The 56,227-nt window shown below is 69.5% G+C and carries 54 protein-coding genes and 5 pseudogenes (2 of these 59 only partly in view); 31 read left to right on the plus strand and 28 right to left on the minus strand.

The features are described from left to right. Together QMK24_RS04315 and QMK24_RS04320 are read left to right on the plus strand one after the other, a co-directional pair. On the plus strand, positions 1-334 hold the end of the coding sequence (locus tag QMK24_RS04315; RefSeq protein ID WP_283463871.1) for a serine/threonine-protein kinase. It extends 1,451 nt beyond the left edge of the window; 334 of the gene's 1,785 nt are visible here — the last part of the coding sequence; its start codon lies off the left edge, out of view; it ends in the stop codon at positions 332-334. Between the two features lie 241 nt (positions 335-575). Next, positions 576-902 carry a DUF5955 family protein gene (locus QMK24_RS04320; protein WP_502989140.1) on the plus strand — a complete coding sequence of 109 codons (327 nt, stop codon included), beginning with the start codon at positions 576-578 and terminating at the stop codon, positions 900-902. Here QMK24_RS04320 and QMK24_RS04325 read toward each other — a convergent pair. Beyond that, on the minus strand, positions 861-1,634 hold the full coding sequence (locus tag QMK24_RS04325; protein ID WP_283463742.1) for an IclR family transcriptional regulator: 774 nt from the start codon (positions 1,632-1,634) through the stop codon (positions 861-863). The two genes, QMK24_RS04320 and QMK24_RS04325, sit on opposite strands and share 42 nt — an antisense overlap. Before the next feature lie 217 nt (positions 1,635-1,851). Between QMK24_RS04325 and allB the strand changes: the two genes are divergently transcribed. After that, positions 1,852-3,231 (plus strand): allantoinase AllB, encoded by a 1,380-nt coding sequence (gene allB / locus QMK24_RS04330; protein ID WP_283463743.1) that lies wholly within the window; start codon positions 1,852-1,854, stop codon positions 3,229-3,231. Then, positions 3,228-4,343, plus strand: a complete 1,116-nt coding sequence (alc, locus tag QMK24_RS04335) for an allantoicase (RefSeq protein ID WP_283463744.1) — start codon at positions 3,228-3,230, stop codon at positions 4,341-4,343. Before allB ends, alc begins: the two co-directional genes overlap by 4 nt. Positions 4,344-4,481: 138 nt before the next feature. Here the strand turns inward: alc and QMK24_RS04340 are convergent, their stop codons facing one another. Then, positions 4,482-4,706, minus strand: a complete 225-nt coding sequence (locus QMK24_RS04340; protein WP_283463745.1) for a DUF397 domain-containing protein — start codon at positions 4,704-4,706, stop codon at positions 4,482-4,484. Continuing rightward, the gene (locus QMK24_RS04345) at positions 4,703-5,572 is read right to left on the minus strand and encodes a helix-turn-helix domain-containing protein (protein WP_283463747.1); all 870 of its coding nucleotides are present in this window, start codon (positions 5,570-5,572) and stop codon (positions 4,703-4,705) included. The genes QMK24_RS04340 and QMK24_RS04345 overlap by 4 nt, the downstream gene beginning before the upstream one ends. Before the next feature lie 401 nt (positions 5,573-5,973). On the opposite strand from QMK24_RS04345, the gene QMK24_RS04350 reads away from it, so the two are divergent. Further along, the gene (locus tag QMK24_RS04350; protein ID WP_283463749.1) at positions 5,974-7,581 is read left to right on the plus strand and encodes a recombinase family protein; all 1,608 of its coding nucleotides are present in this window, start codon (positions 5,974-5,976) and stop codon (positions 7,579-7,581) included. A gap of 1,033 nt (positions 7,582-8,614) precedes the next feature. On the opposite strand, the gene QMK24_RS04355 is transcribed toward QMK24_RS04350, so the two are convergent. The 4 genes from QMK24_RS04355 to QMK24_RS04365 form a co-directional block, all read right to left on the minus strand. Continuing rightward, positions 8,615-8,902 carry a hypothetical protein gene (locus QMK24_RS04355; protein WP_283463751.1) on the minus strand — a complete coding sequence of 96 codons (288 nt, stop codon included), beginning with the start codon at positions 8,900-8,902 and terminating at the stop codon, positions 8,615-8,617. A gap of 596 nt (positions 8,903-9,498) precedes the next feature. Continuing rightward, a complete protein-coding gene (locus tag QMK24_RS41665) occupies positions 9,499-9,735 on the minus strand; it encodes a DUF7848 domain-containing protein (protein WP_502962552.1) in 237 nt (78 codons plus the stop codon). Next, positions 9,735-9,947 (minus strand): hypothetical protein, encoded by a 213-nt coding sequence (locus QMK24_RS04360; RefSeq protein WP_283463752.1) that lies wholly within the window; start codon positions 9,945-9,947, stop codon positions 9,735-9,737. Before QMK24_RS04360 ends, QMK24_RS41665 begins: the two co-directional genes overlap by 1 nt. Beyond that, positions 9,938-10,162, minus strand: a complete 225-nt coding sequence (locus QMK24_RS04365; protein ID WP_283463753.1) for a hypothetical protein — start codon at positions 10,160-10,162, stop codon at positions 9,938-9,940. The genes QMK24_RS04360 and QMK24_RS04365 overlap by 10 nt, the downstream gene beginning before the upstream one ends. A 118-nt stretch (positions 10,163-10,280) precedes the next feature. On the opposite strand from QMK24_RS04365, the gene QMK24_RS04370 reads away from it, so the two are divergent. From QMK24_RS04370 to QMK24_RS04380, 3 genes are all read left to right on the plus strand, one after another. After that, positions 10,281-11,024 (plus strand): helix-turn-helix domain-containing protein, encoded by a 744-nt coding sequence (locus QMK24_RS04370; protein WP_283463754.1) that lies wholly within the window; start codon positions 10,281-10,283, stop codon positions 11,022-11,024. Between the two features lie 2 nt (positions 11,025-11,026). After that, complete coding sequence (locus QMK24_RS04375; protein ID WP_283463755.1) at positions 11,027-11,497, plus strand: NUDIX domain-containing protein; 471 nt, start codon at positions 11,027-11,029, stop codon at positions 11,495-11,497. A gap of 152 nt (positions 11,498-11,649) precedes the next feature. Continuing rightward, positions 11,650-11,877 carry an ATP-binding protein gene (locus QMK24_RS04380; RefSeq protein ID WP_283463756.1) on the plus strand — a complete coding sequence of 76 codons (228 nt, stop codon included), beginning with the start codon at positions 11,650-11,652 and terminating at the stop codon, positions 11,875-11,877. Between the two features lie 49 nt (positions 11,878-11,926). Here QMK24_RS04380 and QMK24_RS04385 read toward each other — a convergent pair whose 3' ends face one another. The 4 genes and pseudogenes from QMK24_RS04385 to QMK24_RS04400 all read right to left on the minus strand — a co-directional run bounded on the left by QMK24_RS04385 (position 11,927) and on the right by QMK24_RS04400 (position 16,401). Then, a complete protein-coding gene (locus QMK24_RS04385; RefSeq protein ID WP_283463873.1) occupies positions 11,927-13,282 on the minus strand; it encodes a GH1 family beta-glucosidase in 1,356 nt (451 codons plus the stop codon). A 20-nt stretch (positions 13,283-13,302) separates the two neighbouring features. Continuing rightward, positions 13,303-14,172 (minus strand): carbohydrate ABC transporter permease, encoded by an 870-nt coding sequence (locus QMK24_RS04390; RefSeq protein WP_283463757.1) that lies wholly within the window; start codon positions 14,170-14,172, stop codon positions 13,303-13,305. Then, a pseudogene (locus tag QMK24_RS04395) lies at positions 14,165-15,073 on the minus strand (carbohydrate ABC transporter permease); the annotation flags it as partial. The pseudogene QMK24_RS04395 and the gene QMK24_RS04390, both read right to left, overlap by 8 nt. 5 nt (positions 15,074-15,078) lie before the next feature. After that, positions 15,079-16,401, minus strand: a complete 1,323-nt coding sequence (locus tag QMK24_RS04400) for an ABC transporter substrate-binding protein (RefSeq protein ID WP_283463760.1) — start codon at positions 16,399-16,401, stop codon at positions 15,079-15,081. Positions 16,402-16,649: 248 nt separating this feature from the next. Here QMK24_RS04400 and QMK24_RS04405 point away from each other — a divergent pair, with 248 nt between their 5' ends. The 5 genes from QMK24_RS04405 to aroA all read left to right on the plus strand — a co-directional run bounded on the left by QMK24_RS04405 (position 16,650) and on the right by aroA (position 22,265). Continuing rightward, positions 16,650-17,936: an ROK family transcriptional regulator gene (locus tag QMK24_RS04405; RefSeq protein WP_283463762.1), complete on the plus strand. Its 1,287-nt coding sequence runs from the start codon at positions 16,650-16,652 to the stop codon at positions 17,934-17,936. Positions 17,937-17,999: 63 nt separating this feature from the next. After that, on the plus strand, positions 18,000-18,809 hold the full coding sequence (locus QMK24_RS04410; protein ID WP_283463764.1) for an AIM24 family protein: 810 nt from the start codon (positions 18,000-18,002) through the stop codon (positions 18,807-18,809). Positions 18,810-19,029: 220 nt separating this feature from the next. Beyond that, entirely contained in the window at positions 19,030-19,653 is a 624-nt protein-coding gene (locus tag QMK24_RS04415; RefSeq protein WP_283463765.1) for a bifunctional 4-hydroxy-2-oxoglutarate aldolase/2-dehydro-3-deoxy-phosphogluconate aldolase, read from the plus strand. 101 nt (positions 19,654-19,754) lie between these two features. Further along, positions 19,755-20,939: a cytochrome P450 family protein gene (locus tag QMK24_RS04420; protein WP_283463766.1), complete on the plus strand. Its 1,185-nt coding sequence runs from the start codon at positions 19,755-19,757 to the stop codon at positions 20,937-20,939. A 90-nt stretch (positions 20,940-21,029) separates the two neighbouring features. Beyond that, complete coding sequence (aroA, locus tag QMK24_RS04425) at positions 21,030-22,265, plus strand: 3-phosphoshikimate 1-carboxyvinyltransferase (protein WP_283463767.1); 1,236 nt, start codon at positions 21,030-21,032, stop codon at positions 22,263-22,265. A gap of 21 nt (positions 22,266-22,286) precedes the next feature. On the opposite strand, the gene QMK24_RS04430 is transcribed toward aroA, so the two are convergent. The 8 genes from QMK24_RS04430 to QMK24_RS04465 form a co-directional block, all read right to left on the minus strand. Next, positions 22,287-23,456 carry an amidohydrolase gene (locus QMK24_RS04430; RefSeq protein ID WP_283463769.1) on the minus strand — a complete coding sequence of 390 codons (1,170 nt, stop codon included), beginning with the start codon at positions 23,454-23,456 and terminating at the stop codon, positions 22,287-22,289. Positions 23,457-23,550: 94 nt separating this feature from the next. Further along, complete coding sequence (locus QMK24_RS04435) at positions 23,551-24,354, minus strand: arylamine N-acetyltransferase family protein (protein WP_283463770.1); 804 nt, start codon at positions 24,352-24,354, stop codon at positions 23,551-23,553. Positions 24,355-24,409: 55 nt separating this feature from the next. Continuing rightward, a complete protein-coding gene (iolD, locus tag QMK24_RS04440) occupies positions 24,410-26,299 on the minus strand; it encodes a 3D-(3,5/4)-trihydroxycyclohexane-1,2-dione acylhydrolase (decyclizing) (RefSeq protein ID WP_283463772.1) in 1,890 nt (629 codons plus the stop codon). Continuing rightward, positions 26,296-27,201: a 5-deoxy-glucuronate isomerase gene (gene iolB, locus QMK24_RS04445; RefSeq protein WP_283463874.1), complete on the minus strand. Its 906-nt coding sequence runs from the start codon at positions 27,199-27,201 to the stop codon at positions 26,296-26,298. Before iolB ends, iolD begins: the two co-directional genes overlap by 4 nt. Positions 27,202-27,284: 83 nt before the next feature. Then, on the minus strand, positions 27,285-28,316 hold the full coding sequence (locus QMK24_RS04450) for a Cgl0159 family (beta/alpha)8-fold protein (protein ID WP_283463773.1): 1,032 nt from the start codon (positions 28,314-28,316) through the stop codon (positions 27,285-27,287). After that, entirely contained in the window at positions 28,313-29,353 is a 1,041-nt protein-coding gene (gene iolC / locus QMK24_RS04455; protein WP_283463774.1) for a 5-dehydro-2-deoxygluconokinase, read from the minus strand. The genes QMK24_RS04450 and iolC overlap by 4 nt, the downstream gene beginning before the upstream one ends. Further along, on the minus strand, positions 29,350-30,198 hold the full coding sequence (locus tag QMK24_RS04460) for a TIM barrel protein (protein ID WP_283463775.1): 849 nt from the start codon (positions 30,196-30,198) through the stop codon (positions 29,350-29,352). The genes iolC and QMK24_RS04460 overlap by 4 nt, the downstream gene beginning before the upstream one ends. Next, complete coding sequence (locus QMK24_RS04465) at positions 30,195-31,247, minus strand: Gfo/Idh/MocA family protein (RefSeq protein ID WP_283463777.1); 1,053 nt, start codon at positions 31,245-31,247, stop codon at positions 30,195-30,197. The genes QMK24_RS04460 and QMK24_RS04465 overlap by 4 nt, the downstream gene beginning before the upstream one ends. Before the next feature lie 149 nt (positions 31,248-31,396). Between QMK24_RS04465 and QMK24_RS04470 the strand changes: the two genes are divergently transcribed. The 7 genes from QMK24_RS04470 to QMK24_RS04500 all read left to right on the plus strand — a co-directional run bounded on the left by QMK24_RS04470 (position 31,397) and on the right by QMK24_RS04500 (position 38,035). Further along, positions 31,397-32,179: a GntR family transcriptional regulator gene (locus QMK24_RS04470; protein ID WP_502962553.1), complete on the plus strand. Its 783-nt coding sequence runs from the start codon at positions 31,397-31,399 to the stop codon at positions 32,177-32,179. A 130-nt stretch (positions 32,180-32,309) separates the two neighbouring features. Beyond that, positions 32,310-33,308 carry a sugar ABC transporter substrate-binding protein gene (locus QMK24_RS04475; RefSeq protein ID WP_283463781.1) on the plus strand — a complete coding sequence of 333 codons (999 nt, stop codon included), beginning with the start codon at positions 32,310-32,312 and terminating at the stop codon, positions 33,306-33,308. 95 nt (positions 33,309-33,403) lie between these two features. Beyond that, positions 33,404-34,414 carry a sugar ABC transporter substrate-binding protein gene (locus QMK24_RS04480; RefSeq protein WP_502962554.1) on the plus strand — a complete coding sequence of 337 codons (1,011 nt, stop codon included), beginning with the start codon at positions 33,404-33,406 and terminating at the stop codon, positions 34,412-34,414. A 119-nt stretch (positions 34,415-34,533) separates the two neighbouring features. Next, on the plus strand, positions 34,534-35,508 hold the full coding sequence (locus QMK24_RS04485) for an ABC transporter permease (protein WP_283463876.1): 975 nt from the start codon (positions 34,534-34,536) through the stop codon (positions 35,506-35,508). Next, positions 35,505-36,281, plus strand: a complete 777-nt coding sequence (locus QMK24_RS04490) for an ATP-binding cassette domain-containing protein (RefSeq protein WP_283463782.1) — start codon at positions 35,505-35,507, stop codon at positions 36,279-36,281. Before QMK24_RS04485 ends, QMK24_RS04490 begins: the two co-directional genes overlap by 4 nt. 75 nt (positions 36,282-36,356) lie before the next feature. Beyond that, positions 36,357-37,493: an ROK family glucokinase gene (locus QMK24_RS04495; RefSeq protein ID WP_283463783.1), complete on the plus strand. Its 1,137-nt coding sequence runs from the start codon at positions 36,357-36,359 to the stop codon at positions 37,491-37,493. Continuing rightward, positions 37,490-38,035, plus strand: coding sequence for a hypothetical protein (locus QMK24_RS04500; protein ID WP_283463784.1), 546 nt, complete (start codon positions 37,490-37,492; stop codon positions 38,033-38,035). The genes QMK24_RS04495 and QMK24_RS04500 overlap by 4 nt, the downstream gene beginning before the upstream one ends. 93 nt (positions 38,036-38,128) lie before the next feature. Here the strand turns inward: QMK24_RS04500 and QMK24_RS04505 are convergent. Together QMK24_RS04505 and QMK24_RS04510 are read right to left on the minus strand one after the other, a co-directional pair. Then, positions 38,129-38,389 (minus strand): annotated as a pseudogene (locus tag QMK24_RS04505) (carbamoyltransferase N-terminal domain-containing protein); the annotation flags it as partial. Then, positions 38,350-39,825, minus strand: a complete 1,476-nt coding sequence (locus QMK24_RS04510) for an NAD(P)/FAD-dependent oxidoreductase (protein ID WP_502962555.1) — start codon at positions 39,823-39,825, stop codon at positions 38,350-38,352. The pseudogene QMK24_RS04505 and the gene QMK24_RS04510, both read right to left, overlap by 40 nt. 524 nt (positions 39,826-40,349) lie before the next feature. Between QMK24_RS04510 and QMK24_RS04525 the strand changes: the two genes are divergently transcribed. Further along, the gene (locus tag QMK24_RS04525) at positions 40,350-40,853 is read left to right on the plus strand and encodes a nucleoside deaminase (protein WP_283463785.1); all 504 of its coding nucleotides are present in this window, start codon (positions 40,350-40,352) and stop codon (positions 40,851-40,853) included. A gap of 148 nt (positions 40,854-41,001) precedes the next feature. Here QMK24_RS04525 and QMK24_RS41670 read toward each other — a convergent pair. The 4 genes and pseudogenes from QMK24_RS41670 to QMK24_RS04540 form a co-directional block, all read right to left on the minus strand. Continuing rightward, positions 41,002-41,166: pseudogene (locus QMK24_RS41670) on the minus strand (IS30 family transposase); the annotation flags it as partial. Between the two features lie 172 nt (positions 41,167-41,338). Further along, on the minus strand, positions 41,339-42,148 hold the full coding sequence (xdhC, locus tag QMK24_RS04530; protein WP_283463878.1) for a xanthine dehydrogenase accessory protein XdhC: 810 nt from the start codon (positions 42,146-42,148) through the stop codon (positions 41,339-41,341). Between the two features lies 1 nt (position 42,149). Next, entirely contained in the window at positions 42,150-44,594 is a 2,445-nt protein-coding gene (gene xdhB, locus QMK24_RS04535) for a xanthine dehydrogenase molybdopterin binding subunit (RefSeq protein WP_283463786.1), read from the minus strand. Further along, the gene (locus QMK24_RS04540; RefSeq protein ID WP_283463787.1) at positions 44,591-46,072 is read right to left on the minus strand and encodes a xanthine dehydrogenase small subunit; all 1,482 of its coding nucleotides are present in this window, start codon (positions 46,070-46,072) and stop codon (positions 44,591-44,593) included. Before QMK24_RS04540 ends, xdhB begins: the two co-directional genes overlap by 4 nt. A gap of 763 nt (positions 46,073-46,835) precedes the next feature. Between QMK24_RS04540 and QMK24_RS41675 the strand changes: the two are divergent. Then, positions 46,836-47,030, plus strand: a pseudogene (locus QMK24_RS41675) (IS701 family transposase); the annotation flags it as partial. A gap of 41 nt (positions 47,031-47,071) precedes the next feature. Next, a pseudogene (locus QMK24_RS04555) lies at positions 47,072-47,263 on the plus strand (alkaline phosphatase PhoX); the annotation flags it as partial. Between the two features lie 47 nt (positions 47,264-47,310). On the opposite strand, the gene QMK24_RS04560 reads toward QMK24_RS04555, so the two are convergent. Beyond that, positions 47,311-47,823, minus strand: a complete 513-nt coding sequence (locus QMK24_RS04560) for a hypothetical protein (protein WP_283463788.1) — start codon at positions 47,821-47,823, stop codon at positions 47,311-47,313. Between the two features lie 15 nt (positions 47,824-47,838). Next, entirely contained in the window at positions 47,839-48,114 is a 276-nt protein-coding gene (locus QMK24_RS04565) for a polymorphic toxin type 24 domain-containing protein (protein WP_283463789.1), read from the minus strand. 215 nt (positions 48,115-48,329) lie between these two features. Between QMK24_RS04565 and QMK24_RS04570 the strand changes: the two genes are divergently transcribed. From QMK24_RS04570 to QMK24_RS04600, 7 genes are all read left to right on the plus strand, one after another. Beyond that, positions 48,330-49,541, plus strand: a complete 1,212-nt coding sequence (locus QMK24_RS04570; protein WP_283463790.1) for a site-specific integrase — start codon at positions 48,330-48,332, stop codon at positions 49,539-49,541. 28 nt (positions 49,542-49,569) lie between these two features. Next, complete coding sequence (gene pcaDC, locus QMK24_RS04575; RefSeq protein ID WP_283463791.1) at positions 49,570-50,832, plus strand: bifunctional 3-oxoadipate enol-lactonase/4-carboxymuconolactone decarboxylase PcaDC; 1,263 nt, start codon at positions 49,570-49,572, stop codon at positions 50,830-50,832. A gap of 37 nt (positions 50,833-50,869) precedes the next feature. Beyond that, positions 50,870-51,517, plus strand: a complete 648-nt coding sequence (locus QMK24_RS04580; RefSeq protein ID WP_283463792.1) for an MBL fold metallo-hydrolase — start codon at positions 50,870-50,872, stop codon at positions 51,515-51,517. Positions 51,518-51,586: 69 nt separating this feature from the next. Then, on the plus strand, positions 51,587-52,366 hold the full coding sequence (locus QMK24_RS04585) for an exodeoxyribonuclease III (protein ID WP_283463793.1): 780 nt from the start codon (positions 51,587-51,589) through the stop codon (positions 52,364-52,366). 160 nt (positions 52,367-52,526) lie between these two features. After that, positions 52,527-52,889 (plus strand): cupin domain-containing protein, encoded by a 363-nt coding sequence (locus QMK24_RS04590; protein ID WP_283463794.1) that lies wholly within the window; start codon positions 52,527-52,529, stop codon positions 52,887-52,889. Positions 52,890-52,964: 75 nt separating this feature from the next. Beyond that, positions 52,965-53,402: a DUF6278 family protein gene (locus QMK24_RS04595; protein ID WP_283463795.1), complete on the plus strand. Its 438-nt coding sequence runs from the start codon at positions 52,965-52,967 to the stop codon at positions 53,400-53,402. Positions 53,403-53,553: 151 nt separating this feature from the next. Next, entirely contained in the window at positions 53,554-53,805 is a 252-nt protein-coding gene (locus QMK24_RS04600) for a TfoX/Sxy family DNA transformation protein (protein WP_283463796.1), read from the plus strand. Positions 53,806-53,994: 189 nt separating this feature from the next. Here QMK24_RS04600 and QMK24_RS04605 read toward each other — a convergent pair whose 3' ends face one another. After that, positions 53,995-55,626, minus strand: a complete 1,632-nt coding sequence (locus QMK24_RS04605) for a CocE/NonD family hydrolase (protein WP_283463797.1) — start codon at positions 55,624-55,626, stop codon at positions 53,995-53,997. A gap of 242 nt (positions 55,627-55,868) precedes the next feature. Here QMK24_RS04605 and QMK24_RS04610 point away from each other — a divergent pair, with 242 nt between their 5' ends. Then, a protein-coding gene (locus QMK24_RS04610; protein ID WP_283463799.1) for an SGNH/GDSL hydrolase family protein crosses the window boundary here: on the plus strand, positions 55,869-56,227 show its 5' portion. 538 nt of this gene lie beyond the right edge of the window; only the first 359 of its 897 coding nucleotides appear in the window; its start codon is at positions 55,869-55,871; the stop codon falls past the right edge of the window.

Raw genomic sequence — 56,227 nt, forward strand, 5'->3', positions numbered from 1 at the left:
GGAGCCGCTGCGCCCGGAGAAGCGGGATGTGTACTACGAAGGGGACTTCGGTTTCTCGGCCGAACTCGCCATCGTCGCCACCGACCAGACCAGGAACACCCTGGCGCTGCTGGAGCCCGGCGAATCCGGTTCGCTGGCAGGGTGCCGCGACAACACGCGCTACGCCACGTCCATCGACACGGGGAAACTCGTCAAGGGCTCGCAGATCTGTGTGAAGACCGGGGCGGGCCATATCGGGCTCGTCACCGTACACGGCTCTTCGCCGCAGGGGTCGCCGAGCCGTTACCTCAGCGTGGATTTCACGGTGTGGCGCAACGCCGTTGCCACAGGTTGATCGTCCGCCTTCGCAATTGTCGCCAAGCCGCTTGCTACAAGGAAGTTGGCGCAGATTTCGTCGTCTGTGTGGCGGGAAGCGCAGCACTGCGCGTTTACTGATCGCGCCCCAGAAGTCGTACCGGGGCGCGCGCGGGGGCGCTGGGGGGCGCATTCGCCGAGGTGTGGAGGTGGGGGTGAGGTCTGTGGACGATGAGAGCTGTGCCGGGGCCGCGCGGACGGCGGCGAACATCCGGGCGGAGGTGCCGCCCGGTGCGGACGATCCACGGGTGACGGCATTGCGTCTGTCGGTCGCCCGGGTACGAAGGGAGCTGGCCGCTCTCCGCTCGGAGTTACCGGACCGAGCGATCGCCGAGGACGAACTGGACTCGCTGGCGGCCGCCACGGACGCAGGGCTCCTGGAGACGGAGCGGCTGCGGCACTCCCTGCTGCTGATCGCCGCCGCGCTGGGCTCGGTGAGCGCGCTGGCGTCGGCCCTGGCCGAGTTGCGCAGGGCCGTCGACCTCTTCGGATCAGGCGGCTTCGGATCAGGCGGTGGTACCGGCCCCGGCGCTCGCGAGGGCCTGTGACAGCTGCCGGGCGATCTCCTGCAGGATCGGGATGATCTTGTCCGTGGCCGCCTCGGTCACCCGGCCCGCGGGCCCGGAGATCGAGATGGCCGCGGCGGTGGGGGAGTCGGGGACGGTGACCGCCAGGCAGCGGACCCCGATCTCCTGCTCGTTGTCGTCCACCGCGTAGCCGGCCTCGCGGATCTTCTCCAGCTCGCTTATGAAATCGTCCGCGTTGGTGATCGTCTTCTCGGTCGCGGCGGGCATCCCGGTCCTGGCGAGCAGCGCCCGCACCTCGTCCGGCGGAACGTGTGCCAGCAGTGCCTTGCCGACACCGGTGGAGTGCGGCAGCACCCGCCGTCCGACCTCGGTGAACATCCGCATGGAGTGGCGGGAGGGCACTTGCGCGACATAGACGATCTCGTCCCCGTCGAGCAGGGCCATGTTCGCCGTCTCGCCGGTCGTCTCGACCAGCTCGGCGAGGAAGGGGCGGGCCCAGGTGCCGAGCAGCTTGGCGGAGCTCTCGCCGAGCCGGATCAGCCGCGGGCCGAGCGCGTAGCGGCGGTTCGGCTGCTGCCGTACGTAGCCGCAGTCGACCAGGGTGCGCATCAGCCGGTGGATGGTGGGCAGCGGAAGCCCGCTGCTGGCGGAGAGCTCGCTCAGGCCGACCTCGCCGCCCGCGTCGGCCATCCGCTCAAGCAGGTCGAAGGCGCGTTCGAGCGACTGAACGCCTCCTGCGCGGTCTGACGACACGTGCGATCTCCTCTGAGCGGTAGATGATTGAGGGGAAGCCTACCGGCCGACCCTCGCTAATTGATCTACTGCGGTGCCGCTCCTGTAGTTAGCTACGGAGGCTGTGGCGAAATGTGAATTCCGCTTTGTGGAATCTTACATGCCCTTGACGGTTCACCGCCCTGTCCTGCACATTCGTTCAACAGAACGTTGAAAATTCGCTTCCTCGAAGCACTCGATGGAAGCAGTGGAAGCAGTGGAAAGGGGTGGGCACGTGGTGGAACTGGTCCTGCGCTCGACTCGGGTCGTCACGCCCGAGGGGGAGCGCCCGGCCGCGGTCGCGGTCAGCGGCGGAACGATCGCCGCCGTCTGGGCGTACGACGCCGACATCCCGGCGGGGACCCGGCTCGTCGACCTCGGCGACGACGCGCTGCTCCCGGGCCTGGTCGACACCCATGTGCATATCAACGACCCCGGTCGCACCGAGTGGGAGGGCTTCGCCTCCGCCACCCGCGCCGCGGCCGCCGGCGGCATCACGACGCTGGTCGACATGCCGCTCAACAGCATCCCGCCGACCACCACCGTCGAGAACCTCGACGTGAAGCGGGACACCGCGCGCGGCAAGGTGCACACCGACGTCGGCTTCTGGGGCGGCGCCGTCCCCGGAAACGTCAAGGACCTCCAGCCGCTGCACGACGCCGGCGTCTTCGGGTTCAAGTGCTTCCTGCTGCACTCCGGTGTCGACGAGTTCCCGCAGCTCTCCCCTGAGGAGCTGGAGGACGCCCTCACCGAGATCTCCCGCTTCGACGGGCTGCTCATCGTCCATGCCGAGGACCCGCAGCTGATCGACGGCGCCCCGCAGCGCAGCGGCCCGCACTACGCCGACTTCCTCGCCTCCCGGCCGCGTGCCGCCGAGGACGCCGCCATCGAGGGGCTCATCACCCTCGCCAAGCGGCTGAACGCGCGGGTGCACGTCCTGCATCTCTCGTCGAGTGACGCACTGCCGCTCATCGCCGCCGCCAAGCGCGAGGGCGTCAAGCTCACCGTCGAGACCTGCCCGCACTTCCTCACCCTCACCGCCGAGGAAGTCCCCGACGGTGCCACCGAGTTCAAGTGCTGCCCGCCGATCCGCGAGGCCGCCAACCAGGACGCCCTCTGGGAGGGCCTGGCCGACGGCACGATCGACTGCATCGTCTCCGACCACTCGCCGTCCACGATCGAGCTCAAGGTCAAGGACACCGGCGACTTCGCCGCCGCCTGGGGCGGCATCTCCTCCCTCCAGCTCGGCCTCCCCGCCATCTGGACCGAGGCCCGCCGCCGCGGCCACAGCGTGGCCGACGTCGCCCGCTGGATGTCCCAGGCCCCGGCGGCCCTCGTCGGACTGTCCGCCAAGGGCGCCATCGCCGTCGGCTACGACGCCGACTTCGCGGTGCTCGCCCCCGACGAGACCTTCATCGTCGACCCGGCCGAACTCCATCACCGCAACCGCATCACCGCCTACGCGGGCAAGACCCTGCACGGCGTCGTACGCAGCACCTGGCTGCGCGGCGAACTCATCGCCGAGAACGGCGCCACCACCGAGCCCTCCGGCCGCCTCATCACCCGGGAGAACGCGTGACCTCCTCTACTTCCTTCGCTTTCACTGGTGATGCGCGGCCGTTCGGTGGGGGTGATCCGTATGCGGATTACCGGTGTGGGGTGTTGCCGTTCGTGGGTCTGGTGGATCTGGCGGATCGTCGGTTGGGTGCGGGGGTGATCGCGGCGAATGATGAGTTCTTCGCGGAGCGGGAGAATCTGCTGATCCCGGAGCCGGCGCATTTCGATCCGGAGCATTTCGGGCACAAGGGCAAGATCATGGACGGGTGGGAGACCCGTCGTCGTCGGGGTGCGGGGACCGATACCCCGCACCCGGTCGACGCGGATCATGACTGGGCGTTGATCCGGTTGGGGGCGCCGGGGGTGATCCGGGGGATCGTGGTGGATACCGCGCATTTCCGTGGCAACTACCCGCAGTCGGTGTCGGTTGAGGCTACGTCGCATGCGTTGTCGGCGTCGCCGGAGGATCTGCTGGCCGAGGGTGTGGAGTGGACGACGCTCGTGCCGCGCACCCCGGTGGGTGGTCATGCGGCGAATGGGTTTGTGGTCGAGGTGGACCGGCGGTTCACGCATCTGCGGCTGAATCAGCATCCGGACGGCGGGGTGGCCCGGTTGCGGGTCTATGGCGAGGTGGCGCCGGATCCGGGGTGGCTGGCGGAGCTGGGGACCTTCGACCTGGTGGCGTTGGAGAACGGCGGGAGGGTGGAGGATGCTTCGGACCGGTTCTACTCCTCGCCGGTCAATACGATTTTGCCGGGGCGGTCGCGGAAGATGGATGATGGCTGGGAGACCCGCCGGCGCCGGGACAAGGGCAATGACTGGGTGCGTTACCGGCTGGTGGCGCAGGGTGTGATCCGTGCGGTGGAGATCGACACCGGGTATTTGAAGGGCAACTCGGCGGGTTGGGCGGCGTTGTTCGTGCAGAACGAGGGATCCGAGGAGTGGACGCAGCTTCTGCCGCGGACCAGGTTGCAGCCCGATACGGTGCATCGTTTCCTGGTCAATCCGGTCCCGGCCACGCAGGTGCGGATCGACATCTTCCCCGATGGCGGTATCTCCCGCCTGCGCCTGCACGGCTCCCTGACCGCTGCCGGTGCCCAGCACCTCACCGAACGCACCGAAGAAATCAGCTGAGCCAACCGCCAGGGGGCGGTGGGGCTCAGAAAAACACTCCGCATCTGTTCTGACCTCAGCCGGATGCACCGGGCCGGATGCGGACCGGGGTGGGTGGTCGTACCTCCGCTCAGCGGAGGTACGACCAGCCCGGACGGATCAGAGTTCCCCGGTGATGATGCCTTCCCGGAACGCCGCCCACTCCAAGGCGTCGAACCGCAGGGGCTCCCGGCCGGGGTTCTTCGAGTCGCGCACGGCGACAGCGCCGTTGGGGAGATCCGCGATCTCCACGCAGTTGTTCTCGCCTGCGCTGGCGGACGCCTTGCGCCAGGCAGCTGCGGAGAGGTCGAAGGCGTACAACTCCGCTTTGCGTACGTCGTTCACTTACGGCTTCTCTCTTCCATGCGGGCGATCAGGGCCAACGAGTCGTCCGTCGGCAGAGCAGCAGCGACGATACGTTCGAAGGCGTCGGCGAAGGTCTGCACTTCGTCGATGCCCTCAACGTAGGACGCTCCGATCAGATTCTCCAACAGGACTACGTCGGGCATTGGCCCGGGGAAGCCGACAAGGCTGAACCCGCCTGCCCCGCCGGGATGCGGTGTGGCATCCAGCGGCATGATCTGAAGCGTGACGTTCGGCATCTCCGAAACGTCGAGCAGCCGACGCAACTGCTCCCGCATCGTGTTCGGGCGTACCGCGAACCCCTGGTGCAGAACTGCCTCGTGGATGACCGCCCAGATTTTGAGCGGGCCTGCCGGGCGAGTGAGGACAGCTTGTCGCGCTTGCCTCACCTCGGCGAGAGCCGCAACCTCCTCCGGGGCTCGGGTAGTGGCGTTCGCCGCGATGATCTCGCGAGCGTAGGCCGCCGTCTGCAGCAACCCGGGGATCACCAGCGGAGCGAATTCGCGAACGCTGCCGGCGTCGGACTCCAGCGAGATGTAGTCCGCGTAGGCGGGAGCGACTACGCCGCTGTAGGTCTGCCACCAACCCTGTTTGCGGGCGTCCTTCGCCAGTCCCTCCAGCGCTGTTGCCACCTCGGGGTCCTTGACGCCGTAGACCTTGAGGAGGTTCACGACCTCGCCGGGCCGGATGTGGCCGTTGGCGGTCTCGATGCGCGAGAGCTTCGGACCGATCCATCCCACGGCCTCGGCTGCGGAGTCGAGGGTGAGGCCAGCGGCGTTGCGGTACCGACGCAGGGCTTCACCGAGCCGTCGACGGCGAACGGTAGGTACGGGGCGCACGTTTGGCATGCACGAAGTCTTCCATCGACACATCGTGCAAGTCGATGGGAATAGAAATTCTAATTCGTTGATTACGGTGACAAACTTGCAGACGTGATGCGCGAGCCGTCATGCTTGACATCAAGAAAACGTAGTCCGACGCGAGTTGGCGACTGGATGCGCCCCGCTCCGCTTGCTGGAGGTGTCATGCGGAACATGGCTGACGTGTGTGAATCACCCACCCCCGGGTTCTACCTGCGCAGCAGACCCCACGGGTTCGTCGCCCACATCACCGCCTCCGGCGACAACCTGCACGCGCTGCGGGAGTTGACCGGCAAGACGCTCGCGTCGGCGGGCGTGGACGCCGGGACTGCCCAGAGCGCGCAGCTCGTTGTGTCCGATCTGACTACTACTCAAAGTATGTTCTTCTCATGGCGATTGAGGAGAGCCGGAAGCCCCGGCAGGCTGGCGCGTTGGTGCGGATATCTGACGACCCGTTCGAGACGGAGCGGGGTGTCACTCGACAGAAGGAGGACATAGCGGAGCTTGCGGCCCGGGCGGGATGGCAGGTCTCCAAGATCTACGAGGAGAACGACACCAGTGCCTACAAGCGCCGTCGGATCACGCTGCCGGACGGCCGCAGCGTGTGGCGGGTGATCCGGCCGGAGTTCCGGCAGATGCTCAAGGACTATGAGGACGGGGTGATCGACGGGCTGATCGTTTATGACCTGGACCGGCTCGCCCGGCAGCCGCGTGACCTGGAAGACCTGATCGATCTGGTGGACCACTGCAAGCGGCCGGTCATCGGAGTGACAGGATCGCTCGACCTGATGACCGAGAACGGCAAGGCCATGGCCCGGGTACTGATGGCGATGGCGAACAAGTCCAGCGCCGATACCGCGCGCCGGGTGGCTCGGGAGCGGCTGCAACGGGCACAGGACGGGCGGTCCAAGGCCAGCAGGCGGGCATTTGGGTGGAAGGAGGACCGGGTCACGGTCGAACCGGCGGAAGCAGCGGCGTTGAAGTGGGCGATCCTGCGGTTCACGGCCGGGGATTCGTGGTCGGGGATCGTCAAGAAGCTCCAGGACGGCGATGTGCTCCCACCCGGGGGAACGAAGTGGTACCTCGGCTCGCTGAAGAACATGATGCTCTCACCCAAAGTCGCGGGTATCGCCACCTACAACGGCGTACTACGCCAACTTGCGGCGCCCGCCCAGGCCGACCAGGAGGGCGGGGAGGAGGGCCGGACGGCGGCCCCGTCACCGAAGGACCGTGCGGTGCGTGACGCGCGGGGACAGTACGTGAAGGGGCCCGCACAGCCGGTCGTCACGGTCGAGCAGTGGGAGGCGCTGATCGATGAGTACGAGCGCCGCCGGGAGGGACGGGACTTCACCGCGCACAACACGCGCCGGTATCTGCTCTCGGGGCTGCTGCGGTGCGGCAGGCCGCGCGAAGACGGCACGCTGTGCAACAAAACCTTGGTCGGCATCACCACGCACCGGGACGGCCGGGAGATGGTCGTCTACAAGTGTCCCGGACGGGTGAACGGCGGGTGCGGCGGAACCCAGCGGCTCATGGCCAAGGTGGACGAGCTCATCGAAGACCTGTTGTTCCTGCACCTTCAGACCAACCGCCCGGACGACGATGCCGACCAAGCCCCGGAGCCCGAGAGCAACGATCCCGCCGCCGCCGAGCTGGAGGACGTCCGCAACCGGCTGGATCTCATGCGCACCGGCATGCGGGACGGCACCGTCACCACCGAAACGTTCTTCGCCGTCGTCCCCGGCCTGGAGACGCGGGAGAAGAAGCTCACCGCCGACCTCGCCAGGAGCCGCCGCAGCCAGGCCGCCCGCAGTCGGCAGCTGCGCACCGTGGAGGAGGTGCGCGCCGAGTGGGACGCGCCGACCACCACGACAGCGGGCCACCGGGCGTTGCTGGGCCAGTACCTGTCCGCAGTCATCGTGCATCCCGCCCGGCATATGGGACGCGGGGGGTTCGACCACGCCAGTATCGAGCCCGTGTGGAAGCCGACGCCGTAACCCGGCCCGTTACGATCCCGGGCAGCGTAGAGCCCCGATGGCCAGCTTCATGGTCATCGGGGCTCTACCATTGCGGTGTTACTGCCCGGGTGCTTCGGGCGCGCGCAGGATGGCGCGGGTACGGCGCCACTGCTCCCGGGTGATCTTCGGGGCTCGCGCCACGTGCAGGGCGAGCCACTGTTCCCGGGTCATCGGCGAGGCGGACCGGCACCGGCGGTTATCTGCGGTCGCCAGGAGCCCACCTCCCCGGTACACGGGCCAACAGGGCGCGACGTGCAACCGGGGCGGGGAAGAAGGTGTTCATAGCGGGTGCCTCCACATCAGGATCAGGGGAATCTCGGGCGTTCACGCGCTGTTCCTCGAAGTGGATGTGACGCAGCCTCAGATGTTGGGGACTACCCGGGCCGAGATGCTGCCCGTACTAGCATTTTCCCAGGTCAGGCCCTGTATTGCCACTGACTTACGCCATGTTTGACCCCGCCCGCACCCATCGATCAGCGCCCCCGTGGAGCATCCCGGCAAGCCCCCGCAGAGCCACGAGCCGCCGTCAGGCCGACCCGCTCCCGGGACCACTCACCGGGACGCCTCCGGACCCGACGCGACAGCCGAGGCCGGGCCCGAAGCCGGATCGGTCCAAAGCTTCTTTACTTACTCAAGGGCGCGCCTGCGGCGCGCCGGGCGGCCCTGCCGCCTCTCCGGGCTGCGGCCTGGCGGCCGGTCCCGTCGGGCGCCAGCCGCCCGCTTCCGCGCGGCCTACAGCAGTCATCGGCGGCCAACCCGCCGTCATGGCTGGGGTGTTGTGGCTGGGGGTCGACGGCCTCCGAGGCTTTAGGCAGCCACCATGGGGCGAGCCTCTAAGAGCAGGGGGCCACTCGGTCACATTGCGGGCAGGGGTGAAGCCTGCCCGAGTCGCGGGTCAGCGTACGGCCCCCTGCTCTCTCCCCCCATGGCAGCTCCCGCCCAAAGCCTCTCCGGCCGGCGACGTGCCCACGCACCGCACCCGGGCACCGCGGGCCGAACGCTGCGCGGCCCATCAACTCGCCTGCCCCCACCGGTCCGCCGCCGAGCGCACCAGCGCCGCCATCTGGTGTGCCGCACCCGCCGACAGCACCACCCGCACCCGCCCCGCCCCGTCCGGCCCCGTCTCCGCGCGCAGCATCAGGCCGGAGACATCCACCCCGGCCGCCGCCAGCGCTTCCGCCAACGCCTCACCGGCGTTCACCGCCTCCCGCCAGCCCGCGACGTAGTCCACCCCGCGCACCCACGCCATCGCGTCAGCGTCGAACTCCTCCTCGTATCCCGCGTCCCCAGGGTCATACATCGATTTTCAGTCCCTTCCCCGCACACTGGCTCAACTCTGACCTTGCCGGAGCGCATCGAAAGAGAACACGACGACGACCCCGGTACCATCGGCACCAGGGTCCTGATCATCGGATTCCTAGCCGGACCACCCCAGTTGCTTCGAGGCGCGGGGGTGGTCCGGTCTTGCATCGGCAGTTGTTGAGCACACGGCCCAGCCCTGGACGCAACAGGGGGTAGTCCAGGAGCCGGACCGTTCTCCTCCCCGGCACGGTCGACGCACTCACGCGGCAGCGGATCAAGGGGAAGCCGCCACGTGTCATTCGCGCCAGGGAGCTCAAGAGCGGAAGCCGCCGGACCCTTCCCGGAACGACGGCCCCCGCCCGACCTATGGGGGCGGTGAGCGCCCCTCCCGCTCTTCAGTCGCTACACGCTCAGCGAACTCGTGCAGCAACCTGCTCAGGCGCTCCTGAGTGAGGGCATCGGACTTCCCGGCCGAGATCCGGTTCCGCTCCCCATCCAGCAAGCGGAACAACCGGCGATCCGTCACATGACGCCACCACCACTCCTCCACCCCGAAGGCGGCCGACGCCACCCACTCGCGCACGCCCCCGCCCCTCACCGGGGCCCCTCCACCAGCGAGGCCCGGAAGAAGCTCGTGATCACGCCACGGAATCCCGTGTGCCCAGTCAGCCCGGCATGCCGCAGACACCACACCTCCGGACCCTCCTGCTCATCCGCCGCCGCCGACGCCTCACCGCACGAAGTGCACTCCGCCGCATAGATCGGCCCGCTACCCGTCGTATCCGTGGCCAGCGACCAATCCGCATACCGAAACACCGTCCGATTCGCCATCACCGCAACCCGCGCCCGCCACGTTCGACCGCGAGCCCATCCGCCGCATTGATCCGCAGCGACGGACCAGCCTTGAAGACCAGCACCACGACCAGCCCACCCGAGGCAAACCGGTCGGAACGAACCGCCTTCACCTCTCGCCATTGGCCGCGCACGCTGACCAGATCCCCGCTCCGTACCCGCAGCGCCGCAACCCGGGCCATCACGACCACCGTTCCTCAACGCTGTTCGCGTCATCGACCCGTGTATGCATCTGGCCGTCTGCCTCGACAGGCTTGACGTTCTCCGGACAGGCATCCCATTCGGTTCCGCCGCCGACTGGCCGCAGTTGGATGTATGGGCCCACGCGGCCCATGACGTGCCCCGTGCGCCGCTTGGCCGTATCCACCGCCAGCGCGCCGACTTCAGGAATCCCGTCATCGCTCATGCCGGGATCATCACCCTGGTCATCAGGACGTTGGAACCTCGCCCAAAACCCACTTCGGGACGTCCCACCCGGGGTAGAACGTCCCTAGTGCCGTCCCAGCAGGTGGGGAGAGACTCAGATGCCGAACGAGAGACTACGTGCCGTCATGGCGGCCGGAGGCTGGACATACGCCGCCCTTGCGGCGAAGGCCGAAGTGGACCCCAAGTCCGTTGAACGATGGGTCAATCTCGGCCGAACGCCCCGCCGCGTCACGGCCATGCTGGCAGCGGAAACACTGGGAGAAGACGTGCACGCTCTGTGGCCAGCGCTCAGGCAGGCTCGCGCCGCCCGTGCGGTCAGTCCCGAACTGGTGGCACTTTATGATCAGCGCGCGGACATTCCCGCGTCCACTTTCGTCGACATGCTGTTGCAAGCGCACGAGCAGATCGATGTGTTGGTGTATGCCGCTATCTTTCTGCACGAGGCGTATCCCCGCCTCAATGATCTATTGCGGGAGCGCGCCGCCGAAGGTTGCGCGGTCCGCATCGCCATTGGTGACCCAGACGATCCCAACGTCCGGCAACGCGGTCAGGAAGAGCGGTTCGGCCACGGCATCGAATCGCGCTGCCGACTCGCCCTCATGCACTACATGCCGCTTGTCGGCGTGCCCGGCATCGAGGTTCGGACGCATGGAACCACGCTCTACAACTCCCTGTACCGCGCCGATGACCAGGTGTTGGTCAATGCGCACGTCTGGGGGGTGAACGCGTACGGCGCACCTGTCTGGCATCTCCGCCGGAACGGCGATGGTGGAATGTTCGATACCTACGCTGAGAGCTTCGATGCGGTGTGGGCGACCGCGACGCAGGTACAGGAGGCGTGACCGTGACCCGGACCGAATACTACGACGATCCGAATGCGCCCAAGCCAAACAGCTTGGTCGTTGCAGCATCCGCCGTCGTCACCGACGAGGAGGGGCGCATCCTGCTCCAGCATCGGACAGACAACGATCTCTGGGCATTGCCGGGCGGCGGTATGGATATGACGGACTCGCTTCCAGGCACTGCCATTCGCGAGGTCAAGGAAGAGACCGGCCTGGACGTAGAGATCACGGGCCTTGTCGGCACATACACCGATCCGCGACACGTCATCGCCTACTCGGATGGCGAGGTGCGACGGCAGTTCAACGTCTGCTTTACCGCCCGCGTCGTCGGTGGTCGACTCGCGATCTCCGACGAGTCGACGGAGCTCCGATTCGTCGCACCGGCTGAGATTGCCGAGCTTCCCATGCACCACACTCAGCAGCTCCGAATCCGCCACTTCATGGAGCATCGCGCACAGCCGTACCTCGGCTGACGGGCCCAGCCAACACGGAGAGGCCCCGCACGCTGACCGGCCCGCATTTTCGATCACTGCTCTGACCAGGCATCCCCGCGTCGCGCCAGGACGTACTTTCGCAAGTAGCTTGCGAGCTGGTCGGGAACTCGGTGCGGGCGTGTGGGGAGTCTGTGCCGCTCGTGGTGGAGGTGTCCGTCGGGCCGACGGTTGTGGTGGTGGGGGTGCATGACCCGGATCCGGCCCGGCTGCCGCGTCGCCGCGCTGTGGCGATGGATGACGCCGAAGCCGAATCGGGGCGCGGGCTGGCGTTGGTGGATCTGCTGACGTCGGGGTGGCGGGTGGCCCGCTCGCCGATCGGGAAGCAGATCCGCTGCCGGTTGGCGCTCTCGCCCACCTGAGGGGCGGCGTGAGCGCCAACCGGCAGCGGCCGCCGGTGCCGCCGGCGGGTCAGGCCGCGCGGCGGGCGCGGCGGCGGTGGGTGGAGAGGATGTCGGCGTAGCGGCGGCCGCTGCCCTTGATGGTGCGCTTCTGCGTCGGGTAGTCGACGTGGATCAGGCCGAAGCGCTTGTCGTAGCCGTAGGCCCACTCGAAGTTGTCGAGCAGCGACCAGGCGAAGTAGCCCGCCAGGGGAGCCCCGCGGCGCACCGCGCGGGCGCAGGCGGCGAGGTGCTCCTCCAGGTAGGCCTGCCGCTCCGGGTCGTCGACCTGGCCGTCGGGGCCGACGGTGTCGGGGTAGGCGGAGCCGTTCTCGGTCACGAAGATCCGCTGGGCCCCGTACTCCTCGGAGACCCGGATGAGCAGCTGTTCCAGGCCGTCGCCGTACACCTCCCAGTCCATGGCGGTGCGCCGGACGCCCGGCAGGTAGACCTGCTTGGCGCGCGGCGGCAGACCGGTGGGGTCGTCGGCGATGACGTTGCGGAAGTAGTAGTTGATGCCGAGCCAGTCGAGCGGGGCCGCGATGGTTTCGAGGTCGCCCGTGTGGATGGGGAGGTCGACGCCGTACAGGTCGACCATGTCCTGGGGGTAGCCGCGGCCGTGGATCGGGTCGAGCCACCAGCGGTTGGTGTGGCCGTCGGCGCGGATCGCGGCGGCCTGGTCGGCCGCGCGGTCGGTGGCGGGCTCGCAGGGGCTGAGGTTGTTGACGATGCCGATGCGGGCGTCCGGGTTGGCGGCGCGGATCGCCTGGACGGCGAGACCGTGCCCGAGGTGCAGGTGGTACGAGGAACGGACCGCGGCCGTCAGGTCGGTGAGGCCGGGGGCCATCTTGCCTTCGAGGTGGCCGATCCAGGACGAGCAGAGCGGCTCGTTGAGCGTCGCCCAGTCGTTCACGCGGTCGCCGAGGGCTTCGGCGACCACGGACGCGTACTCGCCGAACCGTTCGGCGGTCTCACGCTCCGGCCAGCCGCCCCGGTCCTGCTGGGCCTGCGGAAGGTCCCAGTGGTAGAGGGTCGGGAAGGGGGTGATGCCCGCTTCGAGGAGGGAGTCGGTGAGGCGGTCGTAGAAGGCGAGTCCCGCCGCGTTGACCTGCCCGCCGCCCTGCGGCATGACACGGGGCCAGGCGATGGAGAACCGGTAGGCGTCCAGGCCGAGTTCGCCCATGAGGGAGATGTCCTCGGGAACGCGGTGGTAGTGGTCACAGGCCACGTCGCCGGTGTCGCCGTCCGCCACCTTGCCCGGGGTGTGGGAGAAGGTGTCCCAGATCGAGGGGGCCCGGCCGTCCTCGTCCACCGCTCCTTCGATCTGGTAGGCGGCGGTGGCCGCACCCCAGATGAAGTCGGCGGGGAGAGCGCTGAGGTCGTTCACAAGCAGCCTTTCGGTGGTGGTCACTTGACGGCGCCGGCGGTGAGCCCGACGACCAGATAGCGCTGGAGCAGCAGGAATCCGGCGACCACGGGCACGCTCACCACGAGTGAGGCGGCCATGACCTGATTCCAGTACACGTCGGTCTGGGTGGCGTATCCCTGCAGGCCGACGGCGAGGGTGCGGGTGGTGTCGTTCGTCATGACGGACGCGAAGAGCACCTCGCCCCAGGCCGTCATGAAGGCGTACACCGACACCGCGACGATGCCGGGGACCGCAGCCGGGACGACGACGCGGAACAGCGCGCCGAGCGGGCCGCAGCCGTCCACCAGCGCGGCCTCGTCGAGATCGCGCGGGATGGAGTCGAAGTAGCCGACGAGCATCCAGATGGAGAAGGGGAGCGAGAACGTCAGATAGGTGAGGATGAGACCGCCGCGGCTGCCGTACAGGGCGATCCCCGTCGAGTTCCCGATGTTGACGAAGATCAGGAAGAGCGGGAGCAGGAAGAGGATGCCGGGGAACATCTGGGTGGACAGCACCGTCACCGTGAAGAACTTGCGGCCCTTGAAGCGGTAGCGGCTGACGGCGTAGGCGGCGAAGACCGCCACGGTGACGGAGGCCACGGTCGCGCTGACCGAGACGATCAGCGAGTTCACGAAGTACCGGGCGAGCGGGACCGTGTGCCAGATGTCGATGTACGGGCGGAGCGTGAAGCCGCTCGGGATCCACTGGAAGGAGCCCTGCACGTCCCTCAGCGGCTTCAGCGAGGAGCTGAGCATCACGTACACCGGGGTGAGCGTGAAGACCGTGAGCACGGTGAGGAAGATCCGCCGGGTCCAGGTGAACGACTTGGGCTGGGCCATCGGGGAAGCGGGAGCGGGAGGCCTACGCATCGGCGGCATCCCTCCTGCGGGAGGTGATGAGCAGATAGACCGCCGTGACGACCAGCAGGAACAGCAGCAGGAGTACGGACATCGCCGAGCCGGCGCCGAAGTTCCAGGTGACGAACGACGATTGGTAGATGTGGATGGAGATCAGGTCGGCGGCCTCCGGCGCCGTTCGGCCGAACAGCACATAGGGCGTGTTGAAGTCGTTGAACGTCCACAGGAAGAGCACCAGCACCAGCACCTGGTTGACCGGGCGCAGCGACGGCAGGGTGATCCGGCGGATCTGCTGCCAGACGCCCGCGCCGTCCATCGCCGCCGCCTCGTACAGCTCACGCGGGATGTTCTGCAGTCCTGCCATCAGGCACAGGAAGGCGAACGGCCACGAGCGCCATACGGAGACGGTGACGAGGGCGGTGAAGCTGTTGTCGCCGATCAGCCAGAACGACCGCTCGGAGGTGAGGTGCAGCTGGTCGTGGATCACGTGGTTGATCAGGCCCGTGTCGCGCTGGAACATGAACGACCAGGTGATGACGGCCGCGTAGACCGGCAGCGCGTACGGCACGAGGAAGATCGCCCGGAGCAGTCCCCGGCCGCGGAAGGCGTCCTGCATGAGGATCGCCGCCGCGGTGCCGATGAGCCAGGACAGGCCCACGGCGAGGACGGTGAAGCACAGTGTGACCCAGAACGAATGCAGCAGTGCCTCGCCGACGGGTGCGTCGAAGTTCACCGCCACGCGGTAGTTGTCCAGGCCGGACCAGGGCGCGGTGCCCCAGTCGCGGATGTAGAACTGGGTCAGCTGCTTGAAGCTCATGACGATGCCGACGATCATCGGGATGAGGTGGATCAGCAGTTCGAGCAGGAGCGCGGGGAGCAGGAGCAGGTAGGGGAGGCCGATCCGGCGCAGACGCGCGATCACGCTGCGGGCATCTGCTGCTGGGCCTTGGTGAGGGCGGCCTTCACGTTCTCGGTGGTCACGTCCTTGCCGGACGCGGCCTGGGCGAACAGCTCCTTCATCGCGGTGCCGACCAGCGTCTCGAACTGGCTCTCATTGGGGACCTGCGGCAGCGGCGCGGCGCTCTTGGCGAGGACGTCGGCGAGCGTCTTGAGGTCGGGGGTGGCGAACGCCGGGTCGCTCTGCGCTTCCTTGACGGGCGGCAGCGAGCCGTAAGTGGCGTTGAGGATCTTCTGCTCGGCGGGGCTGGTCATGAAGTTGACGAACTTCAGCGAGCCGTCGAGGTTCTTGGAGTTCTTGAAGACCGCGAGGTTGATGCCCGCGACCATGGAGTTGACGGCGGTCGCGCCGGTGGCGGCCGCGGTCTGGAACGGCACGGGAGCGACGCCGTAGTCTTCGGGCTTCATGCCGTGGGACTTCAGCGAGGAGGCGGCGGCCTGCCACATCAGCATCCCGGCCTTGCCGGTAGCGAAGTCGGTGAGGGACTGGTTGGCGGAGTACTCGGCGTTGCCGGGTGCCGCGATCTTGTCCTTGCCGATGAAGTCGATGTACTGCTTGACGGCGGCGACGTTCTCCGGGGTGTCGAACGTGGCCTTGCCCGAGGCGTCGAAGAAGTCCGAGCCGTGCTGCTTGCCGAGAACGAAGGCGTGGTGGATGTTCTCCGAGCCGTTGCCACCCTCGACGGCGAGGCCGAACTTGCCGCCCTTGGTGAGCTTCTTGCCGTCGGCGACCAGCTCGTCCCAGGTGGTCGGCGGGGCCGCTATGCCCGCGTCGGCGAACATCTTCTTGTTGTAGTAGAGCCCGTAGGCCAGGGAGTACAGCGGGACGGCGGCCGGGTCCTTGCCCTGGGCGCCCGCGGCGGCGAGCGCGGCGGAGACGAAGCGGTCCTTGCCGCCGATCTTCGCGAACGTGGCGGCGTCGAACGGGAGCAGTGCCCCGGTGGCCTGGAGCGATGCGGACCAGGTGTTGCCGATGTTCAGTACGTCCGGCCCCTGGCCCGAAGTGGCCGCGGCCAGGATTCTGTTGAGCAGGTCGGACCAGGGGACCACCTCGAGCTTGACCTTGATCCCGGTCTGCTGCTCGAACTTCTTCAGCTCGGGCTCCAGGACCTGCTTGTCGTTCTCCAGGCTGGTGCCCTGGTTGCTGGCCCAGTACGTCAGCGTCTTGGGGCTGGTGTTGCCCCCGCTGTCGCTGCTGCTGGTGCCGCCGCCGCAGGCGGAGGCGGTGAGTGCCATCGCTGCGGCGATGGCGGTGGCCGCGACTGCCCGGTGGTAGGTACGCATGACGGTCCCCTCTCAGGGGTGGGATCGCTACGGGAACGGGTCTGGATCAGGTCGGGATCAGGTCGGGATCAGGTCGGGAACGGGTCGGAAACGCGTCTGGAACGGGTCTGGATCGGGTCTGGATCGGTTCAAGAAGTGAACGTGTGCGGTGTCTTAATTCAGGGCGTGATTTAACTTGTGAGAAAAGGTGGCGTCAAGACTTCGCGCACCGATAGATTTCAGCCGGGGAGCCAGGGGAGGAGGACCGGATGGCAGATCGAGGCAAGCGAACCGTGCGTGACCTGCGGCGCGGCAACCGGTCGGCGCTGCTGCGCCACCTGTATTTCGAAGGACCACTCAGCCGCCAGGAGTTGGGACGGGACAGCGGGCTCAGCGCCGGATCGATCAGCAACGTGGTCGGCGATCTGATCGCCGACGGACTGGTCGAGGAGGCCGGCTCCGTCGACTCCGACGGCGGGCGGCCGCGGATCCTGCTGAAGGTCGCCGCCGGTTACGGCTGTGTCGTCGGGGTGGACGTCGGCGAAACCCGGGTCCGGGTCGAGCTCTTCGACCTCGCCCTCACCGAACTCGCCGCCGCCGACCTCCCGCTGTCCGACAGCGGACACGACGTCGGCCATGTCGTGCGGCTGATTCTCGACGGTCTGTCGGCCGTCGTCCGCGACGCGGGCATCTCCGAGAGCGATGTGCTCGGAGTGGGCGTCGGCGTGCCCGGCATCGTCGAGCAGGGCGGCGGCGCCAACAGCACGGGCGCCAACGCCACCGGCGGCGACCCCGGCGGCGGCGAGGGCATCATCGTGCACGGCCAGACCACCGGCTGGGACGCCGTCCCGTTCGGCCGCCTGCTGCGGACCGGCACCGATCTCCCGCTGTACATCGACAACGGCGCGAAGACGCTCGGCCAGGCCGAGATGTGGTTCGGCGCCGGACGCGGCGCGGGCAGCGCCGTCATCGCCCTGATCGGTTCCGGCGTCGGCGCCTGCGTGGTCGCCGACGGCAAGCCGTACCGGGGAGCGACCAGCAGCGCGGGGGAGTGGGGCCACACCACGCTCCAGGTCGGCGGACGGCTCTGCCGCTGCGGCGCCCGCGGCTGCCTGGAGGCGTACGTCGGCGCCGAGGCACTGCTGCAACGCTGGGGAAAGGCTCCGGAGGGACAGAGCGAGGAGGCGGGTCTGACCGCCCTGCTGGCCGCCGCCGACCACGACCCGGCCGCCGCCGCGCTGCTGGCGGAGACCGCCGAGTACCTGGGTGCGGGCATCGCGGACCTGGTGAATCTGTTCAACCCCGAGCGCATCGTGATCGGCGGCTGGGCCGGACTCATGATCGGCCCCCGGCTGCTGCCCGCCGTCCGCGAGGCGGCCGTGGCCTACGCGCTGCGCCATCCCATCGCCCAGACCTCCATCGAGATGGGACGCCTGGGACCCGACGCGGTCACTGTCGGCGCGGCCACCCTGCCGCTCGCCAGGCTGCTCGATTCCGGGGGCGCGCCCTGGAACCGGAACGCAATCGTCCGGGAGGCCCGGCTGGAGGTACGTTGACGAAAGGGAGCGCGTCATTCCGCTCCCCCTTCGTCGCGCCCCGCCTCGTCAAGGAGTCCCGCTGTGACCCTGCAGCAGCAGATCGTCGGCAATGCCATGCAGATGGCCGTGTGCACCCTTCAGCCAGGTCAGACGGTGTACTGCGAGGCCGGGAAGTTCCTGTTCAAGACGTCCAACGTCTCCATGGAGACCCGGCTGTCCGGGCCGGGCGGCGCTCCGCCGGGCGGCGGCGCGGCCGGCGGCATGGGCGGCATGCTGCGCCAGGCCATGGGCACCGCCATGCAGGCCGGCCAGCGGGCGCTGGCGGGCGAGAGCCTTGCCTTCCAGTACTTCTCCGCCTCCGGCGGCGAGGGCACCGTCGGCTTCGCCGGGGTGCTGCCCGGCGAGATGCGGGCCCTGGAGCTGGACGGCGTGCGCGCCTGGTTCGCCGAGAAGGACGCCTTCGTGGCCGCCGAGTCGACCGTCGAGTTCGGCATCGCGTTCCAGGGCGGCCGCACCGGCCGCAGCGGCGGCGAGGGCTTCATCCTGGAGAAGTTCACCGGGCACGGCACGGTGATCATCGCGGGCGCGGGGAACTTCATCGACCTCAACCCGGCGGACTTCGGCGGCCGGATCGAGGTCGACACCGGCTGCATCGTGGCCTTCGAGGAAGGCATTCTGTACGGGGTCCAGCGGATCGGTGGGCTCAACCGCCAGGGCCTGATGAACGCGGTCTTCGGTGGCGAGGGACTGTCGCTGGCCACCTTGGAGGGCGACGGCCGGGTCATCCTGCAGTCGATGACGCTCGAGGGTCTGGCCAACGCGCTGAGGAAGGCCCAGGGCGGCGACAAGCAGGGTCCGACGGGCGGGCTGTTCTCCACCGGCGTCGGCTGACCGGGTTGCCCGCCAGGGCTGGTTCCGGCCCCCGCGCTTTCGCGTGTCACAGACCGGATAAGCCGTCCTCACCGAGGGCTTCGATGTCAGAGGCAACCGATAGCGTTCCAGGAGATGCTGAGTGAGGTGGGTCCCCGCCCGCTGACCCCGCCCATCGCACGCCAGTTCACAGCACCCAGGCACGCCAGTTCACAGCACCCGGGAAGGACGGCGATCCGCCGTGTACCGCTGGGAGATCACCCGGGCCGCGTTGGCCCAGCGGGTTTTCGCCATCGTCCGCAGCGAGAGCTACGACCAGGCCGCCGCGGTGTCCGACATGCTGCTCTCCGCAGGGCTGACCACGCTGGAGGTCTCACTCACCACGCCCTTCGCCCTCGAAGCGGTGACCACCCTCGTACGCGAGGTCGGCGAGGACGCGATCATCGGCGCCGGCACCGTACTGGATGCGACCTCCGCCCGGATGGCCATCGACGCCGGAGCCCGCTTCCTCGTCTCGCCGAGTCTGGACGAAGGGGTCATACGGACAGGTCACCGCTACGGCATCCCCGTCTTCCCGGGCGTGGCGACCCCCACCGAGATGGTCCGCGCCATGGAACTCGGAGCGGACGCGCTCATGCTCTTCCCCGCCTCCGCCTACGATCCCGGCTGGCTCAAGGACGTGCGCGCCGCCCTGCCGCAAGCCGCACTGCTGCCCAGCGGCGGAGTCACCGTCGACAGCGCATCTGACTGGATCGCCGCGGGCGCCGTCGCCGTCGGCATGGACTCGGCACTCACCGAAGGCGACCGCGACACCGTCGCCAAACGCCTCACCGAACTGCTCGCACGCCTGGCGGACGCCCGCTGACGATGCCCCGGGCAACCACTCCTCCGTGAGAGGGAGGCGCCGTCCGCCGGAGGGCGGTTACTGTGCGGAGCAGGGCAAACCGGCCTCGGCAGGAGGAGCGTATGGGCATCTCTGGGATCGTCGATCTGACCGCCTACGGCGACGAGTTCACCGCCGACCCGTATCCGATCTACGCCAAGCTGCGTGAACAGGGCCCGGTCCACCGGGTGCTCACCGTCGACAACGGCGAGCTGTGGCTCGTCGTCGGCCATGAGGCGGTGCGCTCGGCGCTCGCCGACCCCCGGTTCAGCAAGAGCTGGCGGACGGTGGACCCGGACGGAGAATTGGGAGCCGTCAGCGCCAACATGCTGGAGGTGGACGCGCCACAGCACACCCGGCTGCGCAAACTGGTGGCCAAGGAGTTCACCGCCCGCCGCGTCGAGGCACTGCGTCCCCGTATCCAGCAGATCACCGATGAACTCCTCGACGCGATGCTGCCGCTGGGCCGCGCCGACCTCGTGGACGCCCTCGCCTTCCCGCTGCCGATGACCGTCATCTGCGAACTGCTCGGCGTCCCGTCGCTGGACCGCGAGGCCTTCCGTCACTGGTCCAACGTGATCGTCGGGCAGTCCGGCGCGGAGGCGGAGGCCGCCGCCGTACAGGCCATGGGCGCGTATCTGGTGGAACTCATCGAGGACAAACGGCGCAGCGCCCCCGCCGACGACCTGATGAGCGCCCTGATCCGCACCACGGACGAGGACGGCGACCAGTTGTCGGCCGATGAACTCGTCGGCATGGCCTTCCTGCTCCTCGTCGCCGGCCATGAGACCACCGTCAATCTGATCTCCAACGGTGTGCTGGCCCTGCTCCGCCATCCGGACCAGCTCGCCGCGCTGCGCGCCGACCCCGCGCTCCTCGACGGCGCCATCGAGGAGATGCTGCGGTACGACGGGCCCGTCGAGACCTCCACCTGGCGGTTCGCCATCGAGCCGGTCGAGATCGGCGGCACCGTCATCCCGCGCGGCGCGCCGGTCCTGGTCGCCCTGGCCTCCGCAGGGCGCGACCCGGACCGCTTCGAGGAGCCCGACCGCTTCGACATCCGCCGTTCCGCGCAGGGGCATGTCGCCTTCGGCCACGGCATCCACTACTGCCTCGGTGCTCCGCTGGCCCGCATCGAAGGCAGGACCGCGGTCCGTACCCTCCTGGAGCGCTGCCCGGACCTGGCACTCGACACGGACCCGGCCACCCTGTCCTGGCGCCCGGGCATGCTGATCCGCGGCGTCCACCGGCTGCCGGTGCGCTACTGAGGCCTGCCCTGGACCTGCCCTAGAATCGGTCCCGATCAAGGCTTCAGCAGCGTCGCTGACGCGCGTCTGAGTCATATCGGGAGGCCTGAAGTGTCCGTTGTCGCCGTGCCGGGTTCGAAGTCGGTCACCGCCAGAGCGCTGTTCCTGGCGGCCGCGGCCGAGGGCACGACCACACTCCGGCGGCCGTTGCTCTCCGACGACACGGACGGCTTCGCCGAGGGGCTGACACGTCTCGGCTACGACGTGGAGCGCGGCCCCGAAGTGTGGCGGATCCAGGGCCGCCCGGCCGGCCCCTCCGTCGACCGGGCCGATGTGTACTGCCGTGACGCGGCCACCGCCGCCCGCTTTCTCCCGGCGCTCACCGCCGCAGGACACGGCACCTTCCGTTTCGACGCCTCCGCCCAGATGCGCCGCCGGCCGGTCGCCCCGCTCACCGACGCCCTGCGCACCCTGGGCGTCGAGCTGCGGCACGAGGAGGCCGAGGGCCACCTCCCGCTCACCGTCACCGCGCGCGGCATCAAGGGCGGCGATCTCGAACTCGACGCGAGCCTGTCGTCGCAGTTCCTCACCGCCATGCTCCTCGTCGCCCCGCTCACCGCCGAGGGGCTGCGGATCCGCGTCACCGGCCTCGTCTCCGCCCCGTACGTCGAGATCACCCTCGCGATGATGCGGAGCTTCGGCGTCGAGGTGCGGAAGGAGGGCGACACGCTCATCGTCCCGCCCGGCGGCTACCGCGCCACCGACTACGACATCGAGCCCGATGCCTCGACCGCCAGTTACTTCTTCGCTGCCGCTGCCCTCACCGGCACGAGCGCGACCGTCCCCGGACTGGGCGCGGACGCGCTCCAGGGCGATCTGCGCTTCGTCGAGATCCTGCGGGAGATGGGCGCCGAGGTCGGGACCGGCGCCGACGCCACCACGGTCACCGGCACCGGCCGGCTGTCCGGAGTGACCGTCAACATGCGCGACATCTCCGACACCATGCCGACGCTCGCCGCCATCGCGCCCTTCGCCGACGGCCCCGTGCGGATCGAGGACGTCTACAACACCCGGGTCAAGGAGTGCGACCGCCTCGACGCCTGCGCCGAGAACCTCCGCCGCCAGGGGATCCGGGTCGACACCGGCCGCGACTGGATCGAGATCCACCCCGGCACGCCCGCGCCCACCGAGATCGCCTGCCGCGGCGACCACCGGATCGCCATGAGCTTCGCCGTCGCCGGACTGCGCACCCCCGGCGTCACCTTCGACGATCCGGGTTGCGTGAAGAAGACCTTCCCCGGGTTCCATGAGGCGTTCGCGGCGCAGCGCCGCGTATGGGGCGTGTGACCTGCTCCGGGGCGACCCGGCTCAGCGCCCGCTGTATTCGAGGAGGGCCAGCCGCAGCGTCTCCCGCATGAGATCCACGCCGACGGTGATGCACTCCTCGTCGACGTCGAACCTGCCGGTGTGGAGGTCGTGGGCGGTCGCCTTGCCCCGCGGCCGCACCCCGAGCCGGGCCAGGCCCCCGGGCACGGTCTCCAGATACCAGGCGAAGTCCTCACCGCCGAGGCTCTGCGGGGTCTCGTAGCGCGCGCCGGGTTCGAGCGCCGCCGAGACCGCCGCGTCGAACACCCGCATGGCGTCCGGGTCGTTGGTCACCGCGGGCGCCACCTGGTTGAACTCGGCGCTGAACGTCACGTCGTACGGTGAGACGATCGCCGTGGCCAACCGCTCGAAGAGCTCGGGTACCGCCGCCCACGCCTCCCGGCTCAGGGACCGCACCGTCCCCTGGGACGTGACATGACCCGGCCGCCCGTCGGCCGCGGGGACGCTGTTCACCGTCCCGAAGACCGCCGAGGCGACCATGGCGGCCCCGGCCGGGAGGGCGTTCTGCAGGGCGGTCGGGAGGTCGGTGATGAGCTTGGCCATGACCATCACCAGGTCCGTGGGCGGCACTCCGGGCTCGCCTCCGGCCGCCGGGCGCGCGATCTCGATGTCGAACGCGGTGAGGCTGGACGTGATCGGACCGGTGCGGATGCCGACCCGGCCCACCTCGCCCGCGGGATCGCAGTGCAGTGCGTAGATGACGGCGACGTCCTTGAGCACACCCGCCGCGATGGCGTCGTGGGCGCCACTGGGCACGGCCTCCTCGGCGGGCTGGAAGATGAACCGCGCCCGCCCCTCGACCGCTTCCGGCGCCTTGGCGAGCTCCAGCGCCACTCCGAGCATGATCGTGGTGTGCACGTCGTGCCCGCAGGCGTGACAGGTCCCCGGCGTGGTCGACCGGTAGGGGACCTCCTTCTCGTCCGCGACGGGCAGCGCGTCGATGTCCGCGCGCAGGGCCACGACCGGGCCGCGGCCGTCACCGATGTCGCAGTACAGGCCGGTGCCGCCGGGAAAGACGGTGGGTGTGAGACCCGCGGCCGTCAGCTGCTCGGCGATGAAGGCGGTGGTGCCGAATTCCTGCCGCGCCGTCTCCGGGTGGGCGTGGATGTGGCGGCGGATCTGCACCAGGCGGTCGAACCTGTCGGGATTCATCAACAATATCCAGTTTCAGAGGTCACGAGTGGCAGGACTTTATCAGGGCCGGACCGCGGTAAATTCCGTTCCCGGAGGGCTCTTCGAGGGTGCGTCAGTTCTCCGCACCGGGGCCGGTGTTGTCGTCCGGGCTCTTCGGGTCCACCGGAAGCCGTTCCAGACCGATGCCGAAGTGCTCGCGGTAGGCGGCGAGCAGCCCGTCCTGCGGCACCTCCCGTTCCTGCCGCTCCTCCCCCTCCGTGGTGATGAGGGAGCGGCCGCTCAACGTGATCCGGCCGGTCGCGGTGAGCATCGAGCAGACCAGCGACTGGGTGAAGTGGGACGCGGGGGAGGTGCGCTGCCACCAGCAGGTGGGCTCGAACTCGCGCAGCTTGCGGGGGCGTTGCTCCAGCCGGTACTGCGGTTCGCCGTCCTGGAGGATGTCGAGGTCGCCCTCGGGGGCATCGACGACGCGGAAGACACCGCCGGGGTCGTGCTGGTCCTCGCGGCTGTCCAGCCGGATCGGGTGGTGGCTGAACTTGCCGAAGCCGGCGTCCACCAGCCAGGGGCCGGCGGCGTCGACGCGCAGCGCCATATGGTCGAAGGGCGGGCCGAGGATTCCGTCGGCGCCGAAGACCCGGGCGCCGTGCAGGCTCACGGGGTAGCCGAGCGCGGTCAGCAGCGCGCCGAACACGCCGTTGACCTCGTAGCAGAAGCCGCCCCGCCGGGCGGTGACCACCTTGGCGAGGAGCGCCTCCTCCGTCAGCACGATGTCCTCGCCGAGATGGATCGAGAGGTTCTCGAAGGGCACGGTGAGGAGATGACTCAGCTGGAGTCCGCGAAGCGCGGCGGCGTCGGTGACGGCGGGGTGGTCGGCCCCGATGCGCGAGAGATAGGCGTCGGCCTGAGAAGCGTCCATGGGGCAGTTATGCCGCAGTGATCGGCCGCATGCCAAACGGCGCCGGATCCCCGCGTCACAAGTGGCGCCGCTGGGCGCGCTTCGCCTCCTCGTACTCCGCGCGGGCCCGCCGCGTCGAGGGACGGTCGGAGACCTCGGCGACGGCCACGTCCCACCAGGCCCCGACGGCCCGATCCGGCGTGGCCGGCAGAGCTGCGGCCGGTTCCGTCTCGACGTAGACGGCGGTGGCGCGGGCGGAGGCGCGGGCGGTGGCCAGCGCCTCGCGCAACTCCTTGACGCTACTGGCGGTCAGTACGTCCAGACCGAGGCTGGCGGCGTTGGCGGCCAGGTCGATGGGGAGGGGATCGCCGGTGAACGTGCCGTCGGGGGCGCGGAAGCGGTAGGCGGTGCCGTAGCGCTCGGCGCCGACGGATTCCGACAGGCCGCCGATCGAGGCGTAGCCGTGGTTCTGCACGATGACGAGGTTGATGTTGATGCCCTCCTGGACCGCGGTGACGATCTCGGTGGGCAGCATCAGATACGTACCGTCCCCGACGAGCGCGAAGACCTCGCGGTCCGGCGCGGCGAGCTTCACGCCGATCGCGGCGGGGATCTCGTAACCCATGCAGGAGTAGCCGTATTCGACGTGGTACTGCTTCGGGTCGCGGGCCCGCCAGAACTTGTGGAGATCTCCGGGCAGCGAGCCCGCCGCGTTGATGACGACATCGCGGTCGTGGAGTACGTCCTCCAGGGCGCCCAGCACTTCGGTCTGGGAGGGGAGCCGGGAGGGGCGGCCGTCCCCCGCGTCCGGGTGGAGGACGGCGTCGGTGGCGCGCCGCCAGTCCGCGACGCCCTGGTCGTGACGGGACAGGTCCACATGGTGGCCGGCCAGGGCGGCGGCGAGTGCCTCGATACCGGACCGGGCGTCCGCGACCAGGGCGGTGCCCGCCATCTTGTGGGCGTCGAACGAGGTGATGTTGAGGTTGACGAAGCGCACGTCCGGCTGGGCGAACAGCGAGTTGGAGGCGGTCGTGAAGTCCGTCCACCGGGTGCCGATGCCGAGCACGACGTCGGCCTCGCGGGCGGCGGCGTTCGCGGGCGCGGTACCGGTGTGCCCGATCCCGCCGAGCGCCCGCGGATGGTCGTGGCGCAGGGAGCCCTTGCCCGCCTGTGTCTCGGTCACCGGGAACCCGGTGGCGGCGGCGAAGTCGCGCAGCGCGTCGGTGGCCCCGGAGTAGATCACGCCGCCGCCGGCCACGATCAGCGGGCGCTCGGCGGAGCGCAACAGCGCCGCGGCCTCGCGCAGCGCGGAGGTGTCGGGCAGCGGGCGGCGTACGTGCCAGATCCGGGTCCCGAACAGTTCCTGTGGCCAGTCGTACGCCTCGGCCTGGACGTCCTGGGGAAGCGCCAGCGTGACAGCGCCGGTGTCCACCGGGTCGGTGAGTACGCGCATCGCCTGCAGCAGGGAGGGTGCGAGCATCTCGGGGCGCCAGATCCGGTCGAAGTAGCGGGAGACCGGCCGCAGCGTGTCGTTGACCGACACGTCGTACGCCCACGGCACCTCGAGCTGCTGCAGCACCGGATCGGCGGGGCGGGTCGCGAACACATCACCCGGCAGGAGCAGCACCGGGACGCGGTTGACGGTCGCCAGCGCCGCGCCGGTGACGAGGTTGGTGGCGCCGGGCCCGATGGAGGTGGTGCAGGCCATCGTGGACAGCCGGTTGTTCATCCGGGCATAGCCGACCGAGGCGTGCACCATCGCCTGCTCGTTGCGGCCCTGGTAGTACGGCATGACGTCGTGCCCGGCCTGGAGCAGCGCCTGCCCGATCCCGGCGACGTTGCCATGGCCGAAGATGCCCCAGGTCCCGGCGATCAGCCGGTGGCGTACGCCGTCGCGTTCGGTGTACTGGGCGGTGAGGAAGCGGACGAGGGCCTGGGCGACGGTGAGCCTGACGGTGGTCGTCACGGGCGCAACTCCTCTAGGGGTGCGGTCTCCTGCGGAACGGTCTTCTCCGGTGCGGTGTACAGCGGCAGTCGCGGGTCGGCCGGCCGGCCCGCCCAGCTGCCGCGTACCCAGGCGTGGGCGGGGTCGTCGCAGATCAGCCAGGCGCGCTCGGCGCCCGGCCCTGCCATCACGTTCAGGTAGTACATGTCGTAGCCGGGGACGGCCATGCTGGGGCCGTGCCAGCCGCTGGGGATCAGTACGGCGTCGCCGCCGCGCACTTCGGCGAGGACATCGGTTTTCCCGGCGCGGGACGGGTAGACCCGCTGGTAGCCCATCGCCGCGGGGCCGCCCGCCAGCTCGAAGTAGTAGATCTCCTCCAGCTCGGACTCCGTCGCGCTCGCCTCGTCGTGCTTGTGCGGCGGGAAGGACGACCAGTTGCCGCCCGGTGTCAGCACCTCGACCGCGATCAGCCGGTCGCACGTGAAGACCCCGGCCGCCGCGAAGTTGTTGACCTGCCGGCTCGCGCCGCCCGCGCCGCGCAGCTCCACCGGCACGCCGGAGGCGGGCCCGTACCGGGCCGCGAGCCGTCGCTCGCAGCGGGCCCCGGTGAGCGCGAAGCGGCCGCCGGCGCGGCTGGTGACCACAGCGTGCGCGTCGCGCGGGACGTACGCGAAGTCGCTGACGCCGCTGAACACGTCTGTCCTGCCGTGCAGTTCGAAGACCTCGCCGTCGACGGCGACGTCACAGCCGCCCGCCAGCGGCAGCACGATCCATTCGCTGTCGCCGCTCGCCAGCGCGCGCGACTCGCCGGGCGCCAGCGTCAGTACCCGCAGGGAGCTGTACCCCCACCCGGCGCTCGCCGGGTCCACCCACAGGTCGTAGCCGTCGCGCGCCGCACTCGCGGCCGGTACGTGCCCGGACAGCGGAGCGGGTACGTCCCGAGCGGGTGCGGATTCCGCAAGTACGCCTTCCGCAGCTACGCCTTCAGTGCGTACGTCGTCAGGGTTCACCGGGAACTCCTCGGCGGGGTGGGGCTCTGGTCCACCAGCGACACGGCGGTGTCTATGGCCGCCGCCACGTCGCCGTCGTCAGGGAAGAGCATCGTGCGGCCGAGGATCAGACCGCGCACCTGCGGGATGCGCAGCGCCTTCTGCCAGGCCGCGTACCGCTCGTCGGGACCGCCGCTGCCCTCGCCGCCGAGCAGCAGGGTGGGCAGGGTCGTCGAGGCCATCATGCGTTCCATCTCGTCGACGACCGGCACCTTGAGCCAGGTGTACGCGGAGGTGCTGCCCAGGCCCTGGGCGATGTTGTTGACGTAGATCTGCGCGTCCGGCTCCAGGATGTTGACGACCCGCCCGGCCACCCGGTGGGTGCGGAACGGCTCGACGAGCGCGAGCAGCCGGCGCGCGGCGAGCGCGTGCACGGCGTGCGAGCAGCCGGCCAGCGTGTCGGCCGTGCCGGGGTCGTCCGGGTCTATGCGCAGCAGCACCTTGCCGCCGTCGAGCCCGGCCGCGGCGATACCGGGCGCGTCGTATCCCGTGAAGCGGTCGTCGAGTTCGAAGGAGGCTCCGGGCAGACCGCCGCGGTTCATCGACCCCAGCACCAGTTTGCCGTCGAGCGCGCCGAGCAGCATCAGATCCTCGACGAGGTCGGCGGTGCCGAGGAAGCCGTCCACCCCGGGGCGCGACAGCGCCTCGACGCACCGCGCCAGCAGTTCGTGCCGGTCGCCCATGGCCGTGGGATCGCCGCCCGCCGCAACCGCGCCGCGCGCGGGATGGTCGGCGGCCAGCACGAACAGCGGCCGGGCGAGCCGCGACGCGTCGAAGGGGGTGCGCTGGGCGCACGCCAGCCGGATCGCATCGGGCGCCGAGGCCCGCAGCCGGGTGATCTCGTCGACCGATGAGGCGAGCGGCGCGGGACGCAGACCGGACGAGGCGGCCCTGCGGGGTACGAGCGGAGTGGTGCCGGGCGTGCCCTGGGCCTGCGGCGCGGGCGTGCCGGTCCGTGCGGTCCGGGCGGGGCGGGAGTTCGCGGTCATACGCGGGACCTCTTCGAATCGGCGTCGCGGGCCGCGGGAGCCGGTTGCCGCTCCCGCTCCGTGAGGAGCGCCTCCACCTCGGCGAGGGTCGGCATTGCGTCGGCGCAGGCATGGCGCGAGGCGACCAGCGCGCCCGCCGCGTTGGCGGTGCGGATCACCCGTGACAGCGGCCAGCCGGCCAGCAGGCCGGCGCACAGGGCGCCACCGAAGGCGTCGCCCGCGCCGAGGCCGTTGACGACCTCGACCGGCACCGGGGGGAAGGAGACCTGCTCCTGCGGGGTGCGGGCCAGCACCCCGTCCGGTCCCTGCTTGATCACCGCGAGGCGTACGCCCCTGTCCAGCAGCAGCCCGGCGGCGCGTTCCGGATCGCCGGTGCCCACCGCGACCTCCGCCTCCTCGCGGTTGCCGACCGCGACCGTCGCGTACCGCAGGGCTCGTGCGTACAACGCCGGCGCCTCGGCAGGGTCGGCCCAGAAGCCGGGCCGCCAGTCGAGGTCGAAGTAGACGTCGCGGCCCGCCCGTTCCTCCAGCGCGGCGAAGAGCGTGGAGCGCGTGGGTTCGACGGCGAGTGCGGAGCCGGTGATCCAGAGCACCCGCGCGTCGCGGACCGCGGCCCGGTCCAGCAGCCCCGGCTCCAGGCACTGGTCGGGGGCGACCGGGCGGCGGTAGAAGTAGAGCGGGAAGTGGTCGGGCGGGAAGATCTCGCAGAACACGACGGGGGTCTGCAGTCCCGGCACCGTGGCCACGAGCGCGTCGTCCACCCCGAAACCGCGCAGCGCTCCGCGCACATAGGCGCCGAACGGGTCGTCCCCCACACCGGTGAGGACCGCGGTGCGCAGGCCGTAACGGGCCGCCGCCACCGCGACGTTGGTCGCGGTCCCGCCGAGGTACTTGGCGAAGGTGCTGACCTCGGCGAGACCGACGCCGGTCTGCTCGGGGTACAGGTCCACGCCCACCCGCCCGACGGTCACCACGTCGTAGGCGGTGCCCGCCGGGGTCGCGCCGTTCGCGCCGTCGGCGCCGCCCGGGGCGCTCACAGCGCGGCCAGCCAGTCGAGCGAGGCCCGTACGTCGAGGACCGGGCCGCCGCCGGGCGGTGGTTCCCCGGCCAGGACGGCGTCCTGCTCCATGACGTACCAGCCCTCGTAACCCGCGTCCTCCAGCGTGCCGATGAGCGCGGCGATGTCGATGTCGCCCTGACCCAGCGGCCGGTACATCCCGGCGGATACGGCTTCGGTGTACGTGGTGCGGCCGTCCCGCACGGCGGCAGCCGCTTCCTCGTCCACGTCCTTGAGGTGTACGTGGGCGACCCGCCCCGCCGCCCGGCGGGCGAGCGCCACGGGGTCGGTGCCGCCGACGAGCAGATGCCCGGTGTCCAGGCACAGCCCGGTCCAGCTCCCCTCCAGCACCCGTTCGACGTCGTCCTGGCTCTCGACCATGGTGCCGACGTGCGGATGCAGGGCGGCGGTGATCCCGGCGCCCGAGGCGAGCGAGGCGACCCGGTCGAGATTGGCCAGCAGCGTCTTCCAGCCGAGGGCGTCCAGCTCGGGGCGGGCGTCGTAGCCGTCCCGGCCGGTCGCGGCGGCGAGCACCAGGGTCCCGGCGCCCGCCGCGGTGAAGCCGGCCAGCGCGGCGCGCACCTCCGCCAGCGGATCGGTGTCCGGATCGTGCAGCACGACCGGTACGAAGCCGCCGACGGCCGTCATCCCGCGCGCCGCGAGCAGCGGGCCCGGCAGGAAGCCGTCCGGCCCGAACTCGGTCGCGGCCAGCCCGAGGCCGGTCATCTCGTCCAGCACCCGCTCGGGCGTCAACTGGTGTCCCCAGCCCGGCACTTCGCACACGCCCCACGAGATCGGAGCGGCGGCAACCCGGTCGAGCCTCATGCGCGCACCTCCGCCGCGTTGTTCCCGGCACCGGCGAGCAGTTCGGCACGCGCCGCGATCTCGGCGACCGCGACCGGCCGCCGTTCGCGCCGCGACACCTCGCAGGCCTCGGCGACGAGCAGGGCGCGCAGCGCCTCACGCCCGGCGCAGGGGTTGGCCGCCTCGCCGCGCGCCACGTGGACGAAGGCGTTGAGCTCGGCCCGGTAGGCGGGGGCGAAGCGTTCCAGGAAGCCGGGCCACGGGTCCGGGACGCCGCGCGCGGCCCCGGGCTCGACGGAGGTGACGGGGGTACGGGCGTCGACGCCGACGGCGATCTGGTCCTCGGTGCCGGCCAGTTCCATCCGGACGTCGTAACCGGCGCCGTTGTAGCGGGTCGCGGTGGCGGTGGCGAGCACTCCGCCCTCCAGGGTGAGCAGCGCGGCAGCGGTGTCGGCGTCGCCCGCCGCGCGGAAGAAGTCCGCCCCGCCGTTGGCGCCCGTCGCGTAGACCTCCAGGATCTCCCGGCCGGTGACCCAGCGCAGGATGTCGAAGTCGTGGATCAGGCAGTCGCGGTACAGGCCGCCGGAGAGCGGGATGTACGCGGCGGGCGGCGGGGCCGGGTCGGAGGTGACGGCCCGAACCGTGTGCAGCCGGCCGAGCCGTCCGGCGCGTACCGCCTCGCGAGCGGCGATGTACCCGGCGTCGAAGCGCCGCTGGAAGCCCATCTGCAAGGTGGTGCCGGCCGCTTCGACCGCGCGCAGCGCGGCCAGGGTGCCGGCCAGGTCCAGGGCGATCGGCTTCTCGCAGAAGACCGGGATGCCCGCTAGTGCGGCCCGTTCGATGAGTGCGGCGTGAGCGGCGGTGGCCGAGGCGATCACGACCGCGTCGACGCCCGTGGTGAAGACGTCGTCCACCGATTCCGCCGCGTGGGCGCCGATCCCCGCCGCGACCTCGGCGGCCCGGCCGGGAACGGCGTCGGCGATGAGCAGTTCGCCGACGTCCGGATGCGCTCGTAGCGCTTCGGCGTGGAAGGCCCCGATCCGACCGGCGCCGAGAAGTCCCATTCGCATACCTGGCCCTGCTCCCTTCCAGGAACGATGATCCTCCGGAGGCCGCCCTCGCACCTCCGGCTGATATGGCTTGCGTGTCGCGCGGGACCAACCTCCCGCGCTCCCTCACCGGCTGTCAATAGTTTGTCAGGACATACGGACTTCCCGTCATGACCCCCGGCCGCTACGCTCCCTTCGTGCCTCATCGTGACCCCGCTCCGCTCCGCCTCAGCGTCGACCGGTCGAGCCCGGTCCCGCTGTACTTCCAGCTGGCCCAGCAACTGGAGAGCGCGATCGAGAACGGCGGGCTCGCCCCCGGCAGCCTGCTGGGCAACGAGATCGAGCTGGCCGGCCGGCTCGGCCTGTCCCGGCCCACGGTGCGCCAGGCCATCCAGACCCTGGTCGACAAGGGTCTGATGGTGCGCCGCCGCGGTGTCGGCACCCAGGTGGTGCACAGCCAGGTCAAGCGCCCGCTGGAGCTGAGCAGCCTCTACGACGATCTTCTCGCCGCGGGCCAGCGCCCCGCCACCCGAGTGCTCCGCAATTCCGTCGAGCCCGCCTCAGCCCAGGTCGCGGCAGCGCTCGGGGTGCCCGAGGGCAGTGAAGTGGCGGTGGTGCACCGCCTCCGCCTCGCCCACGGCGAGCCCATGGCGCACCTGACGAATTACCTGCCGCCCGAGCTGCTGCCGCTGCACACCGCCGACCTGGAGGCCACCGGCCTCTACCGGCTGATGCGCGGCTCGGGGATCACCCTGCACAGCGCCCAGCAGACGGTCGGCGCGCGGGCGGCGACCGCTGAGGAGGGCCTGCTGCTGGCCGAACCCGAGGGCGCTCCGCTGCTGACGATGCAGCGCACCACGTACGACGACAAGGGCCGGCCGGTGGAGTTCGGCTCGCACATCTACCGCGCCTCGCGCTACTCGTTCGAGTTCCGGCTCCTGGTACGTACCTAGATGGGTTCGGAAGCCTGAACGTAAGAATGTCTGTACAAACTCTTGACGCTGCGCCCCGATCGCGATTAGAACCGGGCCGTGCCGTACACCGGACCGGACCCGGGCGGCCGGAGGAGAAGGCGGAACCACGATGGCACGCAGGCGTAAGGCTCTGTCCACGGCGGCACTCGCACTGGCGCTCTCGCTCGCCGCGGCCGGGTGCAGCAGCTCCGGGGGCAAGAAGACGGAGCAGAAGGACGCGACGGCCGGGGTGAGCGGAGTGAACACCCCGAAGCTCACGATCGCCATGGTCACCCATTCGGGTGCGGGCGACACCTTCTGGGACATCGTCCAGAGGGGCGCCCAGCAGGCCGCGGCGAAGGACAACGTGAAGTTCCTCTACTCCAACAACCAGGAGGGGAACGAGCAGGCGCAGCTCGTCCAGACCGCGATCGACCAGAAGGTCGACGGGATCATCGTGACGCTCGCCAAGCCCGACGCGCTCAAGGCAGTGATCCAGAAGGCCGTCCAGGCCGGCATACCCGTGATCAGCATCAACTCGGGATCCCAGTTCTCCGCCGCTTACGGCGCACTCAGCCATATTGGCCAGGACGAGGCGGTGGCCGGCGAGGCGGTCGGTGACGAGCTCACCAAGCGCGGCCTGAAGAAGGCGCTCTGTGTCATCCACGAACAGGGCAACGTCTCGCTCGAACAGCGCTGCGACGGCGCCGCGAAGACCTTCAAGGGGTCGATGCAGAAGCTGTACGTCACCGGCACGAACATGCCCGACGTGCTGTCCTCCGTCACCTCCAAGCTCCAGGCCGACAAGTCCATCGACGCCGTCCTGGCCCTGGGCGCGCCCTTCGCCGCCACGTCCGTGCAGGCCGTCAAGCAGACCGGCGCCAAGGTCGAGGTCGACACCTTCGACCTCAACGCGGCCGTGGTCAAACAGCTCAAGAGCAAGGAGGTCGGCTTCGCGGTCGACCAGCAGCCCTACCTCCAGGGCTACCTCGCGGTGGACGAGCTGTGGCTCTACAAGACCAACGGGGACGTCATCGGCGGCGGCAAGCCCGTCCTGACCGGCCCCGCGCTCGTCACGGACAAGGACGTGGCGCAGCTGGAGAAGTACACCGAGCGCGGCACCCGATGACAGCGGTGATGCCCCCCCTGACAGATACTTGGGCCGCCGGGGCTGATCATCCAGCCCCCGGCGGCACCGGGATCCGCAGGGAAGGGCAAGGCTTCGTGGCGATGGCTAATACGGGGATGCGCGCGATCGGCGCACTGCTGGCGGCGGTGCTCGGAGCCTCTCTGGCGGGGTGCAGCAGCACGGGCGGCAAGCGCGCCGAGGAGCGGGCCGCGCAGTCCGCCGGCGGCGGCTCGGGCGTCGACACCCCCAAGTGGACCGTGGCCATGGTCACCCACTCGGGCGCGGGCGACACCTTCTGGGACATCGTCCAGAACGGCGCCAAGCAGGCCGCTCGCAAGGACAACATCAAATTCCTCTACTCCAGCAGCAACCAGGCGAACGAGCAGGCACAGCTCGTCCAGACCGCCATCGACCAGCATGTCGACGGCTTGGTGGTCACCCTCGCCAAGCCCGACGCCATGAAGGACGTCGTCGCCAAGGCGGTCAAGGCCGGCATCCCCGTCATCACCATCAACTCCGGCTCCGAGAAGTCCAAGGACTTCGGGGCGCTCGGCCACATCGGCCAGGACGAGAAGATCGCCGGCCAGGCCGTCGGCGACGAGCTGGACAAGCGCGGCAGGAAGCACGCCGTCTGCGTCCTGCACGAGCAGGGCAACATCGGTCACGAGGAGCGCTGCGCCGGGGCGAAGGAGACCTTCGCCGGGCGGATGGACAACCTCTACGTCGACGGCACCAACATGCCCGATGTGCAGTCCGCCATCCAGGCCAAGCTCCAGGCCGATAAATCCATCGACGCCGTCGTCACCCTGGGCGCGCCGTTCGCGGCCACCGCGGTCAAGGCCAAAGAGCAGGCGGCGAACTCCGCCGAGGTCGACACCTTCGACCTCAACGCGCAGGTCGCCAAGGCGCTGGCCGCCGGCACGATCGGCTTCGCCGTCGACCAGCAGCCGTATCTGCAGGGTTACGAGGCCGTGGACCTGCTCTGGCTCCACCGCTACAACGCGGACGCCCTCGGCGGCGGAAAACCGGTGCTCACCGGCCCGCAGATTCTCACCAAGAAGGACGCCGCCGCGCTGGCGAAGTACACCGAACGGGGGACGCGATGACACCGGCCACCACACTGGAGAAATCCAACGGCGAAGACGGCTCCGGCGGCCACGGCGGACCGGACGGCCGGAGCGGCCCGGACGACCGGCTGGTGCACCGCTCGCTGCCGCGCCGGCTGATGAGCCGCCCCGAACTGGGCTCGGTCGTCGGCGCCGCCGCCGTCTTCATCTTCTTCTCGGTCGCCGCGGACTCGTTCCTGCAGTGGTCCAGTTTCGGGACCGTCCTGTACGCCGCCTCGACCATCGGCATCATGGCGGTGCCCGTCGCCCTGCTGATGATCGGCGGCGAATTCGACCTGTCGACCGGCGTGATGGTCACCAGCTCCGCGCTGGTCTCCTCGATGTTCAGCTACCAGATGACGGCGAACGTGTGGGCGGGAGTCGCCGTATCGCTGCTGGTCACGCTGGCCATCGGCTTCTTCAACGGCTTCCTGCTGACCCGCACCAAGCTCCCCAGCTTCATCATCACGCTCGGCACCTTCCTGATGCTCACCGGCCTGAATCTGGGCTTCACCAAACTGATCAGCGGCACGGTCAGCACCAAGTCCATCGCCGACATGGAGGGCTTCTCCTCGGCCCGGGTGCTGTTCGCCTCGCATCTGACCATCGGTGACATCGATCTGAAGGTCACCATCCTGTGGTGGGCCGCCCTGGTCGCCGTCGCCACCTGGGTGCTGCTCCGCACCCGCGCCGGAAACTGGATCTTCGCCGTCGGCGGCGGCGCGGACGCCGCCCGCGCGGTCGGAGTCCCGGTGGTCCGCACCAAGATCGGCCTCTATATGGCGGTCGCGTTCTGCGCCTGGATCTCCGGCCAGCACCTGCTCTTCTCGTTCGACGTGGTGCAGTCGGGCGAGGGCGTTGGCAACGAGTTCCTCTACATCATCGCGGCCGTCATCGGCGGCTGTCTGATGACCGGCGGCTACGGGTCGGCGATCGGCTCCGCGGTCGGCGCGTTCATCTTCGGCATGACCAGCAAGGGCATCGTGTACGCCCAGTGGAATCCGGACTGGTTCAAGTTCTTCCTCGGGGCCATGCTGCTGCTGGCCACGCTGCTGAACGCATGGGTCCGCAAGCGGGCGGAGGCAACCGCATGAGCGCGCTGGTGAAGCTCACCGACGTGAGCAAGTACTACGGCAACATCAAGGCCCTGGAAGGGGTCTCCCTCGAGGTGCACCCCGGGGAGATCACCTGCGTCCTGGGGGACAACGGCGCGGGCAAATCCACCCTCATCAAGATCATCTCGGGTCTGCACCAGCACGACGCGGGCACCTACGAGGTCGAGGGCGAGCCGGTCCGTCACACCTCGCCCCGCGAGGCCCTCGACCGCGGTATCGCCACCGTCTACCAGGACCTCGCGGTCGTGCCGCTGATGCCCGTGTGGCGGAACTTCTTCCTCGGCTCGGAGCCCACCAGGGGCCGGGGACCGGCCCGCCGCCTCGATGTGCGGAAGATGCGCGAGACCACGCGCGGCGAGCTGCTGCGCATGGGCATCGACCTGCGCGGCGTCGACCAGCCCATCGGCACCCTGTCCGGCGGGGAGCGGCAGTGCGTCGCCATCGCGCGCGCCGTCTACTTCGGCGCCAAGGTCCTCGTCCTGGACGAACCGACGGCGGCGCTGGGCGTCAAGCAGTCCGGCGTCGTCCTCAAATACGTCGCCGCGGCTCGCGACGCGGGCCTCGGCGTGGTCCTGATCACCCACAACCCCCACCACGCGTTTCTGGTCGGCGACCGGTTCGTCCTCCTCAAGCGCGGGGCGATGGCCGGCAGCTACCCGAAAACGGGCATTACGCTGGAAGAACTCACCCGCCAGATGGCGGGCGGCAGCGAGCTGGAGCAGCTCAGTCACGAGCTCGCCCGCGAGGGCTGACCCGGCCCGCGCTGCGCGGGGTACGTCCTCGGTGCGGCACAATCGGCATGACAGCCACCGATCCGGAGACGACCCTTGCCAGCAGCGTCACGCAGCGACCGATCAGCCTTTCAGCGCAAGGGCGCGGCCCGGGCGACCGTGTTGCAGACCGTCGGCCGCCGGGAGCGGCGCTCTCATCTGACGGCGCCGAGAGTGCCGACGGTCGGTATCGACATCGGCGGCACCAAGGTCGCGGCCGGTGTCGTGGACCCGGACGGCAACATCCTGGAGCAACTCCGCGCCGAGACGCCCGACAGGAGCAAGAGCCCCAAGGTCGTCGAGGACACCATCGTCGAGCTGGTCCTCGACCTGTCGGAGCGGCATGACGTGCACGCGGTCGGCATCGGCGCCGCCGGCTGGGTCGACGCCGACCGCTCCCGGGTGCTCTTCGCCCCGCACCTGTCCTGGCGCGACGAACCGCTGCGCGACCGGCTCGAGGAGCGGCTGCTGGTGCCGGTCATGGTCGACAACGACGCCAACACCGCCGCCTGGGCCGAATGGCGCTTCGGCGCCGGCCGCGGTGAGGACGATCTCGTCATGATCACGCTCGGTACCGGCATCGGCGGCGCCATCCTGGAGGATGGCAGGGTCAAGCGCGGCCGCTACGGGGTGGCCGGCGAATTCGGCCATATGCAGGTCGTCCCCGGCGGTCACCGCTGCCCGTGCGGCAACCGCGGCTGCTGGGAGCAGTACAGCTCGGGCAACGCCCTGGTCCGCGAGGCCCGTGAGATGGCCGCCGCCGAGTCGCCCGTCGCGTACGGGATCATCGAGCGGGTCGGCGGCAACATCGGCGACATCACCGGTCCGCTGATCACGCAGCTGGCCCGCGATGGCGACGCCATGTGCGTCGAACTGCTGCAGGACATCGGCCAGTGGCTCGGTGTCGGCATCGCCAACCTCGCCGCCGCGCTCGACCCCTCCTGCTTCGTCATCGGCGGCGGCGTCAGCGCCGCCGACGACCTGCTCATCGGCCCGGCCCGCGATGCCTTCCGGCGCAACCTCACCGGCCGCGGATACCGCCCCGAGGCCCGCATCGTGCAGGCCGAGCTGGGCAACGAGGCCGGTCTGGTCGGCGCGGCCGACCTCGCCCGGCTGGTCGCCCGGCGCTTCCGGCGCGCCAACCGGCGCCGCGTCGAGCGCTACGAGCGGTTCGGCCGCGCGGTGGGCCTGTGAGCGGCGACCGCCCGCAGAGCCGAGCGCTGCGGAAGGTGCCCCGCTGGGTGCACTGGACGGTCGTCCCGCTGTTGATCCTGGTACCCGTCGGCTATGTGATCGTCTCCGCCGAGCAGAGCCGCGACAGCGGCCAGAACAAGGAGGAGTCCGCCGCCGCCACCCATCTGACCTGGGACTGGCCCACCAAGGCGCAGCGCCGTATCTACCAGGTGCCGATCCCTCTCGACTGGACGCGGAAGATCGCCTATCTGGAGACGAACACCTGGGACACCGGCGTGCTGTACGTCCAGTTCCAGCCCACCCCGGGCGGCCTCGACACCTTCCTCGCGCAGGTGGGCATCAGCCGGTCCGCGCTGAAGTCCGGTGCTGTCACCATCACCCCCAAGCAGGCGAAGGTGCCCGGCTGGAGCTTCGGCCCCGGACACCAGTGGGCCGGAGTGTCGCGTACCCAGCACGGTGACAAGCCGGACCACGACATCACCGTCGACCTCACCGACCCGGAGAATCCCGTCGTCTACGTGGTCTCCACGATCAATTTCTGACCAGGAGTGGAGGTTGTCGGTCTGAAGAGGCTTGGTGAAGGTGTAACGGCCGTCGTCGTGCAGCGTCAGAAGGTGCTCGATGAACGGGTTCGGAGTCGGCGGCGCGGTGTATCCGGCCAGGCCCATCACCTTGTACTCGCCGTTGTTGGGGACGAAGCCAAGGAAGCGGGTGATGGCGGAGAACAGGGTGCCGATGGAGTACTCGGCACCGGTGACGGTGTCGTCGAAGACGGTGATCCGGCCGTCGCGGATCTCGCCCATCAAGGTCGAGAAGCGTTCAGCGCGGCCGTCGCTGACGAGGAACGCGGAGTCCCTCATGCCGGCGAGGTAGTAGCCGGTCGTGGCGTGGGCCAGGTGGTGAGGGACGAAGCGGACCTTGGCCGGGTCGGGGCGGTGTCCGGTGCGGGCTTCTTGACGATCAGCAGGTCGCGGAGCTTTTCCCCGGCCGCGGGTGCCTGGCACAGGCCCGCGCCGGTGAATCCGGCCGCGTACAGGAAGCGGCGGGTGGGGTGTTCGCCGATGAGGGCGGTGTTGTTGGGGCTGGCGTCGAAGTCGCCGCTCCACGGGCGTTGCAGGCCGATGCCGTCCAAGGCGGGGAACAGGGTGCCGAGATGGCCGGCGATGCGGCCGAGCCAGGCTTCGCGTGCTTCGCCTGCCTTGGGTACGCCCATGGCGAGGAGGATGCGGTCCTTCCATGAGCGGATCCGCAGGCCGGATGTGGCGTGCATCGTCATGGGCATCTCGCGGTGCGGGGAGGGCGGGGCGTCGGTGAACAGCATCTCGATCGCGTGGGGTCTCATCGGCAGGTCGACCGATGCCATGGATGCCACCTCGCCGGACCAGGGCCCGGCCGTGCACACGATGCTGTCTGCCTTGATGCTGCCCTGCGGGGTGTGGATGGTGTTGTCGTCGTCGATGCATGTGACGGGTGTGTGGGTGAACAGGCGTGCGCCGTGATTGCGGGCGGCGGCGGCGTAACCGCGGACGATGTCGAGGCCGTCCACGTGGTACGCCTCCGGAGACCAGGCGGCGGCCAGGACGGCGCGTTCGTTGATCAGCGGGTTGAGTCCGGACGCTTCGCGGGCACTGATCAGGCCGACTTGGACGCCGGCGGCCTGCTGGGCTTGATGGGTGGCCTCGAATGCGGCGATCTGCTGTTCGTCGGTGAACAGCACCATGAACCCGAGCCGCTTCAGGGCGAGGGGGGCTGCGGTGTGGCGGGCGAAGTCGTGGTAGGCGTTCAGGCTGCGCACGGCCATTCGCCCGGTCTCGGGGTCGCCGGGGAAGTAGGTGCGGACCATGCCCGCGGTGTGCGCGGATGCCCCGCCGCAGCCCGAGCGCCTCGGTTTCCAGCAGTGCGCGCAGCCGCATGGCGTCGCCGTCGGATATTTCGGAGGGAACACCGGGGTTACTGAGGCGCTCTCTTTGCTATTGGTGCAGGTGAGAGCCTTGAAGACCTCACGGGCTATGGAGCGTTTCAGACAGCAAATGATGTCTTTCTTCCGCAGGCCTTGCGCAGTGCGGCGGGCGACGTACTCGCGTGCCCGACGGTCTCGTTGCATGCGGACGACGGCGATGCGGTACAGAGTGGCGTTGACGGAGCGGTTTCCTCCGCGGTTGAGCCGGTGGCGGTCCCGGCGTCCGGCGGAGGCGGGTATGGGGGCAACGCCGCACAGATAGGCGAAGGCTGCCTCGGAGCGCAGGCGTCCGGGATTGTCACCGACAGCAACGAGGAGCCGGGCGGCGGTTACGGGACCGACTCCATGGATGGTCAGCAACAAGGACCACACCCGGCGCCGGGCACCGGACGAGCGGGCTTTCGCCCGCCGGAAGCAGTGGCAGATCCTCCGCAAAGCGCCGGTGCAGCACCAACCGGATCAGCACCAACCGGATCAGCAGCACCGTCGCCGCCGTCCACGCCATCGAGATCGCCTGGCGCTCAGGATGAAGGGTTCACTGAGTCCTACCTTTCGTACGAATCCACAAGAGGGGCCAGCCGACCAGCCAACTCCTTCATGGTTTCGGTGACTGACCCTCGACAGGGCCCGGCGGATGTACTTGCGCTATACCAGCACCTGAACAGTCACGGAAGGGACAGTGGAGGCTTCCTGATGACCAACCAGACTTCTCCCGCATCACCGGAGCGCATTGTCTGCGCCTAGCCGCGCTGATGTCCTGCGGGTGTCGCCGACCGAGCTGATCTCACGGCGGCACCCGCGGAGCCCCACTTGTTGCCCCGAATGCTCTGCCCGTGACGTGTCCCGCACGGCAGAGCATTCGGGGAGTCCCCACCGTCTGCGACAAAGGAGTGACCATGACCGTGTATACCCAAGAAACGAGCATCCAGGAGCTCGAGCGCACATGGATGGATGAGGCCATCGGCCTTGCCACCACCAGCGTGAAGAACGGCGGCGGTCCGTTCGGCGCACTGATCGCCATGGGTAGCGAGATTGTCGCGATCGGGCACAACAAGGTCACTTCGAACCTGGACCCGACGGCGCATGGCGAGGTGAGCGCGATACGTGCCGCCTGCCAGAAGCGGGGCACTTTCTCGCTCGAGGGCTGCGTCCTGGTCACCTCCTGTGAGCCGTGCCCGATGTGTCTTTCCTCTGCACTGTGGGCGCGGGTCGACCGGATCATCTTCGCCGCTGATCGGCATGACGCTGCGATGGCCGGTTTCGACGACCGCAAGTTCTACGACCTGTTCGAAAAGAAGCCCGCGGAGCTGTGGCCGATGGCGATCGAGCGAGTGGACATGCCGAACCCTACGGCGCCGTTCGACGCTTGGCTGGCCAAGTCCGACCGCATCGACTACTGAAATGCGGTTCACGTCTCGGGTTCGAATCCCGAAGGCGGATCTGTAAAGGCCCCAGGACTCACGGCGGTTTCCAGGGGTCGTGGCAACACGTGGTCGTGTTCATCAGGCCGCGAGCAGTTTATGCAGGCGCTCGGCTGGGGTTTCCCAGTCGAGCGTTTCGCGTGGGCGGCCGTGTCCGCCGGTTGATCCCGACGATCCGGCACGCTTCCGTGTTGCCTACGCCCTGTTCCATGAGCCGGGAGCATGCCGCCCGCTCATGAGTGAGCTTCTTACGTCCCTGCGGCTGCCGGTCCTCACGGATCTCGAAGTCCATGCCACCCCTTGAGCTGGGGTGTTGCCACGACTCCTAGAACCCAAGCACTTGCCGTGACCTAGGGCCTTTACTTCACGATCGGCTCCGGGCGGGGCAGGAGAGCGTCAAGGGTGCCCCTCGCATGTGTGCGTTCGCACGAGCGCGGGGCACCCCTGTCGATCCGGGTGGAGGGTCAGTGGCCCTCGGTTTCGAAGGTGCGCAGCAGATCGGCGGCGACGCTCACGGCGATCGTCGCGGGTTCCTTGCCGGTGATGTCGGCCAGCCCTACCGGGGTCTTGATCCGATCGATGGTGGCCTCGTCGTGCTCCCCCTCGGTGGCGAGGCGCTTGCGGAACCGCACCCACTTGGCAGCCGACCCGATCAGCCCGATGGAGCCGAGGTGGGTGGTGCGCAAGGCGGCGTCGCACAGAGCGGCGTCCTCGGCGTGATCATGGGTCATGATCAGGATGTGGGTGCCGCGCGGCAGCTCCTCCAGCACCTCCTCGGGCAGCAGCGGCGTGTGATGTACATGCACCTGCGCCACCGCGTCCGCCAGCACATCGAGCCGCTCCTTGGTGAGCATGTCGGAGCGGGTGTCGATCAGATGGAGGTCGAGATCCTGACGTGCCAGGATGCGCGCCAGCTCCAGCCCGACGTGCCCCACGCCGAAGACGGCCACCGCCCGTACCACCGGCAGGGGTTCGAGCAGCACCGAGACCGTGCCGCCGCAGCACTGCACGCCGTGTTGGTTGGTCACTTTGTCGTTCAGGGCGAAATCGATCAGCGCCGGCTCAGGCTTGGACGCGGCGATCATCTCCCGGGATCGATCGATCGCGACGGCCTCGACGTTGCCGCCGCCGATCGAGCCCCACGTGTCACTCCGCCCCACCACCAGTTTCGCACCGGCGTCGCGCGGGGCATGGCCGCGCACGGTCGTGACGGTCACCAGCACGCCGGACTCCCGGCGTGCCCGCAACCGTGCGACCGCGGCGATCCACGTCATGTCAGGCACCGCTCAACGCTGTTGCGACGGTTCGGACCTTGCCGTTGGAGGCCTGGCTGCTTTCGGCGTGGCCGCCTGCGGCAAACCCGTCGGCGTGACCGTTCTGGGAGGCAGCGCCCCGGCGGGCCTCCTCGATGGCCCAGTACACCGCTTCCGGCGTAGCCGGCGAGGCCAAGTCGACGCTGACCCCGCTCGGCCCGAACGCGGCGGCTGCCTGCCGCAGCGCCTCGCGGACCGAGAACGCCAGCATCAACGGAGGCTCACCCACGGCCTTGGACCCGAACACAGCCCCCTCTTCGGTGGCGTTCTGCATCAGCGAGACGTTGAACTCCTCGGGCATCTCCGAGAAGCTCGGCAGCTTGTAGGTGCTCGCGGCCTGGGTCAGCAGCCGGCCACGGTGCGGCCCGTCAGTGGCGTCCCAGCGCATGTCCTCCAGGGTCAGCCAGCCCGCTCCCTGCACGAAGCCACCCTCGACCTGACCGATGTCGATCATCGGGGACAGGCTGTCGCCGACATCCTGCACGATGTCCACCCGCCGGATGCGGTAGGCGCCGGTGAAGCCGTCCACTTCCACCTCGGTCGCGGCGGCGCCGTAGGAGAAGTACTTGAACGGCGAGCCATGGAACGTCTTCGCGTCCCAGTGCAGCCCCTCGGTGCGGTAGAAACCGGCCGCCGACAGTTGGACCCGCTGGAAGTACGCGGTGCGCACCAGGTCGTCCCAGGCCAGCTCCTTGTCACTGCCGAGGATCCGTGCGACGCCCTCGACGATGCGGACGTCCGAGGCGTTCCCGACCAACTGGGTGCCGGCCACCTGCCGCAGCCGCTCACGCAACTGCTCACAGGCGTTCTTCACCGCCGCACCGTTGAGGTCAGCTCCTGAACTCGCCGCGGTGGCAGAGGTGTTGGGTACCTTATCCGTCCGAGTCGGGGCCAGCCGCACCTTGTGCAGCGGAATACCCAGGGTGGTCGCGGCCACCTGCAGCATCTTGGTATGCAGTCCCTGTCCCATCTCGGTGCCGCCGTGGGTGATCAGGACCGAACCGTCCTTGTAGATCAGCACCAGCGCGCCGGCCTGGTTGAAGGCGGTGAGGTTGAAGGAGATGCCGAACTTGATCCCGGACATCGCGAGCGCCCGCTTGGTGTTCGGGTGTGCGGCGTTGAAGGCCGCGATCTCGCGCTTGCGATCGGTGATGCCGGCGTCGGCCTGTACTTGCTGCCAGACGGCGGAGATCCGTTCGGGCTGGGTGACCGGCTGCCCGTACGGTGTCGTCTGGCCCCGCCCCGGCTGGTAGAAGTTCCGTTCCCGCAACTCCATCGGGTCCAGGCCGAGCAGCGGCGCGCACCGGCCCAGTATGTCCTCGATCACCAGCATGCCCTGGGGTCCGCCGAAGCCGCGGAACGCGGTGTTGGAGACCTTGTTGGTCTTGGCGATGCGACCGGCGACGCGCGCGTTGGGAATCCAGTACGTGTTGTCGATGTGGCACAACGCGCGGGCGACCACCGGCTCGGAGAGGTCCAGGCTCCAGCCGCCGTCCGCGGTCAGGGTGGCGTCCAAGGCCTGGATGCGGCCGTCCGCGTCGAAGCCGATCTTCCACGTGGCGTGGAACCCGTGGCGCTTGCCGGACATGGTCAGGTCCTGCGTCCGGTTGAGCCGTACCCGTACGGGCCGACCGGTCAGCTTGGCACCGAGCGCCGCGATGGCCGCGAATCCGTGCGGCTGCATTTCCTTGCCGCCGAAGCCGCCGCCCATCCGCAGGCACTGCACCGTCACCTCGTGGCTGTGCAGTCCGAGGACGTGCGCGACGATCTCCTGGGTCTCCGAAGGATGCTGGGTGCTGCTCTGGATGAACAGCTGCCCGTTCTCGTCGATGAGGGCCAGCGCGGCGTGTGTCTCGAGGTAGAAGTGCTCCTGGTCGGAGAACTGGAACTCGCCGGTGAACACGTGCGCGGAGCCGTCGAAGCCGGCGTCGATGTCGCCGGCCACCATCAGGGGACGGGCGCCGTGGAAACTCTCGGTCGCGATCGCGTCCTGCAGGGTGACCACGGCGGGCAGTTCGTCGAGTTCGACCTCGACGGCCGCCGCACCGAGCCGGGCCGCCTCCAGGGTCTCGCCGAGCACCCAGGCGACGGCGTGGCCGTGGAACATGACCTCGTCGGGGAAGAGGGGCTCGTCGTGCTTCATACCGGCATCGTTGACGCCGGGCACGTCGGAGACGGTCAGCACGCGGACCACGCCGGGCACGGCAAGCGCGGGCTCGGTGCGCAGCGCGGTGATCCGGCCGTGGGCCTTCATGACCTGGACCGGGTAGGCGTGCAGGACGTCCTTGGTGCGGTAGACCAGGTCATCGGTGTACAGCGCGGTGCCGGTGACGTGCAGGGTGGCACTCTCGTGCGGCATGGAGACGCCGACGACAGGCTTTTCGGGGCGTTCGGACAGATGACTCATGACGACACCGCCTCAGTGGTTTGCGCGTACAGCTTCAGCAGGCTCTGGCCCAGCATCGCGGAGCGGTAGAGGGAGCTGGCGCGATGATCGCTCATCGGCGTGCCCTCGCCCCGCAGCTCCCGGGCCGCGGCCTCGACGGTCTCCGTCGACCAGGGCTTGCCCTCCAGGGCCGCCTCGGTGGCGAGGGAACGGATCGGGGTGGCGGCCACGCCGCCCAGGCCGATGCGTGCCTTGCGGACGATCCCGTCCTCGATGTCGAGCGCGAAAGCGACGGCCACGCTGGAGATATCGTCGAAGCGCCGCTTGGCGATCTTGTGGAAGGCCACGACCGGCGACAGCGGCAACGGGACGCGTACCGAGCGGATCAGCTCGCCGGGACGCCGCACGCTCTGCCGGTAGCCGGTGAAGTAGTCCGCTAGCGGGACCTCGCGCTCACCGTCGGCGTCGGCGAGCACCACCGATGCCTCCAGCGCGAGCAACACCGGCGGGCTGTCACCGATGGGGGAGCCGGTACCCAGGTTGCCGCCGAGGGATGCACTGTTACGGATGAGCCGGGACGCGAACTGCGGGAACAGCTCTGCCAGCAGCGGGACGTCTCCGTCGAGCCGGCGTTCGATCTCGGTGAGCGTCAGCGCCGCCCCGATCTCGATGAAATCGGATTCGACTCGCAGCTCCCGCAGTTCGGGCAGCCGGTCAATGCCGACCACACAATCCGCCCGACGGGAACGGATGTTCACCTCCACGCCCCAGTCGGTGGATCCGGCGACCACCACCGCGTCGGGCCGCTCGCGCAGCAACTGCAGGGTTTCGGCCAGGGTGTTCTTCCGCAGGAACGCGCTGCCGTCCTGGGTGTATTCGGTGGCGACCGGTGCGGGCGGGGACTGCTCGCGACGCTGCGCCATCGGGTCCTCATCCGTGGGCGTACCGACGGCGAACGCGGCATCGCGAATCGGGCGGTAGCCGGTGCACCGGCACAGGTTTCCGCTCAGCGCGTGCAGATCGAAACCGTTCGGACCGTGCTCGGCGTCGGCGCTGTCGGCCGAGTCCGCGCTGTCGCCCGACTCCGTGTGCGCGCAACGGTTGGGCCTGTAGTACTCGGCGGCCATGCTGCACACGAATCCCGGGGTGCAATAGCCGCACTGAGAGCCGCCGCGGACCGCCATCTCCTCCTGCACCGGGTGCAGGGTGGCTGGTGTGCCGGGCTCGCCGACGGTGGCGAGGCCCTCGGAGGTAATGATCTCCTGACCGTCGAGCGCCGAGGCCGGGATCAGGCAGGCGTTGACCGCCACCCAGTCGGTGGGCTTGTTCACCCCGGGGCGGGCCACCAGGACCGAACAGGCGCCGCACTCACCCTCGGCGCAGCCCTCCTTGGTCCCGGTGAGGCCACGCTCGCGCAGGAAATCCAGCGCTGTGGTGTGGGGCGCAGCCGGTGAAATCGGTGCTTCTTTCCCGTTGACCGTGATGCGCGCCGCTACCATGACAGGCCTTCGTGTCGGTGCGTGATCGGTCGATTCATCATGTTCGCCAATTTCAGGCAGCTTTCTGTGTTCAGGCGCGCCACGTGAGAGGAGTGGGCGCAGAAAGGCACGCAACAGCGACGTGCCGGAAGATGGTGACGGGAAACCCCGAATGTGCCGCGAACGGGCACATCAGAACGGCGTGCTTAGCAGCCGTGCGCGATCCGACCCGGAACCCAGACTGTGCACTGGGCGAGGCGACCAAGATCAGAGCTGGTGTACATCCGCCGGTCGCCTCCTTCCGGTCATGATGGGTCGACGATTACCGCAAACTAATGGCTCATGCCACAGAGGTCAAGAGATTGATCTCGGCCTCTCACATACTGATCGGATTCGAGGTTGGGGCCCCACCGCCGGGTGGTCGAGCGCAGAGCGTCCTGGCCGGCCGGCTGCCGTCGCCTGCCCCGCCGCATGAGCGCAAGGCCGAGCGCTCCCTCGCTTTCATCGGCATAGCCGCAGCCCTCATCAGCAAAGCGCGCGCCGGAGGCGCCGCGGACCACGCCGGCAGGGCACGGCCGGCGGGGTGTCCGGCCGGAGCGTGCCGGCATGACCGTTTGCGCGCGCGGCGGAGGCATCCGCCCCGAACTCCGCGGCGACCTCCGCCCTCGGCGCGGTTGGGTACGTGTTCACCAAGGCGGTGCCGGGCGCGGGGCCCCCATGTACTACAGTCGGAGATCTTGTGACCCCGCCCCGGGGTTGTCGTTGACCGGGCATGATGCGGGATGTGACGGCTGAGCTGATAGCCGAGTGGCGTGACGAACTGGCCCGGTTGACGGGCTCGTTGGGGATCTTGTTCAATCGGCCGGAGCCGCGGGTGGTGTTCGCGCAGTTCATCGAGGGTCTGCTGGCGGAGCTTCCGAGAAAGAACGGCTGGACGCTGGCCGAGCGGGCCGGGCATGTGACAGCGGACCGGATGCGTGTTGAAGGAGGGGGCGGAGAGTCCCCGCCGCGGTTGATTTCGCGCTGGAGGACGGCCGCACCTACCCGATCGCGCGCAACGGGCTGAACATCGGCACCGATCTGGAGCCGGAGTACGGCGAGTTCACCGGGGGGACCTTCTCACCCGACGGCCACACCCTTTTCGCCAACATCCAGGAGCTGGGGATCACGCTGGCGATCGCCGGCCCCTGGCGGCTTCAGAAGCACTGCTGACCCGGGCTCCGCTGACATCCGGACCCGCCGCATGAGTGCGTCGGTCCTCACCAGCCCGCGGGCGGGTGCAGGTCCGGCGCACTCTGGGTCACCTCCACGCACACTCCCAGCTCCGGCTGTGGCGGGCTGATCCGCACGCCGAACTCGCGCCCGGGGAAAGCTGCCCGCAGCCGGCCGCGCCAGGGCTCGACCAGCAGTCCGGCCAGCGCCAGCCCCGCCTCCTCACTCGCGTCGAGCGGCCCCCGCCACTGACGGAACAGCTGCGAGATCTCGAAGAAGTTGAAGCCGTCGACCAGCTCGGTCCACTCCTGGCTGCCGCGCCCTGGCCCCCCGGCCGCGACGGCGGCCGCGAGCCGACGCGCGATCTCCGCCTCCCCTGCGCCGTACAGATCCACGAAGACTGCACCCGACAGCTCGAACACCTCCGGCCAGTACAGCCACCGGTAGGGGATCGCCTCCACCGTCCCGCCGATCTCGGCCAGCCAGTCGGCGGGGCTCTCGGCCTCGCCGTCCGGGTGGGCCGCCCGTAGGACGGCGAGCTGCTCCTCGGGAAATCGCAACGCACACTCCATCTGTCAGTAACCGAGCGGGAGATTCTCCGGCGGGGGGTCGATACCGAGGCCGCCGCCCTTCGGATAGTAGATGGGCGGCCCGACTCCGGAATGCGGCTTGCCCGTACCCCGGAAGCGGGGCCCCTTCGCCCAGCCGCTGGGGCTGCGGGGTTCATGGTTCCAGGTCTGGTAGCGGGTGACCCGCCCATTGGCGTCCCGTTCGAAGACGGTGTGGTTGCCTGGCGCGTTCTCGTCGGGCTGCAGGTCCTGGGCGCGGCTGCGCTTGCCGGGATTTGGCACCTCGGGTGCGCCGCCCGGCTCATTCGGATAGGGGGAGAGTCCGAGTGGGTCCGCTTGGCGGTGGAGCCGTAGCGGACACAGTAGACAGCGCCGCAAACCCCCGAGGAGGAAGAGAGCGGCACTGTCTGCTGCTGCCCTGATGACCGCGGCGCCCTTCGCTGAAACGCAGCGACGCCTCCGCCGATGTGGAGTTTCCACGCCCTCAAGGAGAGTGAGTGATCCTGCCCGACCCGATCAAGAAGCTCTCGCCGAACGCGAAGGGGCAGGTCAGGTACCGGTTCGTGGTCGACGTAGGGATCGACCCCGCCACCGGGAAGGGTAAGCAGCTGACCCGCACGTTCGACACGCTGAAGGAAGCGAAGGCCGAGTACGCACACATTACGAACCGTCGGCACGAAGGGACGTTCGCGCCGCCCAACAAGATCACCGTGAACGAATGGCTCGATCAGTGGCTCGCCAAAAAGGCGGAAGACCTGGAAGAGACCACGATCTACAACTACGTGGTGACCGTGGGCCGTGTCCGGGGGAAGCTTGGGCACATCCGGCTTCAGGAACTTACCGAGGACCACGTCGAGACGTGGATGACGTGGGCGCTCCAGGAGGGCCGCGTTCGTGGCGGCAAGGCGGGCACGGGCCCGGGAGTGACCTCGGTGGAGATGTCTCTCTCGCGCCTGAAGGACGCACTGAACCGGGCGATGACGCGGCGCCTGGTCACCGTGAACGTTGCCCAGGAGATCCCGATCCCTCGGAAGGCACGCAAGGCGGAGCGCAAGACCAAGACGGTGGTGCAGCCCTGGGGCGTGGCAGAGGTTCATGCCTTCGTGCTCGCGGTGGAGGACGATCGGCTGTACGCCCCCCTCCTTCTCTCCCTGATGGGTCTGCGTCCGGCAGAAATCTGCGGCCTGCGCTGGGCCGACGTCGCCCTGGGCAAGGCCACCTTGGACATTGCCAACACGCGAACGCTGATGGGGAACAAAACCGTGGTGGAGAAGGAGACGAAGTCTGCCGCCGGTGAGCGGCAGCTTCCTCTGCCCACTCTGGTCAGGGAGGCCCTGAAGCGTTTCAGGGCCACGCAGGTGGCCGAGAAGCTGGCGGCGGGGGAGGCGTACGAGGACAGTGGGTACGTGCTCGTGGACGAACTCGGGCGGGCACTCAACGGGCGGCATCTGCGCGTGCGGGCGTACAAGATCATGGCCGAGAACGCGCTTTGGTTGGTCCGCTTGTACGATGCCCGCGCGAGTTGCTTCACATACCTGGCGAACAACGGGGTGCCGGATCACCTCCTTGCCCGGTGGGCGGGGCACACCAACGTCAAGACCACGAAGCGCTGGTATGTGAAGCCGGATGTGGAGGATCTTCGCTCGGCGGCGCATACCTGGGGAGGTCTGGCGAGTCTCCCGACAACCCCCTCCCGTGAGAAGTTGTGAGATATGGGAGCGTGAGCGGGTGAGCCAGATGACGAACAAGACCCTGCAATACCGCTTTGACGGGCCAGAAGACGCACCGATCCTGATCTTGGGACCCGCCCTCGGCACCACCTGGCACATGTGGGACCGCCAGCTGCCCGGGCTGACCCGCCACTGGCGGGTCCTGCGCTACGACCTGCCCGGCCACGGCGGCGCGCCCGCCGAGCCCGCGACTTCGGTCGCCGACCTGGCGGACCGCCTGCTCGCCACCCTCGACGCACTGGGCATCGACCGCTTCGGCTACGCGGGCTGCTCCATCGGGGCGGCCGTCGGCGTCCGGATCGCGCTGGTGCGGCCCGACCGGATAGCGGCCCTGGCCCTCGTCTCCGCCGCCGCCCGGCACGGCACCGCCGACGCCTGGCGGCAGCGCGGCGTCGTCGTCCGGGCCAACGGTCTCGGCCAGGTCGCCCACACCGTCCCCGAACGGTGGTTCACCGACGGCTTCCGGTCCGCCCAGGCCGGCATCGTCGAATGGGCCGTGCAGATGGTGCGCACCACTGACGCGGACTGCTACATCGCCGCCTGCGAGGCACTGGCCGCACATGACGTACGCGACGAGCTGGGCCGGATCGCGGTCCCCACCCTCGTCGTGGCCGGCGCGGACGACCCCGCGACGCCGCCCGCCGACGCGCGCGTCCTGGTCGCCGGGATACCCGACGCCAAGCTCGCCGTGGTGCCCGCCGCCTCCCACCTCACCCCGGTGGAGCAGCCCGCGGCCGTCGGTGAACTCCTGGTACGGCACTTCAGCACCGCCTGGTCCGATCAGGCCGTCGCCTCGACCACGGCCGTGCTCACGGCCCCGGCCGCCCCGCCCGCCGCCGAGCAGCCGGCCGCGGTGCCGGAGGTACGCCCCGACCCGTACGACGAGGGCCTGCGGATCCGCAGGGAGGTCCTGGGCGACGCGCATGTCGACCGGGCAGCCGACCGGGCCGACGACTTCACCGGTGAGTTCCAGGAGTTCATCACCCGCTACGCCTGGGGCGAGGTGTGGGCCCGCCCCGGTCTGGACCGCCGCACCCGCAGCATCATCACGCTGACGGCGCTGACCGCCGGCGGGCATCTCAAAGAGCTCGCCTTCCACACCCGCGCCGCGCTGCGCAACGGCCTCACCCCCGCCGAGATCAAGGAGGCGCTGCTGCACACCGCTGTCTACTGCGGTGTCCCGGCGGCGAATTCCGCGTTCGCGGTCGCGCAGCGCGTGATCCAGGAGGAAACGTCGGTCGCCCGCCCGGCGGGCGAACCTCCGCGATGATGGTTCCCGTATCGCTCATCCGTTCCGAGGAGCAACAGTGAAGCTGACCAAGAAGGGCCACGCCTGCGTCAGGCTGGAAAAGGACGGGCAGGTGCTCGTCATCGATCCCGGCTCCTTCACGGAGGAGGACGCGGCGGCCGGCGCCGAGGCGATCCTCATCACCCATGAGCACCTGGACCACTTCAACGAGGACCGGCTGCGGGTCGCGATGGACGCCAATCCGGCCGCCCAGGTCTGGACCCTCAAGAGCGTCGCCGACCTGGTGTCCGGGGCCTTCCCGGGCCGGGTGCACACCGTCGGTGAGGGTGACACCTTCACCGCCGCGGGCTTCGACATCGAGGTGCACGGCCAGTTGCACGCCGTGATCCACCCGGACATCCCGCGGATCGCCAACCAGGGGTACGTGGTCGACGGCTCGGTCTTCCACCCCGGTGACGCGCTGACGGTGCCCGACCGTCCCGTCGACACCCTGCTGCTCCCGCTGCAGGCCCCGTGGAGCAAGCTCTCCGAGGTCATCGACTACCTCCGCGAGGTCAAGCCGCAGCGTGCCTTCGACGTCCACGACGGGCTGCTCACCGACATCGCGTTCATGGTCTACGGCCGCATGCTCGGCCCGGACGGGCCCGGCATCGGCGGCGGCGAGCACCGCAGGCTCGTCCCCGGCGAATCCGTCGAACTGGTCTGACCGCCGCGAGGAGCGCCGCCCCGGGTTGCTCCGGGGCGGTTGTCGGTGCCGGACGGTAGATTCGGATCCATGCGCATCGCCACGTGGAACGTCAACTCGATCACCTCCCGCCTTCCGCGGCTGCTCGCCTGGCTGGAGAGCACCGGCACGGATGTGCTGTGCGTCCAGGAGACCAAGTGCTCGGAGGACCAGTTCCCCTTCGAGGAGCTGCGCGGGCTCGGCTACGAGGCGGCCGTCAATGCCACCGGCCGGTGGAACGGCGTGGCGCTGATCTCGAAGGCGGGCCTGGAGGACGTCGTCTCCGGACTGCCCGGCGGTCCGGAGTACGAGGGCGCGCTGGAGCCCCGCGCGGTGTCCGCCACCTGCGGTCCGGTCCGCGTCTGGTCGGTGTATGTGCCCAACGGCCGCGAGGTCGACCATGCGCACTACGCCTACAAGCTGCGGTGGCTCGAGGCACTGCGCGCCGCCGTCGCCGAGGACGCGGCGGGCGGGCGGCCCTTCGCCGTCCTGGGCGACTTCAATGTCGCGCCCACCGACGAGGATGTGTGGGACCCGGCCGTCTTCGAGGGCGCCACCCATGTCACCCCCGCGGAGCGGGCCGCCCTGGCGGCCCTCCGGGAGGAGGGTCTGAGCGACGTGATGCCCCGCCCGCTCAAGTACGACCACCCGTACACTTTCTGGGACTACCGCATGCTGGGCTTCCCCAAGAACAAGGGCATGCGCATCGACCTGGTCTACGGCAACGCCCCGTTCGCCAAGGCGGTCACCGACTCCTACGTCGACCGTGAGGAGCGCAAGGGCAAGGCCGCCTCCGACCACGCCCCGGTCGTCGTCGACCTCTCCGTCTGACCTCTCCGTCCGACCTCTGCGTCAGGCCGCTGCGCCGAATCCTCGCGTCCGGCGCGTCGTCGGTGCCGTCCGGCGTGCTTACGCTGCGTATTCCCGGGCGCGGGACCGCATACAACCTGTCGTTCCCGCGCCCGCGCCCGGCCCCGTACGCTCGGCGCCCATGAGCACCGTTGACCTGCCCCCCGCCAGCTTCGCCGTCCGCGTTCCCGACGCCGAACTGGAGCCCGAGCCGCTCGACCCGGCCCAGATCGTGTCGGGCACGCCCGAGGTCACCGGAAGAGTGCTCTGGGAGTCGGCCGACGGGACCCGGGTGCGGGGGATTTGGCAGATCACCCCGGGCGTGGTGACCGACACCGAGGCCGATGAGATGTTCGTGGTGGTCAGCGGCCGGGCCACCGTCGAGGTGGTGGGCGGCGACACGCTCGAACTCGGTCCCGGCGTTGTGTGCGTCCTGCGGGAGGGGGACAGGACGACCTGGACGGTGCACGAGACGCTGCGCAAGGCGTACGCGATCGGCCTGTGATCCCCGGAACCCGGACGCGTGCGGGACAGGCGCGCCTGTAGCAGGAGGACCGCCCCGGGTGCGACGCTGAACCGCATGGACATCCCCTTCCTGGACAAGTGGCGCAAGCGGAACGCGATGGCGCGCGGGGTCGCGGTACGGGGCGGTGATCCGGACCCGGCGGGCGTCGCCGAGTTGCTGTCGGAGTGCGACCTGCTGCGTGCCCAGGCCGGGGACGCCGGGGTCGAACTCGACGACTCCCCGGGCTCGTTGACGGCTCTTGACCAGCTGGTCCCGCAGTGGCGGGACGACCCCGAGGTCCTGCCGTGGCTCGGTAACGACGCCGGCCTCTACCTCGGTACCGTGATCGTCCGCACGGTGCCGGGCGCCGCCTGGCAGGTGTGGCCGAACGGCCAGCCGGTCGTCAAGCTGGCGTCGGGACGTGAGATCGACGTGGTCGGGATCGGCCATGAATGGGCCGAGAGCGGCACGCCCGAGCTGTCGCAGACGCACGCCGAGGCTTCCGAGAGCTGACGGCCCGCCGTCACCCGAACTGATGGACCGTGCCACCGAAATGCGACGGCAGGCAGGCGTGTCCGGCGGGGAATGACACTTCCGAGCCCGGCCGTACGGTGCATGATGTCGGAAACGCACCAGTTGATCAGCTCGGTACCGGAGGCGCGACGTGGACTCCCTGCAGCAGATGCCGAATATCGGAGCGGTCCTTGCCGACCGCTTGCGCCGCGCCGGAGTGGAGGACGCAGGCGAACTGCGCCGGCTCGGCTCCGGCCGCGCCTTCGAGAAAATCCGCGAGGACCTTCCCGAGGACGCCTGCACCCACACCCTGCTCGCCCTCGAAGGCGCGATCCGCGGCACCCGCTGGACCGCCATCCCGCAGACGGAGCGCGACACCCTTGTGAACCGGGTCCTGGGCTGACGGCCCGGGCAACCCGGGCAACCCAGGAGGCTCGGACAGCGCGGGCGGCACAGCCGGCTCAGGCCGAGAAGCCGACGGAGTACTCCAGTCGCCGGCGGTCGGCGCGGACCACCCGCACCCCGATCGCGGCCATCCGCCCCCGCACACCGGTCTGGGTGGCGATGTCATATGGCGATGTGCGGGGTCGGCCTACTGGTCGCGCAGCGGGACCGACAGCCAGGACGGGTCGGCCGTCGGCGACGAGACCGTGACCGTGGCGAAGGCCGGGTTCTGCGCGATGTAGAGCGGGTCGACGGTGTCGACGACCAGCGTCAGCCGGTGGCCGGCCGGGACGTCGTAGGCGGTGGAGAGCAGGTCGATGTCGGTGGTGAACGGCTGGCGGGGAGTGCGCCCGACCCAGGTGTAGGGGGCGTGGGTGACCAGCTTGCCGATGCCCAGCGCGTCGACGTCGTAGAGGTACGCGATGACGGTCCCCTTGGCGGCCGACGGGGTCAGTGTCGCGTGCAGTGTCGAGGTGCCGCGGATGTGCTGGCCGGTCCCGTACGGGTCGGACTGCCAGACGGTGGCGAAGGCGCGCGGCAGCAGCGGGATCGACGCGACGGGCGGGGCCTGGGCGAACTGGTCGAGCAGGCTGGACAGGAAGATGATCCCGCCGTCGGCGCCGGAGTCGATGTTGGTGCCGATGGTGGTCCGCCAGCCGGATCCGGCGTCGCCGCCGAGCGCTCCGGTACGCAGCCCCTTGGCGCCGAGCTTGAGGGTGGTGGTCCGGGACGGGACCGCCGACCAGCTGTCGTAGCTCTCGTAGGCGCCTGTGGAGCGGGACTTGAGCTGGACCGGCTTCTCGTGGTCGATGCCGTTGTCCGCGCCCTTGAGGTAGTGGTCGAGCCAGCGCTTGGAGCTGGCCCAGGTGTCGTTGGGCAGGCCGAGCAGCCCGGTGGCCTCGGCGGTCGCGTGGTCGCCCGGCCGGAATTCGAGCCGCTTGGGACCGGTCAGCTTCTCGTAGAACCTCGCGTACTGGTTGGGCGGGAAGAGGCTGTCGCCCCAGGCGTTGGCCAGCATGACCGCCGTGCCGTTGGCGTTGAGCTGGTCCAGGTAGGTCACGGGGGAGCGGAGCTTCCCCCACGCGATCATCTCGTCCTCCGCGGCGAGATTGGCGGTGAGGAAGTTGCCGAGGATCTTCTGGAGTTCGGGGCTGGGGCGGCCGGTGAGATAGCCCGCGCCGCCGAGTAGGGCGGCGGCCTGCAGGTGCGGGGTGCGGCCCTGGTAGATCGAGTCGATGAGATCGGCCCAGCCGCTCAGCGCGACCACGGCCTTGACGCGCTTGTCGTGCGCGGCGCCGAGCAGCCCGATGCCGGCGCCGTACGAGACGCCCGCCATGCCGATGTGGCCGGGATCGGCGGGGGTGTTGGCGAGTGTCCAGTCGATGACCTTGGACACGTCGGCGACGTCCGGCGGCCCCGCGGTCTCGATCTGCCCGCCGGACAGCCAGAAGCCGCGTGAGGTGTAGCTGACGACGACATATCCGGAGTCGGCGAGCTGCTTGGCCTGGGCGATGTACTCCAGGTCGTTGATCGCCCAGCTGCTCGGGAGGACGACGACGGGGTAGCGCTGCGAGCCATTGAAGTCGCCGGGTGTGAAGACGTTGCCCTTGAGGGTGATGCCGCCGGAGCCCGGGATGTCGACGAACCGGAAGGTCGACGATGCGGCTGCCGGGGCGGCGACCGCGGCGGGTGCGGGCGCCGCCTGCGCCGCGGGGGCCAGACCGAATGCCGTGGAGGCGAGCAGCGCCGCTCCGACGACACCTGCTGTGGTTGCTCTCATGGACTGCTCCTGACTGGCCGGATGCACGGTGGCCGGATCAATGACCGGATGCAATGACCGGATGCAAAGTGACTGGAGAGTAACCTCGTGCGCTTACCGGCGGTAATAGGCGTGCATGTTACGCACCGGTAACGATCTGCGGGGCGCCAGGGAACGCCGGTTCATCTTTCGTCAAGGTCATTGACACCTGACGCACCGCACCCGGAATCTGATGCTCGTCACCGTCGACACTGGGGGTACCGATGGCTCGCACCACCGTTCTGGCAGCAGCGGCACTAGGTGGGGCTCTGGCCCTCACGGCGGGTATCGCGGCCCCGGCCTCGGCCCACTCCGGGGGCCCGGGACAGTCCGGCGGCGGACACGTGACGAACTATGTCGCGCTCGGCGATTCGTATACGTCCGGGCCCGGCATTCCCGACCAGGTGGACGCCAACTGCGCGCGGTCCAGCCGCAACTACCCGTCGCTGGTCGCCGCCGACCAGCGCTTCGCGGGCTTCAAGGACGTCAGCTGCGGCGGCGCGACCACCGCGGAGATGTGGAAGCCGCAGGGCACCAACGGACCGCAGCTCGACGCGCTGAACCATCGGACCACGCTCGTCAC

This window comes from Streptomyces sp. PH10-H1 (genome assembly GCF_030063355.1).
Classification (GTDB): Bacteria; Actinomycetota; Actinomycetes; order Streptomycetales; family Streptomycetaceae; genus Actinacidiphila.

Bases quoted from the DNA above. Each gene is read 5' to 3' on its own strand.
- allB (WP_283463743.1), top strand. From the start codon at position 1,852: ATGGAAGCAGTGGAAGCAGTGGAAAGGGGTGGGCACGTGGTGGAACTG.
- QMK24_RS04345 (WP_283463747.1), bottom strand. From the start codon at position 5,572: ATGCCAAACGTGCGCCCCGTACCTACCGTTCGCCGTCGACGGCTCGGT.
- QMK24_RS04350 (WP_283463749.1), top strand. From the start codon at position 5,974: ATGGCGATTGAGGAGAGCCGGAAGCCCCGGCAGGCTGGCGCGTTGGTG.
- QMK24_RS04355 (WP_283463751.1), bottom strand. From the start codon at position 8,902: ATGTATGACCCTGGGGACGCGGGATACGAGGAGGAGTTCGACGCTGAC.
- QMK24_RS41665 (WP_502962552.1), bottom strand. From the start codon at position 9,735: ATGGCGAATCGGACGGTGTTTCGGTATGCGGATTGGTCGCTGGCCACG.
- QMK24_RS04365 (WP_283463753.1), bottom strand. From the start codon at position 10,162: ATGAGCGATGACGGGATTCCTGAAGTCGGCGCGCTGGCGGTGGATACG.
- QMK24_RS04370 (WP_283463754.1), top strand. From the start codon at position 10,281: ATGCCGAACGAGAGACTACGTGCCGTCATGGCGGCCGGAGGCTGGACA.
- QMK24_RS04390 (WP_283463757.1), bottom strand. From the start codon at position 14,172: ATGCGTAGGCCTCCCGCTCCCGCTTCCCCGATGGCCCAGCCCAAGTCG.
- QMK24_RS04400 (WP_283463760.1), bottom strand. From the start codon at position 16,401: ATGCGTACCTACCACCGGGCAGTCGCGGCCACCGCCATCGCCGCAGCG.
- QMK24_RS04405 (WP_283463762.1), top strand. From the start codon at position 16,650: ATGGCAGATCGAGGCAAGCGAACCGTGCGTGACCTGCGGCGCGGCAAC.
- QMK24_RS04420 (WP_283463766.1), top strand. From the start codon at position 19,755: ATGGGCATCTCTGGGATCGTCGATCTGACCGCCTACGGCGACGAGTTC.
- QMK24_RS04430 (WP_283463769.1), bottom strand. From the start codon at position 23,456: ATGAATCCCGACAGGTTCGACCGCCTGGTGCAGATCCGCCGCCACATC.
- QMK24_RS04435 (WP_283463770.1), bottom strand. From the start codon at position 24,354: ATGGACGCTTCTCAGGCCGACGCCTATCTCTCGCGCATCGGGGCCGAC.
- QMK24_RS04450 (WP_283463773.1), bottom strand. From the start codon at position 28,316: ATGACCGCGAACTCCCGCCCCGCCCGGACCGCACGGACCGGCACGCCC.
- QMK24_RS04460 (WP_283463775.1), bottom strand. From the start codon at position 30,198: ATGAGGCTCGACCGGGTTGCCGCCGCTCCGATCTCGTGGGGCGTGTGC.
- QMK24_RS04465 (WP_283463777.1), bottom strand. From the start codon at position 31,247: ATGCGAATGGGACTTCTCGGCGCCGGTCGGATCGGGGCCTTCCACGCC.
- QMK24_RS04470 (WP_502962553.1), top strand. From the start codon at position 31,397: ATGACCCCCGGCCGCTACGCTCCCTTCGTGCCTCATCGTGACCCCGCT.
- QMK24_RS04475 (WP_283463781.1), top strand. From the start codon at position 32,310: ATGGCACGCAGGCGTAAGGCTCTGTCCACGGCGGCACTCGCACTGGCG.
- QMK24_RS04485 (WP_283463876.1), top strand. From the start codon at position 34,534: ATGAGCCGCCCCGAACTGGGCTCGGTCGTCGGCGCCGCCGCCGTCTTC.
- QMK24_RS04490 (WP_283463782.1), top strand. From the start codon at position 35,505: ATGAGCGCGCTGGTGAAGCTCACCGACGTGAGCAAGTACTACGGCAAC.
- QMK24_RS04525 (WP_283463785.1), top strand. From the start codon at position 40,350: ATGACCGTGTATACCCAAGAAACGAGCATCCAGGAGCTCGAGCGCACA.
- xdhC (WP_283463878.1), bottom strand. From the start codon at position 42,148: ATGACGTGGATCGCCGCGGTCGCACGGTTGCGGGCACGCCGGGAGTCC.
- xdhB (WP_283463786.1), bottom strand. From the start codon at position 44,594: ATGAGTCATCTGTCCGAACGCCCCGAAAAGCCTGTCGTCGGCGTCTCC.
- QMK24_RS04540 (WP_283463787.1), bottom strand. From the start codon at position 46,072: ATGGTAGCGGCGCGCATCACGGTCAACGGGAAAGAAGCACCGATTTCA.
- pcaDC (WP_283463791.1), top strand. From the start codon at position 49,570: ATGACGAACAAGACCCTGCAATACCGCTTTGACGGGCCAGAAGACGCA.
- QMK24_RS04585 (WP_283463793.1), top strand. From the start codon at position 51,587: ATGCGCATCGCCACGTGGAACGTCAACTCGATCACCTCCCGCCTTCCG.
- QMK24_RS04590 (WP_283463794.1), top strand. From the start codon at position 52,527: ATGAGCACCGTTGACCTGCCCCCCGCCAGCTTCGCCGTCCGCGTTCCC.
- QMK24_RS04595 (WP_283463795.1), top strand. From the start codon at position 52,965: ATGGACATCCCCTTCCTGGACAAGTGGCGCAAGCGGAACGCGATGGCG.
- QMK24_RS04605 (WP_283463797.1), bottom strand. From the start codon at position 55,626: ATGAGAGCAACCACAGCAGGTGTCGTCGGAGCGGCGCTGCTCGCCTCC.